At 42.2% G+C, this 55,905-nt stretch carries 50 protein-coding genes and 2 pseudogenes; 28 read left to right on the forward strand and 24 right to left on the reverse strand.

Annotated features, from left to right (window positions below; translation table 11 throughout):
* The first annotated feature begins 160 nt into the window (after positions 1–160).
* The 3 genes from BB427_RS08655 to BB427_RS08665 are packed head-to-tail and all read left to right on the forward strand — an operon-like array spanning position 161 to position 2,645.
* Positions 161–1,030 (forward strand): hypothetical protein, encoded by an 870-nt coding sequence (locus BB427_RS08655; RefSeq protein WP_254663610.1) that lies wholly within the window; start codon positions 161–163, stop codon positions 1,028–1,030.
* Positions 1,031–1,040: 10 nt separating this feature from the next.
* Positions 1,041–2,009 (forward strand): hypothetical protein, encoded by a 969-nt coding sequence (locus tag BB427_RS08660; RefSeq protein ID WP_069020324.1) that lies wholly within the window; start codon positions 1,041–1,043, stop codon positions 2,007–2,009.
* 33 nt (positions 2,010–2,042) lie between these two features.
* The gene (locus BB427_RS08665) at positions 2,043–2,645 is read left to right on the forward strand and encodes a hypothetical protein (RefSeq protein ID WP_069020326.1); all 603 of its coding nucleotides are present in this window, start codon (positions 2,043–2,045) and stop codon (positions 2,643–2,645) included.
* 76 nt (positions 2,646–2,721) lie between these two features.
* Here the strand turns inward: BB427_RS08665 and BB427_RS08670 are convergent, their stop codons facing one another.
* The 3 genes from BB427_RS08670 to BB427_RS08680 all read right to left on the reverse strand — a co-directional run bounded on the left by BB427_RS08670 (position 2,722) and on the right by BB427_RS08680 (position 8,476).
* Entirely contained in the window at positions 2,722–4,128 is a 1,407-nt protein-coding gene (locus BB427_RS08670) for a hypothetical protein (protein ID WP_069020328.1), read from the reverse strand.
* Between the two features lie 139 nt (positions 4,129–4,267).
* Positions 4,268–5,527, reverse strand: coding sequence for a metallophosphoesterase (locus BB427_RS08675; RefSeq protein ID WP_069020330.1), 1,260 nt, complete (start codon positions 5,525–5,527; stop codon positions 4,268–4,270).
* A 159-nt stretch (positions 5,528–5,686) separates the two neighbouring features.
* Positions 5,687–8,476 carry a TonB-dependent receptor gene (locus BB427_RS08680; protein ID WP_069020332.1) on the reverse strand — a complete coding sequence of 930 codons (2,790 nt, stop codon included), beginning with the start codon at positions 8,474–8,476 and terminating at the stop codon, positions 5,687–5,689.
* A 349-nt stretch (positions 8,477–8,825) separates the two neighbouring features.
* Here BB427_RS08680 and BB427_RS08685 point away from each other — a divergent pair, with 349 nt between their 5' ends.
* Together BB427_RS08685 and BB427_RS08690 are read left to right on the forward strand one after the other, a co-directional pair.
* Entirely contained in the window at positions 8,826–9,734 is a 909-nt protein-coding gene (locus BB427_RS08685; RefSeq protein ID WP_069020334.1) for a GGDEF domain-containing protein, read from the forward strand.
* Positions 9,734–10,726: a helix-turn-helix domain-containing protein gene (locus BB427_RS08690; RefSeq protein WP_069020335.1), complete on the forward strand. Its 993-nt coding sequence runs from the start codon at positions 9,734–9,736 to the stop codon at positions 10,724–10,726. Before BB427_RS08685 ends, BB427_RS08690 begins: the two co-directional genes overlap by 1 nt.
* Positions 10,727–10,747: 21 nt before the next feature.
* Here the strand turns inward: BB427_RS08690 and BB427_RS24705 are convergent.
* Positions 10,748–10,963, reverse strand: a pseudogene (locus BB427_RS24705) (hypothetical protein).
* 159 nt (positions 10,964–11,122) lie between these two features.
* Here BB427_RS24705 and bufA2 point away from each other — a divergent pair.
* The 13 genes from bufA2 (at position 11,123) to BB427_RS08755 (ending at position 23,717) form a co-directional block, all read left to right on the forward strand.
* Positions 11,123–11,572: a BufA2 family periplasmic bufferin-type metallophore gene (gene bufA2, locus BB427_RS08695; RefSeq protein WP_069020337.1), complete on the forward strand. Its 450-nt coding sequence runs from the start codon at positions 11,123–11,125 to the stop codon at positions 11,570–11,572.
* Positions 11,573–11,657: 85 nt separating this feature from the next.
* Positions 11,658–12,488, forward strand: a complete 831-nt coding sequence (gene bufB / locus BB427_RS08700) for an MNIO family bufferin maturase (protein ID WP_069020339.1) — start codon at positions 11,658–11,660, stop codon at positions 12,486–12,488.
* Positions 12,481–13,266, forward strand: a complete 786-nt coding sequence (locus BB427_RS08705) for an HvfC/BufC N-terminal domain-containing protein (RefSeq protein ID WP_069020341.1) — start codon at positions 12,481–12,483, stop codon at positions 13,264–13,266. Before bufB ends, BB427_RS08705 begins: the two co-directional genes overlap by 8 nt.
* Before the next feature lie 570 nt (positions 13,267–13,836).
* On the forward strand, positions 13,837–15,702 hold the full coding sequence (locus BB427_RS08715) for a S8 family serine peptidase (RefSeq protein WP_069020345.1): 1,866 nt from the start codon (positions 13,837–13,839) through the stop codon (positions 15,700–15,702).
* A 93-nt stretch (positions 15,703–15,795) separates the two neighbouring features.
* Complete coding sequence (locus BB427_RS08720) at positions 15,796–16,638, forward strand: helix-turn-helix transcriptional regulator (protein WP_069020347.1); 843 nt, start codon at positions 15,796–15,798, stop codon at positions 16,636–16,638.
* A gap of 64 nt (positions 16,639–16,702) precedes the next feature.
* Complete coding sequence (locus BB427_RS08725; RefSeq protein WP_069020349.1) at positions 16,703–18,808, forward strand: TonB-dependent siderophore receptor; 2,106 nt, start codon at positions 16,703–16,705, stop codon at positions 18,806–18,808.
* Positions 18,809–18,980: 172 nt separating this feature from the next.
* On the forward strand, positions 18,981–20,114 hold the full coding sequence (locus tag BB427_RS08730; protein ID WP_069020351.1) for a PepSY-associated TM helix domain-containing protein: 1,134 nt from the start codon (positions 18,981–18,983) through the stop codon (positions 20,112–20,114).
* Positions 20,115–20,177: 63 nt separating this feature from the next.
* Positions 20,178–20,894 carry an aspartate/glutamate racemase family protein gene (locus BB427_RS08735; RefSeq protein ID WP_069020353.1) on the forward strand — a complete coding sequence of 239 codons (717 nt, stop codon included), beginning with the start codon at positions 20,178–20,180 and terminating at the stop codon, positions 20,892–20,894.
* 110 nt (positions 20,895–21,004) lie between these two features.
* Positions 21,005–21,229, forward strand: a complete 225-nt coding sequence (locus tag BB427_RS08740) for a DUF4177 domain-containing protein (protein ID WP_010369821.1) — start codon at positions 21,005–21,007, stop codon at positions 21,227–21,229.
* Positions 21,222–21,446 (forward strand): membrane protein insertion efficiency factor YidD, encoded by a 225-nt coding sequence (yidD, locus tag BB427_RS23845; RefSeq protein ID WP_083229856.1) that lies wholly within the window; start codon positions 21,222–21,224, stop codon positions 21,444–21,446. Before BB427_RS08740 ends, yidD begins: the two co-directional genes overlap by 8 nt.
* A 19-nt stretch (positions 21,447–21,465) precedes the next feature.
* A complete protein-coding gene (locus BB427_RS08745; protein ID WP_045988345.1) occupies positions 21,466–21,852 on the forward strand; it encodes a membrane protein in 387 nt (128 codons plus the stop codon).
* A complete protein-coding gene (locus BB427_RS08750) occupies positions 21,815–22,588 on the forward strand; it encodes a M48 family metallopeptidase (RefSeq protein WP_069020355.1) in 774 nt (257 codons plus the stop codon). Before BB427_RS08745 ends, BB427_RS08750 begins: the two co-directional genes overlap by 38 nt.
* Before the next feature lie 157 nt (positions 22,589–22,745).
* Positions 22,746–23,717 carry a transposase gene (locus tag BB427_RS08755; protein ID WP_069020357.1) on the forward strand — a complete coding sequence of 324 codons (972 nt, stop codon included), beginning with the start codon at positions 22,746–22,748 and terminating at the stop codon, positions 23,715–23,717.
* A gap of 66 nt (positions 23,718–23,783) precedes the next feature.
* On the opposite strand, the gene BB427_RS08760 is transcribed toward BB427_RS08755, so the two are convergent.
* The 4 genes from BB427_RS08760 to BB427_RS08775 all read right to left on the reverse strand — a co-directional run bounded on the left by BB427_RS08760 (position 23,784) and on the right by BB427_RS08775 (position 28,738).
* Positions 23,784–24,977 (reverse strand): serine hydrolase domain-containing protein, encoded by a 1,194-nt coding sequence (locus BB427_RS08760; RefSeq protein ID WP_069020359.1) that lies wholly within the window; start codon positions 24,975–24,977, stop codon positions 23,784–23,786.
* Between the two features lie 297 nt (positions 24,978–25,274).
* Positions 25,275–26,318, reverse strand: a complete 1,044-nt coding sequence (gene rsgA, locus BB427_RS08765; protein ID WP_069020361.1) for a ribosome small subunit-dependent GTPase A — start codon at positions 26,316–26,318, stop codon at positions 25,275–25,277.
* A gap of 391 nt (positions 26,319–26,709) precedes the next feature.
* Complete coding sequence (locus BB427_RS08770) at positions 26,710–27,864, reverse strand: iron-containing alcohol dehydrogenase (protein WP_069020363.1); 1,155 nt, start codon at positions 27,862–27,864, stop codon at positions 26,710–26,712.
* 10 nt (positions 27,865–27,874) lie between these two features.
* Positions 27,875–28,738 carry a type 1 glutamine amidotransferase domain-containing protein gene (locus tag BB427_RS08775; RefSeq protein ID WP_069020366.1) on the reverse strand — a complete coding sequence of 288 codons (864 nt, stop codon included), beginning with the start codon at positions 28,736–28,738 and terminating at the stop codon, positions 27,875–27,877.
* Between the two features lie 110 nt (positions 28,739–28,848).
* Between BB427_RS08775 and BB427_RS08780 the strand changes: the two genes are divergently transcribed.
* Positions 28,849–29,748, forward strand: coding sequence for a LysR family transcriptional regulator (locus tag BB427_RS08780; protein WP_069020368.1), 900 nt, complete (start codon positions 28,849–28,851; stop codon positions 29,746–29,748).
* Between the two features lie 88 nt (positions 29,749–29,836).
* Positions 29,837–30,070: a hypothetical protein gene (locus tag BB427_RS08785; protein ID WP_010369844.1), complete on the forward strand. Its 234-nt coding sequence runs from the start codon at positions 29,837–29,839 to the stop codon at positions 30,068–30,070.
* A gap of 154 nt (positions 30,071–30,224) precedes the next feature.
* Here the strand turns inward: BB427_RS08785 and BB427_RS08790 are convergent, their stop codons facing one another.
* The 10 genes and pseudogenes from BB427_RS08790 to BB427_RS08835 all read right to left on the reverse strand — a co-directional run bounded on the left by BB427_RS08790 (position 30,225) and on the right by BB427_RS08835 (position 40,497).
* Complete coding sequence (locus tag BB427_RS08790; RefSeq protein ID WP_069020370.1) at positions 30,225–30,716, reverse strand: DUF7000 family protein; 492 nt, start codon at positions 30,714–30,716, stop codon at positions 30,225–30,227.
* A gap of 962 nt (positions 30,717–31,678) precedes the next feature.
* Positions 31,679–33,052 (reverse strand): AAA family ATPase, encoded by a 1,374-nt coding sequence (locus tag BB427_RS08795; protein WP_069020372.1) that lies wholly within the window; start codon positions 33,050–33,052, stop codon positions 31,679–31,681.
* 1 nt (position 33,053) lies between these two features.
* Complete coding sequence (locus tag BB427_RS08800) at positions 33,054–33,920, reverse strand: reverse transcriptase family protein (protein WP_175401265.1); 867 nt, start codon at positions 33,918–33,920, stop codon at positions 33,054–33,056.
* A 543-nt stretch (positions 33,921–34,463) separates the two neighbouring features.
* Complete coding sequence (locus BB427_RS08805) at positions 34,464–35,336, reverse strand: helix-turn-helix domain-containing protein (protein WP_069020376.1); 873 nt, start codon at positions 35,334–35,336, stop codon at positions 34,464–34,466.
* A 57-nt stretch (positions 35,337–35,393) separates the two neighbouring features.
* Positions 35,394–36,263, reverse strand: coding sequence for a helix-turn-helix domain-containing protein (locus BB427_RS08810; RefSeq protein WP_069020378.1), 870 nt, complete (start codon positions 36,261–36,263; stop codon positions 35,394–35,396).
* 45 nt (positions 36,264–36,308) lie between these two features.
* On the reverse strand, positions 36,309–37,172 hold the full coding sequence (locus BB427_RS08815; RefSeq protein ID WP_069020380.1) for a helix-turn-helix domain-containing protein: 864 nt from the start codon (positions 37,170–37,172) through the stop codon (positions 36,309–36,311).
* Between the two features lie 46 nt (positions 37,173–37,218).
* Entirely contained in the window at positions 37,219–38,082 is an 864-nt protein-coding gene (locus BB427_RS08820; protein ID WP_069020382.1) for a helix-turn-helix domain-containing protein, read from the reverse strand.
* 225 nt (positions 38,083–38,307) lie between these two features.
* On the reverse strand, positions 38,308–38,928 hold the full coding sequence (locus BB427_RS08825) for a hypothetical protein (protein WP_069020384.1): 621 nt from the start codon (positions 38,926–38,928) through the stop codon (positions 38,308–38,310).
* Between the two features lie 149 nt (positions 38,929–39,077).
* Positions 39,078–39,350 (reverse strand): annotated as a pseudogene (locus BB427_RS08830) (helix-turn-helix domain-containing protein); the annotation flags it as partial.
* 271 nt (positions 39,351–39,621) lie between these two features.
* Entirely contained in the window at positions 39,622–40,497 is an 876-nt protein-coding gene (locus BB427_RS08835; RefSeq protein ID WP_069020386.1) for a helix-turn-helix domain-containing protein, read from the reverse strand.
* Between the two features lie 865 nt (positions 40,498–41,362).
* Between BB427_RS08835 and BB427_RS08840 the strand changes: the two genes are divergently transcribed.
* The 4 genes from BB427_RS08840 to corA all read left to right on the forward strand — a co-directional run bounded on the left by BB427_RS08840 (position 41,363) and on the right by corA (position 44,380).
* Entirely contained in the window at positions 41,363–42,223 is an 861-nt protein-coding gene (locus BB427_RS08840; RefSeq protein ID WP_010603697.1) for an alpha/beta fold hydrolase, read from the forward strand.
* 3 nt (positions 42,224–42,226) lie between these two features.
* Positions 42,227–42,850, forward strand: coding sequence for a TetR/AcrR family transcriptional regulator (locus tag BB427_RS08845; protein ID WP_029215706.1), 624 nt, complete (start codon positions 42,227–42,229; stop codon positions 42,848–42,850).
* Entirely contained in the window at positions 42,847–43,338 is a 492-nt protein-coding gene (locus tag BB427_RS08850; RefSeq protein ID WP_069020388.1) for a GNAT family N-acetyltransferase, read from the forward strand. The genes BB427_RS08845 and BB427_RS08850 overlap by 4 nt, the downstream gene beginning before the upstream one ends.
* Before the next feature lie 85 nt (positions 43,339–43,423).
* Positions 43,424–44,380: a magnesium/cobalt transporter CorA gene (corA, locus tag BB427_RS08855; RefSeq protein WP_069020390.1), complete on the forward strand. Its 957-nt coding sequence runs from the start codon at positions 43,424–43,426 to the stop codon at positions 44,378–44,380.
* 12 nt (positions 44,381–44,392) lie between these two features.
* Here the strand turns inward: corA and BB427_RS08860 are convergent, their stop codons facing one another.
* Both BB427_RS08860 and BB427_RS08865 read right to left on the reverse strand, forming a co-directional pair.
* A complete protein-coding gene (locus BB427_RS08860; protein ID WP_069020395.1) occupies positions 44,393–44,845 on the reverse strand; it encodes a GNAT family N-acetyltransferase in 453 nt (150 codons plus the stop codon).
* 96 nt (positions 44,846–44,941) lie between these two features.
* The gene (locus BB427_RS08865; protein ID WP_069020397.1) at positions 44,942–46,294 is read right to left on the reverse strand and encodes a hypothetical protein; all 1,353 of its coding nucleotides are present in this window, start codon (positions 46,292–46,294) and stop codon (positions 44,942–44,944) included.
* 218 nt (positions 46,295–46,512) lie between these two features.
* On the opposite strand from BB427_RS08865, the gene BB427_RS08870 reads away from it, so the two are divergent.
* Positions 46,513–47,118 (forward strand): LysE family translocator, encoded by a 606-nt coding sequence (locus tag BB427_RS08870; RefSeq protein WP_069020399.1) that lies wholly within the window; start codon positions 46,513–46,515, stop codon positions 47,116–47,118.
* Positions 47,119–47,163: 45 nt separating this feature from the next.
* Here BB427_RS08870 and BB427_RS08875 read toward each other — a convergent pair whose 3' ends face one another.
* Entirely contained in the window at positions 47,164–47,322 is a 159-nt protein-coding gene (locus BB427_RS08875) for a YqaE/Pmp3 family membrane protein (RefSeq protein WP_010369885.1), read from the reverse strand.
* Between the two features lie 388 nt (positions 47,323–47,710).
* Between BB427_RS08875 and BB427_RS08880 the strand changes: the two genes are divergently transcribed.
* Positions 47,711–48,067, forward strand: a complete 357-nt coding sequence (locus tag BB427_RS08880; RefSeq protein WP_254663611.1) for an MgtC/SapB family protein — start codon at positions 47,711–47,713, stop codon at positions 48,065–48,067.
* A 391-nt stretch (positions 48,068–48,458) separates the two neighbouring features.
* Here the strand turns inward: BB427_RS08880 and BB427_RS08890 are convergent, their stop codons facing one another.
* On the reverse strand, positions 48,459–50,165 hold the full coding sequence (locus BB427_RS08890; protein ID WP_069020401.1) for an alkaline phosphatase D family protein: 1,707 nt from the start codon (positions 50,163–50,165) through the stop codon (positions 48,459–48,461).
* A 168-nt stretch (positions 50,166–50,333) separates the two neighbouring features.
* A complete protein-coding gene (locus BB427_RS08895; RefSeq protein WP_069020403.1) occupies positions 50,334–51,236 on the reverse strand; it encodes a LysR substrate-binding domain-containing protein in 903 nt (300 codons plus the stop codon).
* A 507-nt stretch (positions 51,237–51,743) separates the two neighbouring features.
* Between BB427_RS08895 and BB427_RS08900 the strand changes: the two genes are divergently transcribed.
* Positions 51,744–54,332: a M1 family metallopeptidase gene (locus BB427_RS08900; protein WP_069020405.1), complete on the forward strand. Its 2,589-nt coding sequence runs from the start codon at positions 51,744–51,746 to the stop codon at positions 54,330–54,332.
* A 63-nt stretch (positions 54,333–54,395) separates the two neighbouring features.
* Positions 54,396–55,142, forward strand: a complete 747-nt coding sequence (locus tag BB427_RS08905; protein ID WP_069020406.1) for an alpha/beta hydrolase — start codon at positions 54,396–54,398, stop codon at positions 55,140–55,142.
* Positions 55,143–55,215: 73 nt separating this feature from the next.
* Here the strand turns inward: BB427_RS08905 and BB427_RS08910 are convergent, their stop codons facing one another.
* The gene (locus BB427_RS08910) at positions 55,216–55,698 is read right to left on the reverse strand and encodes a DoxX family protein (protein ID WP_010369905.1); all 483 of its coding nucleotides are present in this window, start codon (positions 55,696–55,698) and stop codon (positions 55,216–55,218) included.
* Positions 55,699–55,905 lie beyond the last annotated feature (207 nt).

Genomic DNA, 55,905 nt, shown 5'->3' on the forward strand with positions numbered 1-55,905 from the left:
GCATCCTTTTACAAAGGCTGGCAAGAGGTAATCGAAAGCAGTGACTTTACGGAGCAAGATAAAATAATCATATTAGGCGAAGATTTAGTAAAACAAGCCCCTTTTTACGATTTAGAAAACGACCGTCCGTTAGACAAAGTGATTTGGTAGCAATAAAACGATGAAAGCACACCACAAGGAAGTCAGCCCTCCCCATAACCGCATCTGGAAAAAAGTGGTGGCCTTGCTCGCTTTAGGTTTTCAAAAAATTGTAAGTAAGGTCATGGAAACTGAAGTAGCTCCCAAAACACCACAAGAGATAAAAGAGCATACAGAGGACAATCTACCACCCATTGATTTTGGTCGACCGGTGGAAGAGACTCCTCTACTACCAATAGCAGACTCTGTACCAAGACGTAAAAAAGTAAAGGGGGGATTTGAGCGAGTACCAGCTCAGCTAAACAGTCGATTCATGCTTTCGCAAAATAACCTAATGACCTCCAGCAGAGATATTAAATTGATGAGTGTTGACCTTGATCGTATCGATAAGCTTTCGAATGCAGCTTTTGCTTATATGGCAATATTAGTTGTGGCGATCTGCTATTGGAGTTATTTTCATAATCCTGATCCAAGGTTTCTCTGGTTAGGTGGTACGCTCAGCGTACTGGCTACACTTATATTCATTCGTACTTCTCATATAAGACGCACTTCAGCTGAAGTACTCCGTGTTGATTTCTTTCGCCATAGTGGCCTTGTTACCTTTCCCGTTGGTAACAATGTTAGTACCTTTTCGTTAGCGTTAGATGAGGTTGATTTGTATATCGGTAAAGTTTCTGCAGGTCGAGGGGTGCAGTTTAACATGGCCTATTTGGTACCAAAGCGCTACCCCAAACATCTTCGCCATCAACCTATGTACCCTGTCGACTGGGAGCCAAGAGACTTAGAAGATAGCATGGAGCTGTGGAGTGAAATCCATCGTTTTATGGATAACACACAACCTATACCAGCATCCTTTTACAAAGGCTGGCAGTTAGACAAAGTGATTTGGTAGCAATAAAGCAATGAAAGCACACCACAAGGAAGTCAGCCCTACCCATAACCGCAGTTGGAAAAAAGTGGTGGCCTTGCTCGCTTTAGGTCTTCAAAAAATTGTTGAAAAGGTCATGGAAACTGAGGGTAAAAAGGAGACGCAAACGTTAACTCGTCAAGCGCCTGTAGATAAGGTAGTGCATGATCGGCCAATAGAAGAAACACCGCTGCTAAAAATAGAGGACTCGACACCACGAGACTTTAACATTAGTAAAGGGATGCTGAAAGTGAGTCCTGTGGTATCTACTCGTACTCAACCAGTCCAACAAAATAACCTCTTTTCTTCGAATAGGCGAGTAGCGCTTGGTGGTGCCGATTTTTCACGAACTGGTAAATTAGCAAACATTGTATTTGCCTATATGGCATCCATCATCGCGCTACTTTCAATTATTTTTTATTTCGGTAGTGGTGATAGTTTGTATTTATGGCTCACCACGGGACTACTAGCATTTGCTTTGCCCCTGTTTGTCTATGTTTACCGTGTTAAACACCATACATCTGAGATACTACGGGTAGACTTCTTCCGAAATACCGGCCTTGTCACTTTTCCCATTGGCAATAACGAAGGGAGCTTCTCGTTAACACTTGATGAAGTTGAACTGTATATTGTAAAGGTCTCCTCGGGTAAAGGTGTGAGGCATAACTTGGCGTTTTTAGCCCCACAGCGATACCCAAAAACACTTAAGCGCCAGACACTTTATTCAACCGATTGGGAGCCAAAGGATATGGACAGCAGCGTGCAGTTGTGGAGTGAAATCCACCGTTTTATGGATACCACTCAGCCCATACCAAGTTCGTTTTATAAAGGTTGGCAAGAAACGATAGAAAGCCCCTATCTTGACCACCAAGACCATATTCAAATATTAGGCGAAGATTTAGTAAAACAAGCCCCCTTTTATGACCTAAAAAATAACCGCCCACTAGATAAAGAGTTTTGGTAATACTCGAATTAATCTCTATGACAAGGAGTTTTTGTGACAATAAAAAAGTTAATTAAGAAATGCGTTGAGCATATTCTAGATGAAGGAACGCCCACTCGTGCAATCAGTGATGTGAGTGTGCAAAATCAACAACCCAAATATGGTCAAGCTTATCAACAACAGCCGCAACAAGTAATACGGAATGGTCAGCAAGTTACGATGACAAGATCTCAAGTTTCAACAAAGCGAGAGCCCAACCCAGTCGCTGAATTTTTGATTAAAGCCATTGTTATTTTGATAGGCATCTTTGCAGTTGGTGCTTTATGTTTCGATGCATATTATTTAAATAAACGAGGCGACAATGCAGCAGTCGGCTTAATGATGGCAGCCGTTGGTGTGATGTATGGATATCACTTTATTATGGCAAAGCTTAGCGATTACACTCAGCTTGTAAAGACATCCCGTTTTGTAGGGTGGGGCTTAAATGTAGCAGGTACGTTTTATAGCCTGTTTATCTTTGCTGATTTGCTGTCTGACTTTCGCGGGCACTCAGAGGATCAAGTAGCCCTTATCATGGCGTTCATCAATATCGTTTTTATAGGACTTTTGTTCTTTCTAATGCAAAAGATAAAGCAACCCACAAAGCAAATTGATTAAACTCCTTGAAGTAATAAGCCACCGCTAAAATCGGTGGCTTATTATTTTGAGCCTGTGCGCATTCAGGAACCCTGATTTACTGACTCTTTTGCATTAACTTTAAATAGTTGTTGTAAATATGGCTTACTTGCATCGTTGATTTACCTGCACTAATACCATGGCAGCTAAAGCAGTTAGCTGGTTTAATTTGTGGCTCGGTGCCAGTGACATCGCTGAAAGTTTGGGTATAAGTTTCCATAGTGATATTGGCAACCGCCAATGAGCCGCGTAACGCCTCGTTGGCTCCCTTACCCACGATATTGCCACTAATGCCATTTGCAAAATCGTAATCTTGCGTGCTCAGCCAGATTGATCCGGCGTAAAAGTAGTTACTCCAAACGGGATTCTTTTGTTCCAGTTTTACATTCACTAAGCTATTTAGTTCAGTAATATTATTGAAGTTAGTTTCATCTTGGGCTTGTTGTGTCTGACTCCCCACCAGCTCAGGGTTATTACCTGCTATATATGGATTGCCGTTTGGCACGCCGTACTGATATAAACGAAACGTGTTGGTCGTGGTTTCAGAAGCTGGATACATTAAATGTGCATTTTGCACTTCAGTTCCGCCCCGATAAAATAGCAGATCATGGCTATTACTCACTACTTTATCTTGCTGTAAGTAAGCCGTGCTTTTCTTAAACTTTCCCTCAGAGCTGTAGTAATCTGGTGCACTCAATTTATGCTCGAACGTCGCCCAAATAAACTCTGGGTGATTTTCAACCACACCGACAACATGCATGCCAACGAGCGCTACTTCTCCCGTACCGCTATATTTATTGTCTTTTTGGTAAACCGCTTTACGAATATAAAAATGCTCAGCTAAATCAAGCTTTGGATAGACTTGCTGCAGCGCTTTGACATCTATCCAAGCAACCTTTAACTCAACCGACCCCACAGCAAATTCAGCTTTGCTATCTGCTTTAGGGTGGGAGGTTGCTGACTTCATATAAGTATCGTTAACGTGGATCGAATAATGTACGGGCGTCCCACCAAACTTGCTGTAAATAACACCATCTGATCCTGCTTGATTTATATCTTCAAGGATCAACACATTTGCGGGGCGAAGTCCGGTTGGATTTAATAAATCATTCCAAGGGGCAAAATAAGGTTTTAGCGCATTATCAACCTGCCAAAACCCAGAACCAAACATCAACAAGCCACCAGGAGCACGCTTGTCAGGCTGCGTTAAATAAAGAAACTTATTCCACGACCACTGATGAAAATCGCAGTTTGTCGAGAGATCTTTACCATCTTTAAATGCAAACGGACTATTTGCACCTTCAGGAGGGTTTGGCACAGGGCTGCCAAACCAATCGTTATTCGGTTTACAAGAAGTATCGTTCGAGTAAGCAAGCGCACTTGGCGCAGCCAGTGTACTTGTAGCAAGCAATAATGACATTCCAAGTAGTTGGAGTTTAGTGCGTGTAATTGATGACGGTAGCATGATGCTTTCCTTAAGATGTAAAACTCCTGTTAAATCTAGTTCATCAAAACGGAAGTTATCAATTACACAGCATTACATTTAATCTGTATTTCACCCTTTTTAAATACTTAAAACCGCATGTTTATCGCCTGCTGATCCGTTACTTACTGCGGTGAGCGAAGCTAAAGCTTTGCTCTGGCACCAGCTGACCGCTTAAATCGTTTGGTGTTGAGTAAAACGACACATTGAGCATGTCTTTTTGGTTGTCTAATTCGATATGCGCAAAGCCCCAAGTAAAAGCTTTATTCCAGACTAGGTCGTACTCTGGATAACGCTTTTCTTGATAGTTAGCAAGCGGTGTATGCGTGCCACGCATTTTTGATGCGGCGCCGCTGATAATAAGTGGTAACTTAGGCTTTGTGTTTCCGGGGAGTACACGCGAACAGTCGTCCGTTAACAGTTCCAAATCATGCTCATGGCCTGCGATATATGCATCTGCATATTCACATAGTTCGGGTAAGATTAAGCGGCGTAGCACATGAGCTTCATCGTACTTGGTGCCACCAATCGACCAAAGTACATGGTGTCCATATACAATTTTCCATTTTGCGGTTGAGTTTTTAAGCCCATTTGCAAGCCAAGCCAATTGCCTGTGATCTTCCCCATTGACAGGTTGCTCATGTTTTTCAATGTCTTCAACTTCGGCTTGACCACTGGCCAGTGCACTTGCCAGTCCCTGTTCACTACCATCCGGTTTTAGTGGAATTTCGTAATAATGCTGACCAGAGAGCAACATATTGGTATCAAGCACAAAGAACTCGACGTTATTACCTTTCTCACCAAAGGTGTAGCTGTAATAACCTTTGCCATCCATATGAAAATTAGCTTGCTTAGCCATCCACTCGGTCTGTAATTTCACGCCGCGACGAGACGTCTTCCAATCGTGGTTGCCTAACGCTGAATACACAACCAACTCTGGGTTTTGAATAAGGAGTGGCTTTAGCGGCCCTAGAATCAAGTCATCCATACGCTTTTGGTCGTCTTTGCCATCGTTAGCCGCCGCACCGTCAGGATAGATGTTATCACCAAGCTGAATAGCAAAGTCGCATGGCTTTTTCTCACACAAAGAGGCCATTGCCTGTCCAACCACCAACGCACCGGTTTCCTCCGTTGCGGTTTCGGTTCCCGGATAAACATAGATAGGCGCATGGTTGAACTCTTCGAGCGGGCGATGCTCTTCTAACCAATCCGCCTTTTCAGCAGCAATAAACTCGGCCTTATTTTTAGGCGATTTAATGTGCTTTGTTTTTGGATAATCTGGGTGATAGCCTCCATCACCAAAGGCCAGAAAGTTAATATTTTCTGCGGCTTGTGCTGCACCACTAAGCGCGAATAGTAAAGCTACTGATGTTATTTTCATTGTTACCAACACAGTGTTACCACTGCATCCTCCTGCATATAAATAAGGTGGGTGTCCTGCTAATACCTAAGACCCTAGCTCGATACGGTGGCTGTCCTTTTAATGGTGCTTTTAAATACAAGTACTGCTTTTACAAGGACACCCACCTTTACTTCTCTGTTAGAAGGACGTTACAGTTACTCCAAGCTCAAATGAACGACCATAGGTTTCGTATTGGTAGTTGTAACGAGTGTCGCCTTGATAAATGCTCATCGGCTCGTCGGTTAAATTGATCGCGTTGAAATAAAGCTGAGTTTGCTCGGTATAAAAGTACTTCATGCTTAAATCGAGTTGCAGATGGTCGTCTTGGAAAACGCGCTGCTTGTTCTCTTCAAACAAAAAGCTTTTGCTCTTGTACGACGCACTCAACCTTGCGCTTATTTGGCTATTTTCATAACCAAACATTAGGTTGCCCACGGTGTCGGATTGGTTTGGTAGATTGTCATCAGCATCAATAAATGTACCATTAGCTGAGAGCATCAAACCGTTTTGAAAGTTCTTCGTGTACGCAAGCTCCACCCCTGTCAGTTCAGCGGCGCCGCCATTAACGCTTTGAATAACTTCTTTATAGCCTTGCCACTGACCGTTATCTTGCACCTCGGCTTTGGCAATAAAATTACCGATGTTTTTGTGAAAAACGCCTGCAGATAACACGCCAATCGCACCGGGGTAATATTCTACCGAAAAGTCATAGTTTGTTGACTTGTATGGGTCTAAGTCTGGGTTTCCGACTTCGGCTTTACGCTCAATTTCAACTTCGCCATCATCTTCTGTGGTCTCTGTTTCTATAATTTGAAATGCTGCTGCATCTTCAAAGCTTGGACGCGCTAGAGTTTGTGTATAGGCAAAACGGGTGATCAGCTTATCGCTGATTTCATAGCGTAATGTTAAATTTGGTAATAAATGGTCGTAGCTATCTTCAACTTGCCATTGGTTGATCTCGACGCGCTCAACGTCATTCACTTCATCATTAATGAGTTCAACGCGATTACCACTCGTTGCATAATCTGTGTCTTCGTATCTAAAGCCTGCAATAACATTGAGTTTATCAATGTCGACCGTCAGCATAGCGTAGAGCGCGGTGACGGTTTCTTCACTGGTGTATGAACGACCTTGTGTTTCAATGTCAGTTTCAAGCTGGTTTAGCTCAAGGGCACTGCGATTACTGTAGAAGTAGTCGCGGATCTGGCCGCGACTTAAACCCGGACCAAAGGCCCCAAGCTCATACTCAGGCTCATTGGCGACAAAGTCTTTCGCCGTTAGGTCATCAAAGCCGCCGTCATATAGCTTGGCGTCAACGCGGTTAAACTTTTCACGGTCAGCATATTTACCACCAAATTTAATTTGCGCATTGTGACCAAGTAAAGTGAAGTCTTTAGTTAAATCCAGTCTAAAGCTGGTATTTTCATCTTCACTTAGGTTGTTCTCCCAGACAATTTCATCGATTTCAAAATTGCTAAGTTGCTGAGAAGCTTCATCCGCTGCAAGCGTGGGTGTCTTACCATCCAGTACATACCCTAGCGCAAAGTCTTCTCCAGCAAATGAGGTATCCAAGCGATTTGGCTCGCTTTCATCTGATTTCGAGTAGCCAATACTGTATTCAATAAACCAATCCTGCACTAAGTTTTCGCCGCCCAAAACCACAGATAAAATGCTTTGCTCTTCATATCTGTCTTTGGTATCTCTATCCATTTCTGCACCTGAGAAATAGGCCGCATTTTGGCTTAGCTCATCGGCAAATACATCGCCTTTGTCAAACTTGTACTCATTGCGTTGACGAAATTCATCGTCAGAAAACTTGCTGTAGAGCGTGCGTAAGTAGTATTTGTTAAACCCTTTGTGATGTACATCAAGATTCAGTGCCGCCCCTAAACGCTCTCGCGTAATACGATAGTGGCGCTGCTCCATTTCCTCAGCACCAAAGAAGCTCACTTCTTCTCCTGAGTTCACATCGTCCATTTCTAGTTCCATCCAGCCGCCATCGGTTTCCATATTATGAGAACCAAACTCACGCTCAAACCAAGATACCGCTGTTGCAACCCCAACTTCCACCTCTTTGCCTGCGGCATAAATATCGGTGAAGCTAAACGACGCTTTTGGGCTGGTCTCGCTCACCTGTTCATTGTGTGACGCTTGTAACGTTACGCTGTAGCTCTGCCCTTCTCGGTCAAAAGCACTGAGGCTTTTTACTTCGATGCTACCGCCCACAGCCGATGCGTCCATATCCGGTGTGACCGTTTTGCTCACCTCTAGGCTTTGCACTAACTCACTTGGGATAACATCCATCGCCACCGAGCGCACGCCCGCTTCAGGAGAAGGCACGTTGGCACCATTGATAGTCACGTTGTTGAGATTTGGGTCGATCCCACGAATTGCCACAAAACGGCCTTCACCTTGATCTCGTTGAATAGAAAGTCCAGGCAGACGTTGCAGTGCTTCTGCTGCGTTTTGATCCGGCAACTGACCGATGGAATCCGCACTGACGATCGACTTAAGTGACAGAGCATTTTTTTGCCGGTTTAGTGCACCTGCTTGTCCGGCTCTTTGCCCAACAACAATAATATCGTCCATTTGACCCGATTGAGAACCAAGCTGTACTTGAACATCGGTGACTTGGTTATCAGTAATTGTGATGCTTTTAGTCACTGTTTCAGCGCCAAGATAACTTATCTCAAGCGTATAATTACCCGCTGGGAGATTGGTTGCGGTAAAGCGGCCATCGCGCTCAGAGATAAGGGTTCTGTCTAATTCTTTGATCACCACTTTTGCTCCTTGAAAGTGGCTCTTTTGCGATACGGAACTTACTTGCCCTGTTAGGGTGTTCGCATTTGCAACTGAGCTTAACGTCAGTCCAGCACAGATCATCGCAACGGCAGAAAGCGTAAAGCTTGTCGGTAGATTTTTTTTCATTATTTGCTCGCACAGGTTGAGTAGAATTTTAGCGCCCCGCTAAAACGTCGCGGCTACCCTAGTGCGAAAACGTGACGCTTTTATTTCACTTGAGTGCGCTGCAGCCTTTAACAGGACGTTTATGCCGGCCGAACTCGTGAATTTGAGCCGATATGACCCCCAGCGCTTGGGGTTTTGGCAACGATATTTAACCTGAACTCTGAATAACAATCAGTTTGCTAGCTGCTGTTATGCAAAAATGTTGCGGTTTTTGTCATAAAAACATCGCCTTTACTGAGCTAAATTGACCCTATCAGCACCAAGTGCAAATTTTTACTATATCGCTCTACATTTTGACTAGACAACAAACATGAAACTTCAGCCTTTTTTACTTCATCAATCGCGGTGGTTGCTACTAGTGCTACTCACACTGGTTGCCATTACCATCACGGCCTATACCTCAGTACTGCGACCACTGTCGGACGTCAATTGGCTCGATAGCCTTGGTGAAGGTGGCCTCACGCTGATGACACTGATTTGGATTGCGGTGACCTTGCTCACTCGACCAAAAGGGCTCGTCACTAACCTACTGTTTGCAGGGTTGAGTGCCATGTATGTTTCTATGCTGTGGGATTTTTTGGATGAGATGGTGGTGTTCACGCCCCATTATTTAACCAGTTTTGAAGCGATCCCTGCTTGCTTTGGCATGGTGCTGATGAGTATTTCAGCCTATTACTGGTATAAAGAGCAAAGCATATTCAATCAAACCTTAATGAAAAAAGAGCGTTTTTATCGTGACCACAGCATGACCGACTTTGTCACCGGCCTCTACAGCGTTGAGTATATGCAAAATCAAGTTCGCCACGAACAATCCCGCCTTGCCAATGGCAATAGCCCATTTTGCTTAACACTATTCGATATATGTGATTTTGCCGCTTATTCTCGCCAGCATGGTTTGCAAAAAAGTAATCAGTTACTGCGCGATATTGCCGATATGCTCTCTTTGAGCATGCGAGAGAGTGATCTGCTATGCCGTTTTGCAGCAGATAAATTTGTGGTCGTTCACCCGCAAACCAACCATATTCAAGCCCAAGCTTTTGCCAACCGTGCGGCTGAATTTATCGCTCGCCATGCCAACTATGATGACGGTGAAAACCAGCCGCAATATAGTGCAGTGAGATGGAGCTGTATCGAAGTTGATGACAAACACTGTGAATTCGAACCTCTGATAGCAGCGCTTGTGAACGAGCTGAATCAGACCAAGGTAGCTGCGGCTTAATGTCCTATTTTGAGTGCCAAACAAAACAACTTGCGAGTCGCTACTTTGCACTCCCCTTGGTAGAGTTGGCTTTCCAGCACGGTGTACATGCAGACGTCATTTTGAAAGGCAGTAAGTTGTTTTATACCGATCTGCACGCTAATCCAACCCGCATTAGTTATGAGCAGTTTGAAACAATAGTAAGCAACCTTGTCAGTCAGGCGAGCTGTCAGGAAGTCAGTTTTATTTACGGCCAATACCTACTTAATACGCTGATCAGTCACCATGCCGAGCTGCTATTTAATTGCCACAACATACAGCAATTACTCAAAGTTCTACTGCTTAAAGGTTTGGATATATTGCCTTTTTACCACACTAGAAAACTCCAGACAGAAACAAGCTGCCATTTACTGTTTTCACCCGCCATTGCAGAAGGTAAGCCTGCGGTCACGCGATTTTTATGCGAAACAATGGCAAGCCTTTGTTGTGGCTACCTTAAGTGGCGCAGCCCAGAAACCACATTAACATTGCAGTTTCCGTATACAAAGCCAAAACAAGTCGCGCAATACCTGAGCCATATACACCTAGCTTACAGCTTTGATCACAGTGATTTTGCCGTTGTAATGAGTAACCAAGCTTTAGCTCAGCAGCAAATTGGCACTTTTCCTTATTTAGTGGCTCGGCAGTTAAAAACCTTGCCCTCACCACAGCGTGGATTTCTCGCCCAATTGCATCGCTTACAATTAAAATATCCTAAATATCATAGTGAGCAAATCGCTGAAATGATGGGCATGAGCGCTGCAACTTTTAAACGTAAACTCAAGCTACATCAGACTACTTTTATTAACGAAAAAGACAGACTGCATCGTCAACAAGCCATGTTTTACGTGGCTGAGCAAGGCTATTCCAATGAACAAGTTGCAACCGCTTTACAGTTTAGCGACATTACTAATTTTCGCCGTGCCTTTAAGCGCTGGACGGGATTAACGCCTTCCTATTTTCGTAAGATTTAACTTTATCCCCCATTTTTTCTTCTACACTGAAATGGATCTTGCGGTTACTAGGTCTTTTATAACGTGACTGCGTTTCGATAATCCCAGGGGCTGCTTACCTTTGCTGTTTGATTTTCGTTCTCCTGAGTGAGTTTTGATCGCGGCGCTCGACTTGCCGCATAGTGGGCTAAGCTAAAGTTGAGCAACAAAGAACGAAGCACACTCAGGTGAACCCGAAGGGCAGCGCTTGATTGCCATTTCTACTGTGTTATCGCCAGACTTACATAGAACAACTATGCTACGCTGGCTCTGCCTTGTATAAATGGCAATCAAACTGCTGCAAAAACAAACTTGAAAGATAAGCAGCCCCTTGGCCGAAGCTAAGCACGTTAATAGATAACAAAGAGGATTAAAAACATGAAAGCATTAACGGGCGCTGCAATGGCGATGATGGTAGCGGGTTTAGTGGGTTGTAATAGCACAGAAAACAATTCTACAAGCGCGCAAGCTGCGACAGCTGAAACAGATTTAGTGCATTGTTATGACGTCAATGTTTGTGGTGGACATAACGATTGTAAAACAGCGAGTAATGCCTGCTCAGGACAAGCTTCTTGCAAAGGCACAGGCTTTGTTGCCATGCCGAGTAAAGCGTGTAGTGATGTCGGTGGCAATCAACAAGACGCTTGGGTTGGCAGTGTCGCAAAGGCCGACCTTGTGCACTGCCACGATGTCAACGTTTGCGGAGGCCATAACGATTGTAAAACCGCAAGTAATGCTTGTGCGGGACACGCTTCTTGCAAAGGGACTGGATTTGTCAGCATGCCAGCAAAGGCCTGTGCTGACATTGGTGGCAAAGCGGAAAGCTAATAAGCTTTAACCTCGGCGCGTGTTTATCTATCAAGATTATTATTGCAATAGATAAACACGCACAATGCATTAAAAGAGCGCAATTATGTCAGTACCCTTTCTGGGCTTTGGTCTTGGCCTACGCACGTGTTATTTTGACGCTATTATCGACACTCAGCCACAAGTAGATTGGTTTGAGATTATCTCTGAGAATTACTTTGTCGACGGCGGCAAGCCTTGGTATTACCTCTCGCAAATTAAAGAGCACTACCCCATTGTGATGCACGGAGTATCGATGTCGATAGGCAGTACTTCACCTCTAGATATGAATTACCTTGCGCAGCTTAAACGCACCATCGCACGGGTTGAACCCGAATGGGTGTCAGATCACCTCTGCTTTAGCAGCTTAGGCGAATTTAATAGCCATGATTTATTGCCACTTCCTTACACTGAAGAAGCGCTGATACATCTCACCGCAAGAATCAATCAAGTACAAGATTACCTTGAGCGTCCAATGATCTTCGAAAATGTCTCAAGTTATTTAAACTACAAACAATCTGAACTGACAGAGTGGGCGTTTTTGAGCGAATTGCACCAGCGTACCGGATCCCAGTTATTGCTCGACATCAACAACGTATATGTAAGCTCACGCAATCATCAATTCGACCCAATGACTTACCTTAACGCCATACCAACACAAGCGGTCGCACAAATTCACTTGGCTGGCCACAGCGATTTTGGTACACATATTGTTGATACGCACGACCAACCTATTTGCGAAGAGGTGTGGAGTTTGTATCGCCAATACACTCAAAACCGATCCCCTATTAACACCATGATTGAACGTGATGATAACTTTCCTGAACTCGCGGGATTATTACAAGAGCTGAACTTGGCCAAAGGAATAGCCCCTTGCAGTTGGAGAACATATGGCTGATCTCGTCGCGCTGCAACACGCCTTTATTGCGATGCTAAAAGGCGATGACAGCCAATTAATGGCTGAAATTGAATATCAAAGCGGCCTAAATGTCGCACAACGCGCACAAATATACACTAATGCTTACCACATCAGATTAAAAAAAGTGTTAGAACAAGATCATGAAATGCTTGGTTTTTATTTGGGTGATGCCCTGTTTGATGAGATGTTTTCGGGCTATCTACAGCACTTTCCTTCGCGTTCGACCTCATTGCGCCAGTTTGGCGATGCGCTTCCTGAATATTTAAGTCAATTTGAGCCATTTAAGCTCTACCCTATTCTCACTGAAATCGCACAATTTGAACGTACATTACTCAGTGCATTCGACGCGGAAGATGCGCCTCAATTGGGACTTGTGCACCTACAAAAAATTGCAGCAGCACAATTTCCAAACTTGCAGTTTACTTTTCACCCCAGCGTTCATTTATTGGGATTTACACATAATGCGGTCGATAGCTGGCAAGCGTTAAAGAACAGTACAGCGGTCCCAGAAGTGTCGACAAAACCGAACTACTGGATACTCGCCAGAGAGCGCGATATGCGCACTGGGTATCACTCGTTAACGGAAGCCGAATTTGCTTGTCTACAAAGCATGAAGAACGCGCTGCCGTTTAGTTTTGTCTGTGAATACGCGGCTGAGCAAAGTGATGATTTAGCACAAGGCACAGCAATGGTGATGCAGTTACTGCAAAAAGGGCTTAACTTGGGATGGTTTAGTGGCTTTAAAGTTGCCATATAACCGCGATATTCAACAAAGCGGCATAGAAAATGAGGGTCTAAGAGAAGTAAAAGCTGTATCAACCAGGTTTAATAATAAGCATGGTTTTCACCTTGATTGGCTTTGTCCTTGTTTACAATTCAAAAGTCAAAAACCAAGCTTAAATGTAAAGATAAATTAACAAAAAGTCACATACTCTATACTCATTTGGAATTTTTTCAGCCTATTTATTCCTCTTGCCCTGTCACGTTACCCCCCTCTAAAATCAAAATTAACCAACTGTATTTATTGATAATATATAAAGAAAAAGGATAAACCTCTCGCTTATTTGGTCAGCTAACCTATGCATTAAAAAACACATTGTAAATTTTTTTTGTACTTTTTGTTTATTTTTTAAGCTTTACTTCTATCCTAGTGTAACCAGTCGAAATTATGTGCAATTTTTATTTAGCTGGCGTTGTTCATTATCTCAAAACAAACGCAATCAAGCGTTGAACTTTGGTGAATAACGCATCTACAGCAGCTAGATAAGTTCATAACCTTGAGATTGGTAAACACAATTAAACAAAACAACATGCAAGGAACAACAAAATGCGTAAATTAAGTGCTATTAGTTTTGCAGTATTAGCGGGTTTGACTTCAGTCAACGCACAAGCCGCTAAAATACTTAGCGTAGAGTCAAACAAAGCAATCGATGATCAGTATATTGTGGTGTTCACAACACCTTCTGTTTTAAATGTCAAAGACAGTAAAGCGGTTGCAGCCTTCGCTAATAAGCAAGCTAAAGCGTTACAGAATAAACATAACGTAAGCATTACAAAAGAGTTTGGTGGCGTGCTAAACGGTGTGGTGATTAATGCATCGGCAAAGCAACTAAAAGGTTTGCTTAATAACCCAAATATTGACTATATCGAACAAGACCAAGTGGTTACAGTGACCCCAGCTATCACAGCAAGCGGCGACCAAGCTAGTCCAACTTGGGGTCTAGATCGCGTAGATCAACGTAATCTACCGCTAAACTCAAACTACCATTATGATTTTGATGGAACTGGTGTAACGGCCTATGTTATCGATACGGGTGTTCGCATTAGTCACAATGAATTTGGTAACCGTGCATCACATGGTTATGACTTTGTTGATAATGACAATGATGCAACAGACTGTAACGGTCATGGTACCCATGTTGCAGGCACAATTGGTGGCGGTGAATATGGGGTAGCGAAAAACGTCAATATCGTTGGCGTAAGAGTATTGGGTTGTAACGGCTCGGGTTCATATTCAGGCGTTATCTCTGGTATCGATTGGGTTAAAAACAATGCATCAGGCCCATCCGTTGCTAACATGAGTTTGGGTGGTGGCGTTTCTCAAGCGGTTGATGACGCAGTAAATAACGCAGTTGCCTCAGGCGTTAGCTTTGTTGTTGCGGCGGGTAATGACAATAGCAATGCCTGTAATTACTCACCAGCACGTGCAGCCAATGCAATCACTGTGGGTTCAACCACAAGCAGCGATGCCCGCTCTAGTTTCTCAAACTATGGTAACTGTCTAGACATTTATGCACCGGGTTCAAGTATTACTTCTGCTTGGTATAACTCAGATACATCAACCAATACCATCAGCGGTACTTCGATGGCCGCTCCGCACGTTGCAGGTGCTGTTGCGCTATATTTGGATGAAAACCCAAGTCTAAGCCCGTCACAAATTGATAGCTTGCTGAGCCAACGCTCATCAAAAGGTAAAGTCTCTAACCCACAAAGCGGTTCACCTAACGAGCTACTTTATACGCTAGCTGATGGCACTGATCCGGACCCAGATCCAGATCCAATCACAGAGCTAGTTAATGGCCAAGGCGTCAGTGCATCTGGTGCATCTGGTCAGCAAACCTTCTATAAGTTGGTTGTTCCAGCAGGCGCTAGCGCGCTGAACTTCTCACTTGCTGGTGGTACTGGCGATGCCGACCTGTATGTACAGCAAGGCACTCAACCAACGCTAAATAGTTACGCTTGTCGCCCGTATCTGGATGGTAACAATGAATCATGCGATTTCACCAATCCGACTGCAGGTGATTGGTATGTGATGCTAAATGGTTACGCTGCGTATGCAAATGCGACCCTCACAGGTACTTACTCATCTGATCCAGGTGGCTGTGGTAGCAATTGCTTAGAAAATGGCATCCCAGTAAGTGGTCTAGCTGGTGCATCTGGCCAAGAGTTGCAATACACCATTGATGTTCCAGCAAATGTAACATTAACAGTTGCAAGCTCTGGTGGCTCTGGCGATGCAGATTTGTATGTTCGTAAAGGTGCGGCACCTACGACATCAACCTATGACTGTCGTCCATTCTTAAATGGTAATAATGAATCTTGTAGTTTAAGTTCAGGCCAAGGTGCAACCTATTACATCAAGTTACGTGGCTACTCTAGCTTCTCAGGTGTAACACTTGTTGCAAGCTACTAATTAGCTTTATTACAAATAAATCTCATTTCGTTTGGGGTTTATTGAAAAAACAAGTACAGTGGTGGCTCGTTTGAGCCGCCATTTTTGTTTTTAATGAGTATTGTATTAGATCTCTACAGCCAATTATTACACCAAGGGTTTTATGACCATGTGTCTGACGGTGAACTACACACCGAAGTGCCGCTCATCTGTAGTAGTATCTCGCAAGTAAAGCTCGATGGTATTATTTACCATCGTACTGCGCAAACTGCGGCGATGATGCCTGAAAACTATGGCAGTTTGATCCTTATCTCTGAAGGAAATGGTTGGTGGCTGACTGAGCAATCCTTGCAGCGTGCTGATCTAACACAGTTAATTTATCTTGAAGCAAATCAAAAACATGTGTTTCACGTTCCTACACAATACCACGCCATTAGCTTCAACTTTCCAATCAATTGGCTCGTATCTCGAACCGGCAGGCGGCTTTTGCATGGACAAGCACTGACAATTCCCTCTGGTCTATCAACAGTATTCAAAAGCGCCTTAACCGCCACAACGCTAAATTTAACAGCGGCAAAATGGCTTGAAGATGAAATTGTACTGCAGCTAAGTGCTTGCCAGCCGACTCAATTACCAAGGTCGCCGCTGGCGGAGTTAAAACGGCTCATCTCTACACATGCAAGTGATGAAGCATTTTGTATCGACATGCTATGTGAGCATTCTGGCTGGTCAAAACGTTATATTCACAAACTCTTTGCCGCATCTGATCTGAGTGCCAGTGAATACCTGATCCGCACTAGGCTCACTCACGCTTATTTTGAGTTACTCAATAGTTCCGCATCATTAAATCAAATTGCTATTGATAGCGGATTTAAAAATCAGGCGCACTTCAGCCGCCGTTTTAAGCAATTATTTTCTCTTTCTCCCAAACAAATTTCACAGCGAGTGCACTCTTAGACAAAACTGAACCGTACAAGTATATATAATAAGAATCACTCTCATTATCCATAGTGGTAGAACAATGAAAATCAACACACTCTATGCTGCAGTATGCCTCTCACTGCTTTCCCAAACCACCAGTGCCAATGAAAACCAAAAAGATGAGTTAGAAAGAATAGAAGTTCAGGGCAGCCAATATAAAAGTACCGGAACAAAGTCGTCTTTGGCACCTATCAACGCGCCCTTTTCTATTTCTCATATAGATCAAGACACCTTGCAGCTACGCCAAGCTGACTCGGTCAATGCTGCGTTACGCTATGTTTCTGGTATCACACCAGAAAGCCGCAGCACGGTCACCATTTTTGACCAATACACTATTCGCGGTTTTGAATCTTATCGAAACTATTACGATGGCCTAGAACTGCAATCTAACAATCTCTGGAATTTATATCCTCAAGTTGATGCCTTTGCCACCGACACCATTGAGGTGCTAAAAGGCCCTGCGTCAGTACTTTACGGCTCAGCACCGCCAGGTGGCATGGTGAACCAAATCGCAAAGCTTGCTAATGGCACTAAGCAAACACAGGTTCGCCTGAGAGTCGGTAGTAGAGCGCTCAGAGAAATCGGCGTTGACCATGGAGGTGTGATCACCGATGAACTAAGCTATCGAGCCATTGCGCTATCAAGAACAAGTGATGGCCAGCAAAAAACAACGGAAGAAGAACGCACTGTATTTGCACCTTCGCTGCGCTGGCAACCGAACCATGATACGGCGTTAACTGCACAGCTTTATTACCAAGACGATCCCAAAGCCATACCATCTACCCCCTTACATAGCGTTGGTACGCTTACGCGCGCAAGTTATGGTTATCTAGATGCAGATGCATTTGCAGGCGATATCAATTGGTCTAATTTTGATAGAACAACGCTAATGGCAGGGCTAAAGCTGGAACACAGTTTGTCCGACGATTGGTCTTTGTTTGCCAACTGGCGTTACACCGATGCAGAAGGCCTGCAGCAAAATACCTATAACCAAAACTTAATTGCTGATAGCGACACCATACTTGCCCGTTCAGCATATAAAACAGATGAAACGCAACATGGCTATGTTTTAGACAACCAATTGTCTACTCACTTTACCGTTGGCAATTCATCACATCACTTGCTCTTGGGTTTTGAATACAAAAGCTTAAGCTCAACCGTAGGATATTGGGATACACTCGGGACAGGCACACCAAGTATTAATCTAGCAGCGCCCAATTATGCAGCGTTTGATGTTAGCGCTTTGCCACTTAACTTCTATACCGAAGCGCACGATATTGAACAAAGTAACCGTGCGTTTTACATCCAAGACGAAGTGACAATATCAGCATTGACCCTCTTGGCAGGTCTTAGATACGACAGTTTCACCAGTGATGTTACTGCTGATAAAAACTACGCTGGCACCGAGTGGCAAACGGAATCAAATATTGATGACACCCAACTCACCGGAAGAATTGCCGCACTTTATCAGCTGGATTCTGGTTGGCGACCTTACGTAAGCTATAGTCAGTCATTTGAACCCGTTGCAGGAGAAGATAGCGTAACTCAACAAGCCTTCAAGCCAACTGAAGCAGAACAATGGGAACTTGGCGTTAAATATCAATCTCGCAATACACAGCTAACATTTGCGCTATTCGATCTCACCAAGCAGAACGAAATCATTAACAGCAAAGACTTTGTCACGAAAACCCAAGCCGGTGAAATCCAATCCAAAGGTATTGAGCTCGAAGCTTCTCACATCTTTAATCAACAACTCGATGTGCAGTTCAATGCCACGCACCTGGACCAGAAAGTCACTAAAAATGAATTAGACCAAGATTTGGTGGGGAAACGCTTAGTGTGGGTTGCAGATAATACCGCATCGCTTTGGTTGAATTATTATCCAAGCCTGCTAGACGCACTAAAAGTGAGTGTTGGTGCTCGGTATGTTGGCGAGAGTTATGTTGGGAAATACAACTCAGATACCGTGCCATCCTATACCTTATTCGACATCGCCTTTGATTATGAACTCAGCGAGCAAGCCAGGATCACCTTTAGCATTAGTAACCTCAGTGACAAGCGATACGTTGGTGCATGCTATGACGAAAGTAACTGCTGGATGGGGGCCGAGCGCAAAGCCGATGTTGGTCTCCACTATCGCTTTTAGTCATTCATCTAGGAGAGCTTACGGAAGGACATAGACTGAAAGATTTAAACGGACACCCACCTTAGCGCGCCTGCAAGCATTAAGGTGGGTGTCCTTGTTAATTCCTTGTTAATTCAGCCTGTAAATTCATCCATTTATTCATTCTCATTTAGCTTTAACTCAAAGGAAAACAATGCGTAAAACACTATTTAAATGGCACAGTGCAATGGCATTAATCGCGATACTGCCGCTCGCCGTTATGTCAGTCACAGGTAGCATGTTGGTGTTTAAGTTCGAGATAGATAGCCTATTACTTCCAAAGCAAGCAACATTGACTTATCAGGACCAAGACGTCCAACGTCAGCCCATGAAGATGCTCGTTAATTATGTCGCAGACACCCACCCAAATTATGAAATTGGTAGCTGGGAAATATTCGATGACGGCTACGAAGCTGATAGAGTCTATTTATTAAAGCATGGTACAGACACATGGTTCAAAACGTATCTAGATCCTTACGCAGGCAAAATGCTAAGCGAGCCTGTGGGTATTCACAGCGACTTTACTGATTTTATTCTTCACCTACATTACACCTTACTACTTGATGATGTGAGTAAAACCTTTCCACACATGGGTGTCGTTATCGGTTTAGCTGTGGCTATACTTTTTACACTGCTCGGTGTTTCCGGCTTAGTGATATATCGGCGCTTTTGGCGGCGATTCTTTAGCTTTAGGCGACAGGCCCCTCGGCTCATCATGATGAGCGACCTGCATAAGGTAATTGGCATTTGGAGTGCGCCGGTATTGCTCGCGCTCGGCATTACTGGCGTTTACTTTAATGCAGTGGAGTATTATCACGAGGCTTTTGAACACCTAGAAGATGAGCACCATATTGTCAGCCACGCAATGTTTAATCACTCATTAGATTTTGATGCCATGATGGCCCAAAGCCATCGTGCGGTTGACGGACTTAAACCAACCTACTGGCTATTTCCATTTGAGCAAGAGCAAACCAGCATTACCATTTTTGGTAGCGTCGCCGATGCCAATCCATTCATTAGTAACTATGCAGCAACGGTTAGTTTTGACGCGCAATCAGGTAAACAAACCTTTGCCTACGATATTCGAACGGCGTCTACTGTAGACCGGGTAATCGACAGTTTTAGAAAACTCCACTTTGGCCATTTTGCAGGGCTTACCAGTAAAATAATTTGGTGCATTATGGGACTCGCCCCCGTATTGCTTGGCTTTACTGGGTTATATTTATGGTGGCAAAGAAAGCATAAGAAACTCAAGAGTAAGAAAAACCGTCAACTCGCCTTAGGCTGACGGTTCAAGTTTCAATCCAGATCCGTTATTGTCGTTATTATCAGCAAATAACGAGTAATCACTATGAAACAACTTGGGCTAATTGGCGGTATGAGTTGGGAGTCAACACAAAGCTACTATCAGCTTATCAATCAAACCGTTAAAGCAAAGCTTGGCGGGCTACACAGTGCTAAGCTTTGCTTGTATAGCATCGACTTTGCCGAAATTGCTGAGCTTCAAGCTGCTGGTGATTGGCAAAAAATGACGACCATTTTGGCAGGTGCTGCTACTTCGTTGAAGCTTGCAGGCTCTGATGCCATTGTGATCTGTACCAACACCATGCATAAAATTTCAGATGAAATTAGCGCAGCGTCAGGCTTACCGGTACTGCATATTGCCGACGCAACCGCGAAGCGACTTAAAGATGACGGCGTAAAACGCATCGCGCTATTGGGTACGAAATTTACGATGCAGCAAGACTTTTATAAAGCACGATTGCAAGACCTTCACGGCATTGAGGTCATAACACCTAATTGCGACCAACAAACTTTAGTTCACCACATAATTTATGACGAATTATGTCGCGGTGAAGTCAACGCAAGCTCAAGGCAAACTTATCTAGACATCATCGATGCACTCTATCAACAAGGGGCTGAAGGGGTAATTTTAGGTTGCACAGAAATAGGTTTGCTCGTTCAACAAGTGCATACTCAAGTCCCTCTTTATGACACGACCAAACTTCATGCTGAAGCCGTTGTAGAGTGGTCACTTGGGGTAACATCTTGCTTTATTCATGAGTAATATCAAACTTTGTTGTAATTAAAAAAATAACAACGAAATCGCTATTGTCGCGATTACTTGGCTACTATAGAATTAAATCTCACTTATTCTAATTAAATCAGGGATGTATTATGACCCAATACGACGAATATAAAGTTATCCATGTAGTTGAAGGTGGCTGCGGCACATTATTACTTGGCTCAAGTGGATTACCGTTAAAAAAGCTTGAAGCAACTTTAAATATGGAAGCGCAAGATGGTTGGCAGCTTGTTTTCCAAGTTATCGAAAACAAACGCTTTATGCTATTTTGGAGCCGCGAAGCCGTGATCTTAACACTTGGTCGTAAACGTGCTTAAACGCTTTGCTCTGTCTGCCATTCGCCGCTACCAAGCGAATGGTGGAGCAAAAGCCCACTTCAATATAAGTTGTAATTTTACGCCGTCATGTTCTGAATATACCTATCAAGCAATCGAAAAATACGGCTTCTTTAAAGGCGTGCGTATCGGTTTTTGTCGGATCAGGCGCTGCAATGATCCAGATTGTATTGAAGTAAAATCAGATCCCCTACCATAACCTAATCCTAGGAGTTTGCATGGACGAAATAGCATTAAGAGAACAAGAAGAAGCATTGAGAAATCAAGTTGCTCAGCTAAGTCCTGAAGCGCGCAAGCAGTACTACCAACTAGAAGAACAGCTAGTAAAAGATCCTGATACATACGCCGTACTCAATTACTTCTTTGCCGCTGGTTTACATCACTTTTATCTGGGTAAAACTGCACGTGGTGCTATTAATCTAACCTTGATGCTAATAGGGCTTGCGCTTATTCTCTTTTATGGCTGGATACTGCTAATTTTAGTGTGCTTAATTGAGCTACCTCAGTTATTTAATAGCCAAAAAATAGTGAGAAAATACAACATCGATGTGATGCGAGAAGTGCTAGATGAGCTCAAAGATACACAGCAGAATCAAACAATCTAAAGAAACGCAGTGGCTTTGGATTATAGCGGCCACGGTTGTGGTCGTTTTATTTAGTGGTTATCAGTTTTATACCAAAGGCGTGCCTTACTTCGCTGAAGAGATCTCAGCCGCACTGCCCAAACAAATCTACCAAATCATCGACGAGGGTAGCCTAAACGAGCTAGATAACTCGGAATTTTCTGAATCAAAAATAAGTGAAATCAAGCAGCAAGAGACTCGAGCCTTATTTGTCTCATTGCTTGGCGCCAATGCATCGAGTGAACGTGAATTTAAACTTGAATTTAGGCAATGGAAAGATAAAGCCAATGCCATGGCACTGGCCAATGGTAGCATTGTGATCACCGATAACATGGTCGAACTGGCATCGACTCAGCAAGAACTTAGCGCAGTGTTACTCCACGAGATTGGCCATGTGGAGCATAATCACGTCATGGAATCGCTTGTAAGCTCCTCTATCGTATTTGTCAGTTTGAGTGTCGTACTGGGTGACATCTCTGCGCTCTCAGATCTTATGATGCAGGGCGCAATGTTAGGTATCAACCAAAATTACTCTCAACAAGCTGAGCTCGAGGCTGATTTGTACGCGCACAACAAGCTAATGGCGCTGTATGGTAATAATGATGCTATGATCTCTATATTCGAAAAACTCGCCAAGGAAAGCGACGAACAGCACAGTTGGTTAAGTACGCACCCAAGCTTTGAGCAACGCATTGAGCAGCTGCGACAAAAGCCATGATCCTTACAGGTTAAAGTGGGTGTCTTGTTAAATTCTGCTCAGCACAAGCTTTTAAAACAGCTTTTAAAAAGACACCCACCCATTTAGTATTTCATTTGTTAAATTGACTAAGACAATCTACTCTTAACATACATTCAAAGGATTGAAGGTATCTATTATGGCCACTGCACGCTGCCGACAAATTTGTCTATCAGAGACCAAATTTTATCACTGTATTTCTCGCTGTGTTAGGCAAGCCTACCTTTGCGGTCAGGATATAGCCACTGGGCGCTCTTACGAACATCGCAGGGATTGGGTTGAAGAAAAGCTACTCGCCCTTAAAAAAACGTTTTGCATTGATGTCTGTGCATATGCGGTTATGAATAACCACACCCATATAGTTCTACACGTTGATATTCAAAAAGCCAAACGTCTAACTGACAAAGCTATTATCATTCGCTGGCACAAGCAGTTTAAAGGCAGTTGGCTCACACATAAGTTTATTCGTAATGAGCCATTATCAGATGCGGAAAGGTCAATACTTGATAATACTATCAATATATATCGATCGCGCATTACCTGTATCAGCTGGTTTATGAGAACACTTAATGAGTATATTGCACGACGAGCAAATCAAGAGGACCAATGTACAGGTCGGTTTTGGGAGGGGCGCTTCAAATCACAAGCACTACTTGATGAAGCTGCACTTGCTGCGTGCATGGCTTATGTTGACCTAAATCCCATTCGCGCTAACCTAGCTAAGCTACCTGAAGAATCTAAATACACGAGTGTAAAAAAGCGTATTGAATTAGCCAAACAAGGAAAGCAACCTCGCTCACTACTCCGATTTACTGGCAATCCGAGAAAGCATATGCCTAAAGGTATACCACTTGAGCTGTCATCATATCTCGAACTGGTCGAACTCACAGGGCGTTGCATACGAAGTGACAAAATAGGTTACATCAAAAACAAACAACCGATTTTAGACAGGTTAAATCTAACCTCTAAGAACTGGATAACCCTGACAACACAATTTAGTACTGTGATCCATGGAGCTGCAGGTAGCTCAGCAGCAAAGCAAAAATATTGTGATTCGCTCTCAATTCAACGGCGTTCAAATATATCCAATTGTGTAGCACTTTTTGGTTAATCATCAAATCAATTAATAATTGAGAACCTAGACCAATTGCACCTTAGCGAGAAGCAATATGCTTACTTATTCATGCATCCATAATGCAGGCCAATCATAAATTTCAGAAATGGCTCTAGAGATTTCATGGATTAATTGAAAGCCATTGTCTGAGTTTGTCATAACGACAAAACCTCGGCCAACACTAGCAAAAGACACGGCATAGCAAGTATACCCGGCATTCCCGCCACTATGTCTAAATCTAAAAGCGTTACCTTCTCCATCGAGTCCTATTCCAGTACCACCAGCACCGGGAACTCTAGTAAGCATGACTTTCGCAAAATGTGGCGATAATAAGCTTTCTTCATCACCACGATAGGACTTACCTAGAGCAATCATAAATAATGCTAAATCAGAAGGAGTACTCCATAACCCCGCAGCTGCCTTTTCAGGATATAGCCGATAACCTCCAGCGATCATATTTGCTTGTAAATCATGACCTTTAGCAACTCTATATTGAGGCAGATTCAGCGACGCTAACTTAAAAGAGCTGTTATTCATGCTTAGGGGCTTTAATACCTGCTTTTCCATTAACTCAGAGAATGACAGCTCACTACTATCTTCCATCAACAGTTGCAAAACTGTCATGCCACCACCTGAATAAAATTCAGACTTCCCTGGTGTTTGAAAGACTCTAACTGATGGGGAATTACTCAACTCACTCCCTTGTAAAACCTGTACGAGCGAAGGAGTTTTTTGGTTTCTGCCATAACCAGCGAACCCTTGTACATTGAGCCCTGAAGTGTGACTCATAATTCGACTGGGTGTCACTTTATTTTCTTTAGTAAATTTATTATTGGGGATCTGCCAGCGTGTAAGCTTACTGTTTACATCTTCATGTAGTCCAAAACGACCTAGCTCTATCATCTTAAAAGCACCAAAGCTCGTTACAGCTTTAGAAATAGAAGCAGCCTGAAACAGCGTATCCGGCGTTACATTCACTTTTGAGTACTCATCTGTAACTCCGTAACCTTTCGACCAAAGAATATGATTATTATCAAAAACAGTAATGCTAACCGCAGGGACTCGGTATGTGCTCATTCTGGATTGAAGTGTACTCGCTGTTTCACTACTCACTCCGCTATCATTAATTTCGCGAATACTCTGCTCGAATACTCGTTGTTTATTTACATAATCTGGTGCTACAGCTTCCAACTTTTGTTCTGCACAACTCGCCACTGTAACCAGAGCTGCCACCAGTGTGATTTTCATGACTCTCATATATCAGCCTTAATATTCAAACGCTAAAATATTATTGTCGTATTGAGGTCTTAAAAAGTTTGCTTTGACGACAATTAAGTTTCAAACATCAAACTAACTGTAGCGCCCGTATTGTTGGCATATGCAGACACCCACTTTATCGTCACAGTTTAAAAATGGGTGTCTTTTTAATGTTTTTAACTTATTACCTCAAAAGATAAAGTGGGTGTCTCTTTAGCCGTACTTTAGCGTAGAAAAACGAAACCAAAGTGGAGCGAGTCCACATTGGTTTAAGATAAACAGAACTAGCTAGACTGCTCAGTAGCCCTTTTTTAGTCTTCTAGTATCGCTTTGTACAAAACGATACTTCTTTGCAAGTGCTCTTTCCTTGTCTCTCTTATCTTTTAGGCTGACGTTGTTTCTTTGATGTTCACTTCTTAGTTTTATGAAGTTGTTGAAGCGCCTAACTTCAAGTTCTCCACTCTCTATCGCTTGCTGAACAGCACATCCGGGCTCATTTTGATGCGAGCAATCACTGAAACGGCAGGCGCTTTCTAACGCTTCAATTTCTGCAAACGTTTTACTGATCCCTTGTTGGCAGTCGGCTAGTTGGATCTCTCTCATTCCTGGCGTATCGAGCAACACTGAGCCATTGTCCATAAAATGTAACGAGCGAGCAGTTGTTGTGTGCCGCCCTTTTGCATCATCTTCACGGATTGAACCGGTGAGCTGTTCTTTACACCCTAACAGCGTGTTCACCAAGCTGGACTTACCCACACCAGAAGAACCTACAAATGACAACGTTTTTCCCGTGCTACACCAAGCTTTTAGGCACTCAACGGAGCTCGGTTCCAACGCATTAATCGCTTCGACTGTCAAAAATGGGTCCAACTCCTGAACAAGTTGTACTTGCTGTTGCCAACCGTCAACCAAATCCTTCTTAGTCAAAACAACAATTGGCTCCACTTGCGCTTCATTAGCCAGTGCTAAGTAACGTTCGATCCGGTTTAGATTAAAATCCTGATTTAGCGAGCAAACAATAAACAGGCTATCGATATTTGCGGCTATCAATTGCTCCGCGACTTTACTGCCAGCAGCTTTCCTTGAAATAACCGATTTGCGGGATAATAGCCTAATAAATTGATAATTTTCATCCAACAAAACCCAATCACCAACCGTCATACTAGGCAGTGATATATGAGTAGCTAAAGAAATTTGCCGTGATTGCAACTGGATTAAATAATTACTTCTGTGGTGCGCTATCACGCGGCCAAGATTTGATGATTCCAGTTCTGTTAGTGTCAGTTGCTGTTGAAAAAATGCTTGCCAACCAAGCTGTGTTGGCGAATAAGATGTATTCATTATAAAATCTCAAAAATGCAGAAAGACTGCAAAAATCAAGCAGGGTTAATGAATATCATTGACCCCGGAGAAGCCCGTTAGGCATCACACCGGGTAAAAGGAGTAAAAATTTAGAAGAGACGAAAATTAGCGTCTACTAATCACACCTAGCTACAACTTTTACCGGGTGGCTCAATAAAACAATCATCAAATTCTCCTTAAACTTTTTTGAATACTGCCGTAGATTAGCACTGAAGATAGGCGAGGTAAACCAAGTATTTCACGCAACCAATTTCAATAATAGATTAAAGTTTTGTGTTTAAAGCGATATCAATCACGCAATTTTTGTATGTTATCTGGGCTAAAATAAGAGCAGACGCTGATCCGCCTGCTCTTGTGATTTTAATAAGCTTTACAACGCAAGCATCAAAATCTCTTTCGCCTTCGCTAAATCAATATCGCCGTGCTCACCTAGCGCCGTCATGCCGTTCTTTTCTAGATTAGCGATAACTTCTTGTACTGCTTTTTCGTCTAATTGGTAATCAGCTAAACGCGTTTGCACCGCCATCGACTCAAAAAAGTCTTGAACTGCTTTTATCGTTTGGTCAATTTGCTGTGCTTCGTCTGCGACTGTAATACCAAATACACGCTCACCAAGTTGCTTGATTTTCTCGGCTTTTTTGTCTCGTTGCACATACATCACCGCAGGTAATACAATCGCAAGCGTTTGCGCGTGGTCAAGGTTATACAATGCCGTTAGCTCATGACCAATCATATGCGTCGACCAATCCTGTGGTACGCCTTGACCAATAAGGCCATTTAGCGCCATAGTTGCAGACCACATAACGTTTGCTCTTACATCATAATTGTTAGGCTCGCTTAACGCCTTTGGCCCTTCGCTGATAAGCGTTTGTAAAATACCTTCTGCGAATCTGTCTTGCAGTGGCGCATTTACTGGATATGTTAAATACTGCTCAATCACGTGAACAAACGCATCCACTACCCCATTACTCACTTGGCGAGGCGGCAGTGAATAGGTGTATTCTGGATCGAGTACCGCAAACTGCGGCTGTACCGTCGGTGACGAAAACGCACGCTTTTGCGAAGTTGCCTTTTTAGTAACTACTGAGTTGCCGTTACTCTCAGAGCCAGTCGCAGGTAAAGTAAGTACAGCACCAATCGGCAATGGGTTGCTAAAGCTTGCGCCTTTTACCAAAATATCCCAAGGCTCACCGTCAAAATTAAAAGCTGCCGCCACAAACTTTGCGCCGTCAATAACACTGCCGCCGCCAACCGCAAGAATAAAGTTCACATCGTTTTGCTTTGCTGTCGCGACCGCTTGCATTAGTGTTTCATATGTTGGGTTTGGCTCCACACCACCAAATTCCACAACCTCAACACCTGTCAGCGCACTCATTGCTTGGTCGTATACCCCATTGTTTTTAATCGAGCCGCCACCGTACAGTAGCAGCACCTTTGCAGCCTCCGGTAATCGTGAGGTGATTTCACGCATTTGGCCTTTACCAAAAAGAATTTCGGTTTGATTTTTAAATACAAAATTAAGCATGCTCAATTCCTTACTGTTTAATATTCGGTTCTTTCGCTAACATTTCTAGCAGCTTTTCTGCTAGTAATGAGTCTGAAAACGGGTTTTGTCCTGTAATTAGCTCTCTATCAACAACCACTTTTGGCTGCCATGCATTTGCAAACTGCATTTTTCCTCCAGCCTGAGACATAGCTGCTGCTGGGTAAAAGTTGAGCTTTTCGCCATTTAACGTGCTTTCAAATACCTGTTCTTCTGGGTTCGAAAATATCGTCATTTGATATCCGTCATAAATCCAGTTTTTCGCTTGAACAGGTGACTGTGTTGTTAAACTCTTATAATACGCTTTTGGTTCACTTTGTGCCGACAGCAACGTAATTGGGCCGTGGCAAATCGCGGCTGTTGGTTTATTCTCACGGTTAAAATGGCGCAAAATTTCACCCACCTGCGGATTATTCGCCAAGTCAATTAACGGTGCGTGTCCGCCTGGAATAAATACCGCATCAAATTCGTCTAACCCCGCAGCAAGGATCTCGCTAAAACTTGCGGTATCATTAATATCAGGCAGGTTAGCAATAAATTTTTTGATGCTTTGTAATTTAGTCTCATCACCGCCAAAGTAATCAACCCTCACTGATTTTTGATCAACAGCAGGGGCATTGCCTTTTGGTGTTGCTAATACCAGTTTATATCCAGCATCCACCAATGCCTTTGCAGGTATACCGAACTCATTGAGGTAGTAACCTGTTTCTATTGTCTCACCACCGGCAAGTTCCATCGAGGTTTCGCTCGAAAGTAACACTAACACCTCACCTTCACTTGCATGAGCGCTAAGCGTAAGTGCTGCACCCAATAACGATGACACCCAGCCCAACGTATTCACTATACCCTTTTTCATCCCGGCTCCTCATACCAGTTCAATATCGACGAGTTTAGGCGATTTGCGGACAAAGGAGAATTCGGATAAATTGGTAGGAGCAATCAGAATATTTATGGCTCAAGTATTTTATGTCTCATCTCACCCAACTAAAAACCTTTGTGGAAGTATACCGCTGCAAAAATATCACCAAAGCAGCGGCCAACTTGGGGATGTCGCAGCCGGCTGTCACGGCACATATTCAAACCATGGAAGCGGTAGTAGGAAAAGCCCTGTTTGAACGCCAAGCACGAGGGGTAAAGCCAACGCCAACAGCACATGACTTAGCGCTGCAGGTATCTGGTCATATCGATATTTTAGAGCAGAAGATCACCTCAATTCGAGCACGCTCCAACGCGGTATTTGGCACACTAAATATTGCCGGCCCCGCGGAGTATTTAAGCTTTGTCTCCGGTCCACAAATCGCCAACTTATTGCAAGCGGGCAACATTAACGTGGTCCTTCATATTGGCAATAAAATTAACATTTTCGACGCACTAATAAACGACACCGCAGACATCGCCATTGCCGCCTCTGCGCCAGATCCCACAACCTTTGACTATCTCGTTCTAGACAAAGAGCAATTGTGGCTAGTGATGAACCGTTTAGAGGGCCGAGAAATTCAAGACAACGATATTACCGCCGACTTACTCTCAAGCTATAACGTCGTCACGTACGATCAAGACTTACCTTTGGTTAGACAATACTTTGACCGTGTATTTAATGCGAGCTGCAACTCTAATGTCATCGCTATTTGTCCAGACATTAGAGCAATTGCTAACATCATTCGCTCTGGAATAGGTTACTCCGTCCTCCCCGATTATCTCTGCCGAGATCTCATAAAAGCAGGTGAACTGATCCAACTTGGCCCCGTAGGCCCTGAAAACAATATCTATTTGGTGTGGAAAAAGGGCGCGTTAAAACACCCTCGTATTGCCTTTGCGAAAGATGTGATCTCCGCCTTTGCTAATATTAATTATCTTTCGAATTAAAAAGTTGTAAAAAAATTATTTTCCGCAGATTTCTGCTGAGAATTTCTGTTACCTTGCTGTAAATTAAAAGAGACGGGTTGGAACAACAATGGACTATCAAAGCCAATATCGTGACTTAACTATTTATTACGACGCACTAAAAAAAGCAACAAAGCAAAGTGAAGCGGTACCAGACACCACAGAAAAATGGCTGGCACTCGTAGAAACGACCTTATTTGAACTACAAGAGCTTGCCCATATGGAAAAGGCTTATATGCAAAAATCAAGAACGATGAATAACCTAATTGAGTTGGTGTATTCCAGTGCCCCAAGCATGGACTAGCAACTAAAGGTTATTGCTGTTGAGTTTTGCATTGACAAGAGTGCTACTACTAGCACTCTTTTTTTGCTAGAAATAGAGTTAAAGTTTGAAAAGAAATTAGCAACTTAAGCTTTACGGCGCAGATAACCTGCGAAAACTCAGAATGTTATGTGTGCTACTGATAAGCCTTCAATGTAGCAAAGATCTCCTCAGACAGTTCAGCAAACACACCATGGATCCGCTCTGATAGCACTTTTACATTGTCGAAATCAGGGTCAGCAAGCATTAGAATTTCAAAGATTGACCACTCAGGCATAACCTCTTGATTCACCCATTTGATACCCTGTAACTTTGTCCAATATTCAATTTGAACATCCTTTGTTTGCCCAAGGAGCCAAAGTTCGAATTGCACCTCTTGATGGTTCAACACTACTGCCAATTTGAGTTTGTGTTTTTTAAGGTAATCGTTTTGCAGATAAAAGTATGTAAAGTCAATATATCCGTGTAACACGTTTGCGACTGTAAACTGGCCTTTATACTGCTTACTGAATTCAGCTCTGAGACTTTGAACAATAGAGACGAGATCCTTATAGGTTCTCTGCATTTCGCCACTTGCAAATGCCATTTTATAGGCAGGAATTCGAGCACTAAGACTTTTATTAGACATGTTGTCCTCTGAGTTTTTCAGGCACATAGACAAAATGACCCACGCACGAAGCTAGCTTTGCAAGGAGCCTGAGTCATCATCAAATTGTCAGATATCATATCAAACTATCAAAGTCGAATGGTGCTTCATATACGCCAAGCTAGGGTGTAAGTAAAAGAAGCGGGCTGTTTTGAACTATTGGCATAACTATAGTGCTAAGTTATACTTAATAAGTCAGACAAGAGGTGTATTTATGGCTGTTACTTCGGTGAAAAAAGCAAAAATGTTCAAACATTTATACCTAAAATGAGCAACTTTGAAATAAGCGCTAAATACGAAGGTCTAAGCTTTAAAAAAGAGAGCGTGAGCAAATCAATTGCTGATTTAAAAGCAAAATATGCGAGATAAATCTTTAACAAAAATACCCTTCACATTGACACGAAAATCACAGACCCCCACCACAAATTTCAAATTTTCATTTTCCTAAAACATCAATGCAATTAGTGATGGGTGTCATCCATCGCATCCGCCGCTTGATGGGAAACGAGTTTGGGCTGATAAGAATTTTGTGACAAGAATTTTGTTCAAATCTAAACCGACAGCCACCGATAGGAAAGTGGGTAACAGTCAGAGCAAACCTGAGCTAGTATAATAAGCTGTGATAGCAGCTATTATTCCTGCACAACCACCAAAAAACCTCCTAAGGAGGACAGCAAGTTTACTAACCCCAAGTAATTAGCCAGATCAAAGTCGCCACTGGCTACTAGAATCGATGCACCAAATATACCTATGCACAAGCAAACTAAACATAGTATTAAAACGGCAAAATTGTTGATATCGGGTATCTCCAAGCTTAAGGGTAACAAAACTATTTGGTTGAAATAAAACCCAAATAGTCTCTGGCTACAAACAATCCAATACAATTCAAAAGTGGAACATTAATTGCGCAGCCTCACTTAAAGAGGTGACGTACAATTTTGTGGTTATCTCGGGTCAAGAAAATCGATCAATGATTGCTTAAATAGCCGAACACCATCGGGGTTTAATTCTTGCAGGTAAGAATAAATAGCCTCTTTTGACATAAGTTGCTTACCCGCATGCACCCTGATTAGTTTCTTAAATACGTTCTTTGCCCTACTTGATTCACCTTTTCCTTCAATTGACTTAACCCTCGGGAGCCTTGCGTCTTCACTCAAATAGTGTTCATAAATGACTTTCTCAATGCTAGCAAATGGCAAAAAGAAAACTTTTTTATTATCTTTATCATAGCCTTTGCCTTTCAGATCACCGTCTAATACAGCTATTACGTTATCTGGCTCAGAAAGAAACTTGCCAACTTCATTTCGATCCATAAGGTCAACAACTTGAGTGCCTCCCCCAATACGGATAATTTGGTACCTAAAGAACGGATGTGTACCATCAGTTGACAGTAAATACTTCATGTACTCTTCTAGACACTCATCTTCGGTTAATATGTATCTGTCAAACCCGATAAACCCGTACATAACACTTTTTATGAAGTTGTAAGAACGCGGTGATAATGAAACTGAATTGCCTTGGTCGGTGCTCTCCATGTAGTAAAGTTCGCCTTTTTCCAGCGTTTTCATTAGTGCTAAGGAGTGGGTTGTGAACACTATATTTATTCCATACTGTGTACAGTACTCTCTCAGAAGTCCAACAAGGTTAACTTGAGCGCTAGCATCTAGAGATATATCAATCTCATCAATTACAATGAGTTTTTTTCGGCGAAGCATTTGTTTGTATAAATTTATAACAAAGTACTCACCCGAACTGAAATAATCTTCGCGGATATAGAATCGCTCTTTTTCATCTTTAAGAATGAAATAATAAATATTCTTTTTTATTTCAACCTGCTTTAAATTTTCAAATCTTTGGTCACCATAAACCTTTTCTAAGAAAGCGATCAGTTCTTCTGGTCTAGTGTATGTGCCAACAGAAATGTTTGCTCTGAGATCTTCGTCAATATCTGCCAAACGCCTAAAGTGATTAAACCTTTCACCATGAGGGATAGGAAGTTCTACGTTTATCATAGAACGCACATGGTCAGGAATATGCTGCTTGCTATCAATGCTCTTTAAAAAGCGATTGTATGTAAACTCTATCGCGCCAACTCCTTCAATTTCATAGTTTATAGAGCTTTCTGAGGTAAAAATGTATGGAGCGGCGGTTTCTTGGAATGTATTGTTAACAGATAAGTTTTTAATAGCCCTTATTAGAGTCGTTTTTCCCATACCGTTTTTACCTGCAATGCAAGTCAGTTTATTTTCGGACAAATCAAACGTAACTTGCTGCCTAGCAAGGTGCTGAACATTATTGATAGTTATTGTTACTTTCAAGTTAGGTCACCGACTTCCGAATAAACATATCGATCACAGTATTCCCGTATTTTCTTCTAAGTTTTGCAACATACTGTTTATCCATCGCATTAAACGCTATAAGCTTGCCAGACAACATACCGATTGCTTTTTCTCTGATCGTCTTATCATCCGTTTCTGGCGTTTTACTATCAGCGCATTTTTTAAAGAAATCCTCAAACTTCTGATCATCCGTCAAGAAGAAGTACAGTAGCGACTCTACTTCTTTTTTATCCGCACTAGGGATTGTCACAACACCATTAGGTAAAATGTTGAACCCTAGTATTTTAAAGCTATGCCCAACTTTATGGGTCTTTGTCTTGGTTTTGTTGATACAAAGAGTATTATTTACGTGCTCGGTGAGTAAATTATCAATGACCGTTTCTATTGATTCCGTAAAGTCGTTTACACTCCCAGAAACAATTAGATCATCTGAGTACCTTGTATACTTGAGTTCATTAGCTTCACAGTATGCTTCTAATGCATTATCAAATCTAAACAAGCAGATATTGCTTAATAGTGGAGAGGTAGAGAAACCAGCAGGAATATGATCATCAATGACAACTAAATCAACAATCTTCTCGATGAACAAATCAATGTCGGATACTGGTGCATTCGACAGCTGACTTTTCAAAGCTGTCATCACATCGTCACGGTGAATATTATTGAAAAACTTAGATAAATCAGTTTGAAATATATAGTTGCTGTGTGAATGTATTTCTACTGCATCACGGGTGCTAACCCCTTTCCTGTAGGAGAAAACAACATTAGTATTGCAGTCAGCAAACTCAAGGATGGTTTTGTTAATAAAGCGGTGCACCTGCTTCAATTTTGCTGAAGGAGCATACACTAGCCTCTTTCTGAGATTTATAGTTTTAAACTCATGGTTTACGTCTAAACGCAAAAAGTCATCGAATGACATTTTGTCATGGAACGTCGAACTAAATATATCCTTTAGACTTCGTTTAGTGCTTTTATCGTTCAACGCGCTAATTCCCCAATTACTGGCCTTTTTACTTTTCTACACTTTACAACTTAGGAACCTTTTGAGCTAGTCATACTACAAGATAATAAAGACAAATATATAAAGATTGGCACAATGAAGATTAGCGAATAAATACTTGGTTGGATTAATTGAAAAAGTAGTAGGTCTGGTGAATCTGATAAATGATAGTAATAGAAAGAGTTACTATTCCGCGTAGAACTCACAATCACAAAGAGTATCTACACGGACGTAACATGAATCATAGCCTGTAGTGACCTTGCAAAATGACCGGAGATGCTCCTAGTCGCATGGTATGTGTTTAGGATATGAGGTTTGAGAGGTAATTGCAAGTGATCCGCTTAGTTGTATCTGCAACTGCCCCAGCTTTAGTTCGGCTTGTTAGTAGAATCATACAGCCCCAAGATACCCAACTTGTAGCGGAGCATTTCTTCGAGCTATAAACCCGATATAAAGTACTGCGACACACAGCAACATAGGCACTGATTTCAAGTAAGCAAAATAGTCATAAAAAAAGGTTACTTCCCAGAACACCTTTGCGGTTTCTTCGTTTATACCCATTCTATCTAGGTTACGGAGAAAGTTTTCCATCAAGGCAAAAAAATCTATTAACGCTAAGGTCAAAACTAAGAAATGTAATGGCCCCTCTGCATAGTTTCTTTCAAACACTGAGGCACTTTTTCCTCGGGTAAGTAACACCGCAAAAGCCATCCGATGTTTTAGTAAAAAGAGTAATAAAAGGCTGAGTGAGAGCTGAATTGAAAACGCAAATATATTTTCTATAAAGTAGCTTTCCACAACAGGGAAGATCGCGATGCGAAGCATGTATATCGCTACAATTGCAAGAAAGTAAGGCACTGCAAAGCATAACGTCAGTAGCTGACTATTTTTGTCTTTGTAAGAGTAAAAGAACAAAACCAACAATAAGATAAATAAAGTGGACTCAAAAATAATTACGCCAAAAGCCGAGCCCAAGATAAGTGTAAGAATACTGCCTTTGTCCTTCATATTGTCTGGATACAGTCGTGAGAGCGCTTCGGTATCATCTAAAATATCGGCAAGCTTGACTCTACAGAGGTCAGCAAACTTCATTAACGTACCAAGCTTAAAAGAACTAACACCATTGAGGTAGTTGTCTAGCGTTCGCATGCCAATCCCGAGGTGCCGACATATATCTTCTCGCGACATCCCGCGTTTATGCTTAAGACCCTTTATTAATAGTCCTATACGCTGGCTTACTTCGTACTCTTCTGGCGTTTGCATCGCCTCGCGATCCTTCTATATAAACTGTTATTAATACTGAATTCGTTATTGCTAAAGTTACAGTGTAGCTCTAACTTGTAGCGGCGCATTTCTTCGCGCGATAAACCCTACATAAAGTAAAGCGATGCAGAGAAAAATTGGGATTGCCTTGAGGTACTCGAAATAATCATAAAAGAATCTCACCTCCCAAAATACCTTTGCTGTTTCCTCACTAACCCCCAAGCGCTCTAAATTTCGAATAAAATTTTCCATTAGAGCCAAAAAATCGATAAGTGCTAACGTCATTGCCAAAAGATAAATTGGGGCCTCTATACCATTCTTTTCGAATACAGATGCAGATCTTCCCTGAGTTAAAAATACACTAATCGTCATTCTATGTTTAAGTAAAAACAGTAACATGAGACTAAGAGTTAACTGCAGTCCAAAAGCATAAATATTCTCGATATAATAGCTTTCAACCGCTGGGAAAATAATGAACTTCAAGAGATATGCGACAGCGACCTCAAGTGCATAAATAAAAAGGAAAATGCCTGTGATAGTTTGACTATTCTTATCTTTGTAACAGCAAAAAAACAAAAATAATAGAAGGAGGAATACGATAGATTCGAAAATAAGAAAATACCCAGCAATAGATCCCAAGATAAGCGTAAGAATACTGCCTTTGTCCTTCATATTGTCTGGATACAGTCGTGAGAGCGCTTCGGTATCATCTAAAATATCAGCGAGTTTAACTCTGCAGAGATCGGCAAACTTCATTAACGTACCAAGCTTAAAAGAGCTAACGCCATTAAGGTAGTTGTCTAGCGTTCGCATGCCAATCCCGAGGTGGCGACATATATCTTCTCGTGACATCCCGCGTTTATGCTTGAGGCCCTTTATCAATAGCCCTATGCGCTGGCTTACTTCGTATTCTTCTGGCGTTTGCATCGACCTACCATTTCCTTATTCCGTGATTTACTTATCGACTTATTATTACGCGCTTTGGGGCTGCTGCGTATTTCTTTTCCGTGCGAGTATTCCTGCATAGAGGAGTACTAAACTAAGTAATAATGGTACGGCCTTAAGATACCTAAAGTAATCGTAAAAAAAGGTTAACTCCCAGAATATTTTAGCTTTCTCCTCGTCGATTCCTAATCGTTCCAGATTACGAATAAAGTTCTCCATTAACGCCAAAAAGTCTATAGCAACTAGCAGCGTAGCCAAAAAGTAGAGAGGAGTTTCAATAAGGCTTTTTTCGAAAACAGCTGCCGATTTTCCGCGGGTAACCAATACCGAGAACATCAACCTGTACTTGAGCAGAAGGAATAGTAACAGACTTAATGATAGGTGTAGCGAATATGCGTATACGTTCTGCATATAATAGTTTTCAGCTGCTGGAAAAGCGACATAGTTTAGCCAGTAGCCACCAATATTAGTTAGCACGTAGACCACAACAAAAATAGCAACTATGCATTGATTGTTTTTATCTTTGTATGAGTAGCAAAGCAGTAAAATTAGTAAAACTAAGAAAACGGATTCAAAGAGCATAACGGAAGCAAGAGAACCCAAAAGCAAGGCTAGAATACTGCCTTTGTCCTTCATATTGTCTGGATATAGTCTTGAGAGCGCTTCGGTATCATCTAAAATATCAGCGAGTTTAACTCTGCAGAGATCGGCAAACTTCATTAACGTACCAAGCTTGAAGGAACTAACGCCATTAAGATAGTTGTCTAGCGTTCGCATGCCAATCCCGAGGTGGCGGCATATATCTTCTCGAGACATCCCGCGTTTATGCTTAAGGCCCTTTATTAGTAGCCCTATACGCTGGCTTACTTCGTACTCTTCTGGCGTTTGCATCGCCTCGCTATCCTTCTATTTCCGTGATTTACTTATCGACTTATTACTACGCACTTTGGGGCTGCTGCGTATTTCTTTTCCGTGCGAGTATTCCTGCATAGAGGAGTACTAAACTGAGTAAGATCGGCGGGGCTTTAATATATTCGTAATAATCATAAAAGAAAGTTAATTCCCAGAATGTTTTAGCGAAATCTTCATCCATACCGATATGCTCTAAGTTGCGAATAAAATTTTCCATCAATGCGCAAAAATCAATGAGCGCTATCATCATTGCTAGGAAGCACAGAGGTGCCTCTATAGGGTTTTTCTCGAAGACATCTTCAGACTTGCCTCGCGTGATAAATACAGCAAATTTCATTCTATATTTAAGTAAAATGAATAAAAGTAAGCTTAAAGACAAGTTAGTTGAGAAAGCATAAATATTTTGATAGAAGACATTAGTAACCACGGGAAAAAGAACAAAATGCAGCCAGTAGTTAGCTACATTCGTTAATATATAAACAGTGACAAAAATTGCGACCATGCATTGACTGTTTTTGTCCTTATATGAATAGCAAAGCAGCCCAATTAATAAAAGCAAGAAAACCGACTCGAACAGCATAGCGGTTGTACCTAAGCCAAAAAGCAATGTAAGAATACTACCTTTGTCCTTCATATTGTCTGGATATAGTCGCGAGAGCGCTTCAGTATCATCTAAAATATCGGCAAGCTTGACTCTGCAGAGGTCGGCAAACTTCATTAACGTACCAAGCTTAAAAGAGCTAACACCATTGAGATAGTTGTCTAGCGTTCGCATGCCAATCCCGAGGTGGCGACATATATCTTCTCGCGACATCCCACGTTTATGCTTTAGACCTTTTATTAGTAGCCCTATGCGCTGGCTTACTTCGTACTCTTCTGGCGTTTGCATCGCCCCACATTTCCCTTTAACCAAACCACAAAATTAACCCAAACATTACATTTTGTTTAATATAAAGACAAGTGGAATAACACTAACTTATGAAAAAGCGTACACTTTCAAGTAGATGATAATAACGTATCTATAATGGTTATCAGAGAAGGATACTTTGGAACATATTGGAACATAAAAGCGAGCGCAATACCGGAAACATACTGCGCGCCCCTGAACCTCTGACTAACTCTGGATTGGTTGTCTCTTGGTTCGTACCACCAAGCCTACATAAAGCATTGTTACACACAACAACATAGGCACTGCTTTCAGGTACGGAAAATAGTCGAAAAAGAAAGTAACGTCCCAAAAAGTCTTCGCTAACTCTTCATTCACTCCTAAATGCTCTAAATTGCGAAGAAAGTTTTCCATCAAAGCCATGAAATCGATAAATACCAGTAACATTACTAAGAGATATAGAGGACCTTCGACATGATTTTTTTCAAATACTGATGCACTTTTGCCTCTAGTAATCAAAACAGCGATTGTCATTCGATGCCTGAGTAAGAACAACAATAATAGGCTTAAAGTTAACTGGATTCCAAAAGCGTAAATGTTCTCTACATAGTAGCTTTCTACCGCTGGAATAATAACATACGTTATAAAGTAAACCATCACGGTATCGAGGGCAAAAGTTATAGCAAAAATTAGGGTTAACAGTAGACTATTTTCATCTTCCCTTGATAAGAAAACAAGCGCAAAAAGTAGCCCACAAGTAATTGGCTCAAATATTGTTGACCCTGCAAAAAAAGCTAGCAATAGCGCAGCGACACTAGTTAACAACGATAAATTAAACAGACTTCTCATGCGTTCAACCTTGGCTTTTTTCTTCCGGCGGCGTAGATTCCGCTTGCTGATTTTTAGGCCCGCTTCCAGTTACAAGACCTGCTCCAGATATTAATTTGCACAATGAGCGACTAAGGGCTATTTTTATCGGCTTTTTCTGTGCAGCCTTCATTGTTCTTTTCCTCATGTTTTTCTCCATACAGGCCTGAGAGCTTATCTGTATCTTCTAAAATATCTGATAACTTTACTTTACAGATTTCAGCAAACCGAAGCAATGTCCCAAGCTTAAAGGAGCTAGAGCCATTTAAATAGTTATCAAGGGTCCTGTCACCCACACCTAAACGCCGGCTAACCTCTTCTCGGGTCATCCCTTTTTTGCGCTTTAGCCCTCGTATCAGTCGGCCGATACGTTGGCTTACCTCGTATTCTTCTGGCGTCTGCATCGCCCCACCATATCTCTCAATCACCCCAACCAAGTTAACCAAAAGTTTACATCCAGTTAAATATAAAGACAAGTAGATGACAGTACTATTTTTAGGTGCACACTAGCAAAAAAACCTAAAACAGAAACAAACTTATCATTATATTTGAATTTTTGGTATCAATTGATTCAAGCAACCCTCGCTAAACCTGCTTATTTGTTGTTTTGCAGACCATTAAAATCAATAATTAAAAACACACAGACTTCTCTATTTTTATGTGAAAATCTTCACATTATTGTGTAGGCGCAGCATTTGCTTTATTTAAAACCTGCTTACGGCGCGCTGTTATTCCTGCGTATAAAACAAACATACAGAGCAGATAAGGCACGGCCTTTATATAAGCAAAGTAATCATAAATAAAGGTCAGCTCCCAAAATGGTTTGGCAACTTCTTCATTTATACCTAAACGCTCTAGGTTACGGATAAAGTTTTCCATCAATGCAGCAAAATCAATCAAAGCTAAAGTGCATGCGAGTGCATAAAGCGGCGCATCTACTTGGTTCTTCTCAAAAATGCTGGCTGAATTCCCTTTGGTAAACCACGCACCTAAAAACATTCTGTATTTGATCATTAGCGCAAGAAGCAAACTCAGTAAAAGTTGAGTTGCAAAAGCATAGATATTTTCAATGTAATAGCTTTCAATAGCTGGGAAGACGACATAATTCAACCAGTATGCAACAACGATTTCTAACGAAAAAGCAAATATAAAAATTGCAACAATGCTTTGGCTATTCTTGTCATTTCGCGCATAAAACAATAACAAAATAAGAAAAGCAAATAAGGTAAATTCAAGGACCAAAACGCCGACAAAATAGCCCGTAAATAACAAAAAGATATTGCCTTTGTCTTTAATATTCTCAGGATACAAGCGCTTCAGTGCCTCGGTATCATCCAAAATATCAGCCAGCTTTACCTTGCAAAGATCCGCAAACTTTAACAATGTCCCAAGTTTAAATGAGCTCACTCCGTTTAAGTAATTGTCTAACGTGCGCGAGCCTATACCTAAACGTTTACAGACATCTTCTCGGGTCATACCTCTGGTTCGCTTTAACCCAAGTATTAACCTACCTATCCGCTGGCTTACCTCATATTCCTCTGGCGTTTGCATCTGTCCACCATTGTTTTACGTTAGCTCCCTTGAAATTAACCCAAACATTACATTTAGTTAAATATAAAGACAAGCTTCTCTCGATAAATTGCAATGAAAAAACAATAAAACACTCAATACTCCGCCAACTTTACGTAATTTGAAACATTTTCATCGTTTTTCACACTTAACCGTTCTTTAAAGACAAACCTTATTGAGGGTACACCCTTCATAGCCCTGAGCAATCCGCAGCCGGCGTTTTATAAAGATCGCTGGGTGAACCAGCTCCTACGAGGAAGTGTGGAGTCAGTATAAAGTGCTTTGTGCAGCGGTTGGTGCCTTATAAAGATCGCTGGGTGAACCAGCTCCTACGCGGTGGTGTGGAGTAAGTATAAAGTGCTTTGTGCAGCGGTTGGTGCCTTATAAAGATCGCTGGGTAAACCAGCACCTACGCGGTGGTGTGGAGTCCGTATAAGGTGCTTTGGCAGCGGTTGGTGCCTTATAAAAATCGCTGGGTGAACCAGCTCCTACGCGGAGGTGTGGAGTCAGTATAAGGTGCTTTGTGTAGCGGTTGGTACGTGGTAAAGATCGCTGGGTGAACCAGCTCCTACGAGGTGGTGTGGAGTCCGTATAAGGTGCTTTGGCGCGTTGGTGCCTTATAAAGATCGCAGGGTGAACCAGCTCCTACGCGGGGTGTGGAGTCCGTATAAGGTGCTTTGTGCAGCGGTTGGTGCTTGGTAAAGATCGCTGGGTAAACCAGCTCTTACATGGGGGTGTATCGCTCGGTAAACCAGCTGCAATATTAAAAGGTGATTGTTATGCTTTACAAAAAAGTACAACTGTTCTATTTTAATAAAAGTACAAGTGTTCTTTTTTAGAGGTCAGGATGAAATTCAGCTACTTTAACGACAAAGACGGGTCGCTTATTACCAAGATAAGCCGGGGTGTCACAGGGCTTATGTGCACGCTTGCGCCACCTATTACTTCGAGGTTAGGTCAGGTACTACTGATGAGCCCGCATGGTAAGCGTCAATATCAGTTTAAAAATAAAAAACCCAATGGTGAGTTCAATATTCTGACCTCGCTTGGTCGCGTTCATGTAAACGTGTTTGGCCTTGGTCCGAAGACCGTTGTATTAAGTCATGGTTGGGCCGATAACAGCAGTTGCTTTGATACCTTGATCCCAGAACTCGTTGCGGCGGGATTTTGCGTTGTGGCGATTGATCATGTTGGTCATGGACAATCTCATGGTAAGCAAGCCCATTTGCTGGCTTTTGTTGAAGCGCTGGATACTCTGATTGAGAAGCTAGAAGCCGATCGCCATGATATCGTGGCTTTGGTGGGGCATTCTATGGGCGCTGTGGCGCTGATGAACTTACCGGATTATCGCCTAGAAAATCGTGTGGTTATTAATGTTGCAACTCCCGTGCAGTTTTTTGAGCTGATGTTTGAGCGCGTCGCGCGAGCGGGCATTTCTGAAAAAATGCTGCACCAAGTGTTAGGCGCTATCACCACAAGGTATGGCACGCATTGGCATTTGATCCGAGATAAATTCCACGACGGTGTACTTAAATTCAAGCCGACATTTATTCACGACACCGAGGACCGATTTGCGCCATTTGAACACGTAGAGTCGCTTATCGCTGCCACTCCTGAGCGTTTAATCCAAACCTCAGGCCTTGGACATCGCCGCATTTTAGGCGATACTGGCGTTATTCAACGTATTACTCAAAGAATAACTGCATAAGTGATGAATAAAGGCGAGAGAACGAGACAAACCATTTTAGAGCAAGGTATGCGCTTTAGTAGCCAATATGGCTTGATAGAAGTCACGATTGGTTCCATGGCAAAGCTTTGTGGCTTGTCTCGCAGCGGGCTTATCTCGCATTTTGACAGTAAAGAAGATATGCAGTTGGCGATCCTCGATTACTGTGAAGATCAATTTATGCTGCATGTCGTCGCACCGGCACGGCACCAAGATCCCCTTGTACAACTCAAAATGCTCTTTTCTATTTGGGCAGACTGGACTCGTGAACTATTTAATGAGCCACATTCAACTTGTCCGTTTATCAAAGCGTTGGTTGAGTTTAATTGCCATACAGACAGCCCGATTCATACCAAAGTTACCGAGCAACATAACCGATTATTTAGCTATATTAAGCATAAAATCGTGCAAGGGATAGAAAGCGGTATTTTTCATCCTGAGCTTGATGCACAGTGCGCGGCGTACGAGCTATACAATTTGTATCTAGGCCATGCGATAGCGAAAAATACGGTACTAACAGAACATGCCAGCGAGTTGTTTAAACGTAATATTGAGCACTTACTTGAAAGTTATCAAGCTGATCCAAAAACACGGAGCGTATCTGCATGATTGAAATAATCTCTACCCCAAACCCTGATATTGTTGAGCAGCTTACTGAGCTATACATCGCGACTTTTTCAGCGCCACCACGCAATGAAGAAATAGATCAAGCAGCCATTCGCTTGCTTATGGAAAAGGAAATCGAAGAAGGCGAAGTACGCGTTATTTTTGATGACTCAACACAGCAACTTATAGGCAGTTTGTCGCTAGTGCCAATCGCCCATTTTAAAGATAAGGCGCGCTTTGATCTTACATCAGGCCTATATATTTCGAACTTTATGGTTGATGTGAATATTCGCGGTAAAGGAATTGGCAAGCAATTACTACAAGACACCTTAGCCACTACTCGCCAACCTATCCACACTCGTTGTCGAGTAGATGCCTTAGCAGTGAATCATTTATTTCAGCGCCATGGCTTTAAATTGATTGCTAATTACACAACAATCATGAATAACTCGGTTGCGGCGCGTAATATCTACACCTATCAAGCTGAATAATCTGCGGATAATCCTTGGATTGTCATTGTTGATTAATACATTCACTCTTATACTTTGCCAAAGAGTCGTCGTGTAGAGTAATGAGATGCTGAGGTTTTTTTCGATTGAACACGGTGTAATTTCTGAAATGGAACCAAGCACCGACACCCCGATTGAAATAGCAATCAAAAACGCCCATTGGATAGATACTATTAATCCCACTGAGGAGGAGCGAGTTGCACTAGCAAACACGCTAAATATTACCCTTCCTGGTGCGGATGACGTAGAGGAAATTGAAGCCTCTTCGCGCTGTTTTATCGACAGCGAAGGTCTGCATGTACACGCTTTGTTTATGTCTCCCAATGACGGGCGTTTTAATACGGTGACCGTGGCCTGCTTATTACAAAAAAACTGCTTATTAACCATTCGTGATGACGAACTTGCGGATTTTAGGTTGCTGCGACTGCGTGCGCGTAAAGGGCAAGTGGCGTGCGATAACCCAAAACAGCTGTTAGTGACTTTGTTCGACCAAAAAGTCGAAAACCACGCGGATATGCTTGAGGATATGCACCACCAGCTTGAAAAGCTCAGTGCCTATGTGCTTGAGGAAGAAGACTCAGATCTTGAAGAAGCCGTTAGTCGTATTTCAAGGCTAGAAGATGCCAACGGTAAAGTGCGCTTATGTTTGATGGATACGCAGCGCAATATCTCGTTTTTAATGCGTCATGTGGGGGTGCAATCTGAGGAGCGAGAAACGCTACGGGAAGTCACACGAGATATCGAAACGCTAATGTCGCACTGCGCCTTTCTCTTCGATAAAGTGAATTTTTTGATGGACTCTACGCAGGGTTTTATCAATATCGAACAAAACCAAATTATTAAAACCTTCTCCATTGCCTCTGTCGTATTTTTGCCACCCACAGTGGTTGCCAGTGTGTATGGAATGAATTTTAATAATATACCAGAGCTAAACTGGGCATGGGGCTATCCTTTTGCCATTGCTATTATGCTGCTCTCTGGTTTTGCGCCTTATTTATTCTTTAAACACAAAGGTTGGCTGTGATCTTTGGTTAATCTAGAGGTGTAGCTTCATTTCCAGCAGGCAAGGTGTAAATCCCGCTTTTTCATAAGCGCGAATTGCTGCGGCGTTACTACAGTATACATCAAGGTAAAAGTCGTTGACGTTTTGGGTTTTACACCAAGCGATTAAGTGCTCCATGATCTCTTGATTTAAACCTTTACCACGATGCTCTGGTGTTACATACATAAAACCAAGATAACCATGCTGCGTGTGCTGTAAATGCTGTTTAGACGCCCTTATCTGCACATATCCTGTTGCCACTATTTGCTCTAACACTTCACCAACAACCACTAACGTATTCGAACAAGTGAGTAATTTTTCAAGATCATAGTATTTGGCGTCTTGCGATTTGATTGCTGCGTTATACGGACGCTCTGCTTCAACCACTTGCTGTTCTAAGTCTAGAAGAGTGGTTAAGTCGTTGATGGTGGCTGGTCTAATTCTCATATTTTTTCCTTAAAAAAAGCCACCTTAGCTTAACTAAGGTGGCAAAGCCACTATCTACAGTGTTAAAAATTGTCAGGGACTACATGAGGTTAAGTATTAATGGTCGTGAGATTCCTCTGCAGTAATACCAAGCCATACTAGTTTTTCTGGTACGTAATCTAGCTCAAATGTGTCTACCAGTTTGGCTTCTTCTAAATCAAACTTTTTAATTTGTTTTGCGATTGGGTCGCTCACATATACCGCTTGCTCTGAATGAGAAAATGTAATTTGGAAGCCGTGACCTTCTGGCATCGTAGTTAAATCAGCATCACTTACTTGTACTTCACCTGCAGCTTCAAAATGGTGTTCACCATCATGCTCATGACCGGCAAAAATGCTGAGTTTACCTGCGGTATCCATCACCACAACATGCTCACCCGCAAAGCTAAATCCAAAACTAGCAATGCGATAGTTATCACTTACTTGCCATTCAAGCTTCTCGATATGGCCGTGCTCTGGGTCAACTATCAGCACATCATTACCTGCTGATGCGATAAATTGCTCTGCATCATGGTGGCCTTTGAGGGTGCCAATTCGCTGTCCTTCAGCAAAGTAATCTGGATTAGCTAGTTTTACTGCGCTAAAGCTTTCACCTTGTTGAGTAATTAGCGCAACACCGTCACCACAACCAAATGCCACTGCTTCTTCATTTTGTGCGCTGCCGTGAAGTGCTGGACAACTTACGTTAAATACTTGCTCTTGATGAAAATGGTCACCATGCGCATGATATAAACCAATTTGCGAAGGGAGAGAGGTTTCGGTTTGAGGGTCTCTGATCGTGCTAATTAGAAATTCGCCTCGAGCTTGCGCCGCACCGTGCATGTAAGTGTCGTAATGTAATGCAGCGACTTCGCTTTGCTCGCCGCTAATATGCGCTTCACTAAACATTGCAGCACTGGCATTTTGTTGGCTGTCTTTGTCACCATCAGAGAACACAGCAATACCAGACTCACCGACAGTCACGTGTGTTGGCTTCACGGATTCTAAATGGAACGAAGCAAGTGCAGGCGCTTCTTCATGAGTATGGTGATGGTCGCCATGCTCCTCTTCATATAAACCGCCATCAATAAATTCCACTAAACCTTGGTCACGTTGTACCAAGACAGCAAAGCGGTGATTTTCAGAACTATATACATATTTTGGATAGTGGGTAACGCCAATCGAGTCGATAAGTGATTTATCCGCCGTTGAGTACACATTCACAACGTTACTTTCAGCGCTAGTAACTAACAGACGACCATTTGCGTCTGCGATCGTATCTCCATGATCGTGATCATCATGACCATCGTCATCGTTGCCATTATCTTGGGCTGGCGGGTCTACTTTTACGATTGTGTGTTCAGTACCACCACATGCAGAAAGAAGAATTGCAGAAATGGCAACAGCCAAAAGTTTACCTTTTAATACCATGAGAGAGATCCTATTTTTATTTATGTTATACCATAACTTTAAATATGTTATCTTATAACAAAACCAAAAACAACACCTCGACTAATCACCTATTGACTATTTTACACACAAACCCAATAGTGAAGTATGAAATCCAATTGGCATTACCAGACAAAAGACACTCTCAAGATAACAAATGCCTTGATGTAACACCCAGACTATTTAAAAAGGACTACTTAATGGACTATTTGGTTGCTATCACTTTATTTGCTATTGCGTCTTCCGTAACGCCAGGGCCAAACAATATTATGGTGATGACATCTGGTGTTAATTTTGGCTTAAAGAGGAGCATTCCGCTATTAAGCGGTATGTGTGTGGGCTTTTCGATTATGCTTTTGCTGGTCGGCTTAGGTTTTGCGCAGCTTTTTGAGCTATTTCCTAGTTTGCACTTTATTTTAAAGTGCATTGGCGTCATTTATCTTCTATATCTTGCTTACCTTGTCGCGATGTCTTCACCCACAACTGATGCAGACTCAAGCCCTCAACCTTTTTCGTTTTTAAAAGGCGCACTATTTCAGTGGGTAAACGCAAAAGCATGGATTGTAGCAATAGGTGCTATTTCAACTTATACCTCCACTGGCGCAGATTTTATGAGTCAAAACTTGATGATCACCATTGTCTTTCTGCTGGTGTCATTTCCTTGTGTTGGGATCTGGTTGGTGTTTGGTTCATCGCTGAAACATGTATTAAAAAATGAGCAAAGTCGTAGATGGTTTAATTTTGTGATGGCTGCATTACTGGTGCTTTCAGTAATGCCAATTGTGCTGGAGATCTTTGCAGGATAATCCCCTGCAAAGATTACCGTGTTATTGTTACTTGTTGTCCGCTTTTTACCGACGGGCAATCACCCACACTGCATGCACAATTCCTGGTATATAACCCAACAATGTAAGCAAAATATTTAACCAAAAAGCCCCACCAAGACCGACTTGTAAGAATACACCAAGTGGTGGAAGCAGAATTGCAATGATGATCCTCAATAAATCCATTGTTCTCTCCTAAAAGTTATAGACGCTTTCATTCTGCATGGGTTATGCCAATTCAAAGGAATGCCTTTTGCATTAACCCAATAACAGTATAGGAGATAAAAAATGCCAGATTGGATTAATCTTGATTTAGCACTCATTTGGTATCACTTTTACCAAATTATTTTTGCGTTTTTAGTTAACCTGAGCTTGGGATAAGAAGTTGATTAACTTATTAAAAGCAATAAGTTCAAAAAATATCTTCCCACTCTAGCTTGGTGTTTTTTCTTAATCCAAGGCAAATTTGTGCGTCAATAGTCAGCCTATTGCAAACAAATTTAACGCAGTAGTAAGGAAAAACAACTGCTAGAGAACAAGTTGTTATTCCGAGACCAGGTTACCCACTCTACCTTTGGCTATTAATAGAGAAAGTAGTTCCGATAGCGCGGGGCTTAGAACATTCCCATTAGTCGCTATTTCCTGTTGTGCTTTTATTTTAACAAGTATGGACGTCTTTGAATCACATGAAGCGCAAGCGAGAGTAATGTACGGTGTCATTACTGGAATTGGCTTTATTGGTGGTGGCTCTATTGTGAAAAATGATAATTCCACACATGGCACAGCAACCGCTGCAGGTATTTGGTTAACCGAGGCAATAGGGATCTCAAGCGCATACCAACGATATGAAATCGCAATTGTATTAAGCGCGGTTGGGTTTTTGGTGTTTCGCTTACTAGAGCCTTATAAAAAGCCTTCTAGTTCTCAATAAACTTACGTTGAACCTTTCGGTCTTTTGTTCGAGACTTGGCGCTTGAGCTCTAACTTTTCACCAAAGAAGTACTCGTAAACTAAAATAGCGATAAAATAAAAGAACCCAAAAACGCTGATGTCAATAAGCAATTTACCGAAGTCAAAGGGATCTTCGAATAAAAAATATTCAAAATCAGTAAGATAAAAAACTAATTTAGTCAAAAAAAGTGCGGGTAAAAGTGAAATAACAAATTTCAAATTAATGTCCTTTTAATTTGCCTGAGGTACTATCCGAAGTGCAGTTTACCTGCTTTCTTCCTAGATTGCACGCAATATACATTTTATTTCGATAGTTTACAAAGAGTTACTATCTTATTAGCTGAGCACTAAGCTCAGCTAATAACGAAACATCAAAACTTGATAATAGTTGAAACCGCTTCCTCGTTTGCCGTTTCAATAGACATTTTCAGTTCACGATTTTGCCAATCTATATCTATCAAGCCGTAGTTACTTCCCGATTTATTAATCAAATGGCGGTTAGATGTTGTTAACTTTGCGATGTCTTTGCTTATTGCGCCAACTCGTCCGGTTGGAATACTGGCACCTGCTGGCGCACAGTTGCCCCACTCACCTTCGATGCCTTTTTGGTTATCATCGACTTGGGTATAACACCAAGGCTTATCGTTGTCTCGCGTGATACAACCTTGGTAGGTTACACCTGCATATTTGAACGGTAACTGACATGCTTTGGCAAAATTGCCATCCCCTTTGTCATCTGCGTAAATCGGTAACCTTAATGGGTTTTCGATATGATAAGGCCAGTTTTGACCAAACCCTGATGCGGTCACTTCGTAGACGTTAACTGCTTGACCATATGTGCTGCTTGCGGGAATAGTCTTTTGCAAAAGCTCTCCCCAATGCTGATCGCCAGACAAAAACACAACGGCCTTAGTCTTACCTTCGTTCACTGATTTCTGTACCAACCTAAGCAAACGCTCTCTTTGCGCTGGCATTTCAGCCCAAGACTCATAGCTAGTACCAGACATATTTGTTTCTTCTAATGACGCGATGGCAGCATTAAATGTTTTGCCGTCTCCATAAGCACAGTAGTTAGTTTTACTTCTGCCTTGATGCAGCGGAGGCAGTACTTGAATGCCGCTTGCAATGAGCTTGATTTCTGATGGTTTTTGTAACTCTTGCTCAAGCCATTGCCACTGCGCCTCTCCCAATATGGTGCTACTTTCCCCTTCACACGTTCCGTAACTTGAAAAGGTTGGAGAGCGGAAGTAACGGGCATCCAATGTGATCACATGTGTGGTTTCGCCCGAGCCACCCAGCATTTTGGCTTCGTAAATACCAGCTTGACCGTTTAGTCTTGGGTCAGCCTTATCAACATCAAAGTGGCGTAAGTATTCTTTCTGTGCGTTTACTCTCTGTGGATAATGTTTGCCTTCATTGTTCCAACCAAAATCGTGGTCATCCCAAGTCGCCATCACTGGGATCTTAGCCTCTAAAAACTTGCGATATTCACTATTGTTCTTTTTATCATCGTACTTCTGGCGCATCACTGCCATATCGGTGGTATCTGCGTAGATATTGTCCCCTAACCAAAGAAATAGGTCCGGTTGTTGACCAATTAGTTTAGCGAGCGCTTCGGGCATATCTCCTTTGGTTTTGAAACATGAGCCAAGTGCAACTCTATCTAATCGCTTGCTTTGTAGGGGTTGAGTGTGAGCTAAAAGCGCTGGCGGCGCTTCTGGTTGGCATTCTTCCCAGCCGCCTTCTTCAACATAGCACCAAGGTGCGGTGTGATTTCGGGTTGTACAGCCATAAAATTTTTCACCCTGATACTCCGATGGCGTTTTACACGCTTTTCCGGTTACTGTTTTGAATTCTGGGATGGTTTCAGTTCTGACATGACCCCATGTTGCGCCTTCAATGGTTTGTTTTAAATAGCACCACTGCGAACCTGAATTATTTTTATCCGTCGTCCCTTGATACTGTGCGGCTAGATAGTTAAAAGTGGATTTACAAGACTCGTAGTGAACTTCAGGTTCTGCATTGGCGACGCTGCTCATGAGCATCAACACGACTGGCGTGAGAGTATAAGTTTTCATCGTTTCCTCGGTATTTGAATGTTGGCATCCTTGCTTGTTTTCCTTGCGGGAACGGAGTCTAATTCGGCAATGTTAAATTTTAGTTTAATATTTATTTCAAGTTCACATTTACTTCCGCATTCATGAAATAATACGAAAGAAGCTCAATTAATTAGCCATAACTAGACCTTATGGCAAGTGGTTAATAAGCCAATCAATAAATACTTGGATCCGAGCTCTTTTTGGTGAATAGGGATCGAATAACACATAGCGTTGCCATACCACAGGGTGAGGGATATCAAAAAGCTGCACAATAAGTCCAGCTTGTTGAAAGTCTAAAAATAGCTCTTTGGAGACGATTGCAACACCTTGGCCTTTAAGCGCCGCACTCAATGCCATGTCATTAGAAGAGACTCGAGTGTGTGGGCCTTTGGCACAAATACTTAAACCGCATATCCCCTGAGACTCAAACCACTGCTCCCAGCTTACTTTGTCATCGTCGTGGTGAATAAGGTTGCATCTTGCTAAATCACTCGGAGACTTAATTTGCAGCGCTTCTTTGTAGTTTGGTGAACAAACAGGATAGTTGCTATCTTCCCCCAGATATAACTGCTCAAGTCCGGCGGGACACGCTAACTCTTTCTTAGTAGAAAACCGGATCGCGATATCAATATGATTTAAACGAATATCTTCAAAGCGATTAGAGCCAAGCACACGAATTTGGATGTCGTCATGAGCTTCGTAAAACGAGCTTAGGTTAGGCATTAGCCATAAAGAGCAAAAAGACTGGGTTGACGTTATGGTCAAGCTACCAGCCAATTCTTGCGTTTGAATTTGATTTAATCCCCCAATAATGCGCTTAAACGCACTTTGAGTAGACATTAACAACACTTCGCCGGCTTCAGTTAAGTGCATATTTCTGCCCTTTCTTACAAAAAGCTTAACTGCAAGTGCATTTTCCAGTTGCCGCATTTGTTGACTCACTGCCGCTTGCGTAATGTTCAATTCGAGCGCAGCTTGAGTGTAACTTTGGAGCCGAGCTGCACTCTCAAAACAGCGTAGTGCACTTAAGTGCCTTAATCTCTTATCCATAAGTTCAACTTATATTAATTGTAATTAACTATCGTTGGTATCCTGCCATATTTTGACCCAAGATACAGTCATAAATTACTTAACCTGAACTCAGGTTACTCACTACGACGACAGGAGCAACAATGAATTATTGCAAACCAAAGCCAAAGTCACGGTTATTACACTGGTTAAATATAATCGGAGCCTATCTGAAGTTAGAACACACAGTGAAACATAAGTAGTTTCAATATGTGGGAACATTCCTTATCCAAACCTCAGGTTAATTAAGTACGGTGGAGCCTGTTACAATTTTTGTTACACAAAAAGTCGACTAGCCCGCCGCTACAATTTATTGATATTACTTAACATTTTAAATGTTGAACGGATAGTAAGCCTTTATCCACACTCTTTTTGCAACAAGTTTTGTTAAAGTAAATGGAACATCGCGCTCATTATGTGTTGTTCACACCTAGTGACAACATACAGCACATTGATTACAACAACAACAAATATGGATAAAGGATTTTTATGCTATCTAAATCTCTGATATGCAGTGCTATTTTACTAGCTACTAGCGCTTCTGTTGATGCCCAATCTAATGCTGAACTTCATCGTTTAGCCACCGTAGCTAAACCGATAGAACAAGCAGTCACATTTAACTTAGATCCGTCTAAGGAGCGTTTTTCAGGACACACGACTATAAAACTTGAGGTGCTCAAAGCCACTCAGTTTATTGAGCTCAACGGATTAGACTATGCAATCAACACTGCTGAGTTAGTCGGAAAAGCGTCGTGTGAGCTCAGAGATAAAATGCTCGAAACCGGTAAAGTGAGATTGAGTTGCGAAAAAACACTGCAACCGGGTCGCTACACGCTTACTATTGACTATACCGCCCCTTACAATCGCAATAGCGTCGGTCTCTATAAAACCATAGACAATGGCGTGCCTTACTTATTTACTCAGTTTCAGATGAGTGATGCAAGAAGAGCAATACCAACGTTTGATGAACCTGAGTATAAAATTCCATTTCAACTCACTATTACCGCCCCTGACGATCAAAAAGTATTCGCCAACACACCTGTTTTAGAGACCAAAAAGTCAAATGGCATGACCACCCACTACTTCGACAAGACACCGCCCCTTCCTTCTTATTTAGTTGCCTTGTCTGTTGGTCCATTCGAAGTACTTGATGTTAAAGGGATGTCGGTTCCAGGTAACATTATTACCCCACAGAAGAAATCAAATCTTGCCGCTTATTCCATCGAAAACACGCCAAAGATACTCAAAGCACTTGAAGACTATTTTGACTTACCCTATGTCTATAAAAAACTAGACCAAGTCGCAGTCCCTGAATTTCCGTTTGGAGCAATGGAGAATGCAGGCCTTGTGACTTACCGAGAAGATATATTACTTATCGATCCAGCAACGTCGACAAGACAAGCGCAAACTTCGCATGTGAACGTTATTGCTCATGAGCTCGCACACCAATGGTATGGTAATCTAGTTACGATGAAATGGTGGAATGATCTGTGGTTAAACGAAGCATTTGCCACTTGGATGGCTGCAAAGATCACATTACAGTTGTTTCCTGAGCTAGAGACAAATTTATCCTTATCTCAACACAGTGCCATGCCCTATGATGCTCAAGCAACTACCTCACCGATCCGCAAACCGGTTATTACAGAGTCTGATGTAACAGACGGCTTGGGACTTGCGTACAGCAAAGGTAGCGCGGTACTTTACATGGTTGAGCAGTGGCTTGGGGAAGCCGTATTCAAGCAAGGCATGCGCAATTATATCCGTAAATTTGCTTATAAAAATGCAGAAGCCAAAGATCTTTGGAATGAGCTGGGTAAAGTGTCTAATAAAGATGTTGCGACAGTGCTAAACTCATTTGTATCACAAGCTTCATTTCCACTTTTGACAATTAAGTTAGATGGTCAGAATGCCACCTTATCCCAACAACGTTTTGTAATAAAAGGGCAAGAAGCGGCAGCACAAACTTGGCATATCCCCATAACATTGCGCTATGGTAAAGGTGACAAAACGGCCACTAAGACAATACTTCTAGACTCCAAGACACAACAGATTAAATTAGACTTTGAGCCTGAGTGGATCTTACCAAACGACAATGCGACAGGTTATTACCGCTGGGATCTTTCTGAATCTCAACTCGCAAGCCTAATATCACATGCCCCAAACAAGCTAAACGAGCGGGAGAGGTTAGACTTACTAAGCAATGTTGACGCGCTGATGGAGTCTGGAAAAATAAATGCCAATGCGTTGATGTTAACACTCAGTGAGTTTATTAATGACACTCATCCCAAAGTAGCAAAGGCTGCTCTTACTCAATTACTATCACAACATAAACAGTATGAAGACGATTCAAATAAGTTACTTTGGAAGAAACTTTATACCACTTATGTTGAGCCTGCGTTTTCTCGATATGGACTTGAGGCAAAGGCAAATGAACCAGCTGCCACATCGGAAATACGTGCAGCATTGGTTAGAGCACTGGCTTTCGAAACCAAGCATCAAACCATTATTACACATGCCAAAAAACAAGCGAGTTTATATTTAACGTCACCTGATAAGGTTGACCCCTACTTGGCGAGAAGTTTCCTGCAAATAGCCGCTTACTACGGTGATGCTGAGCTGTTGAAGTCGTACAAAAAGGTATTTGAAACTACTAATAACCCAACTCAACGTACTAATCTATTGCTTGCCATGGGGTATTTTGGTCCTCAAGAATTGCAACAACAAGTACTAGATTATGCCCTAAGCGAGCATGTAACAGCCTCAGACTTTAATTACATATTAAGCGGGAATGGTAAAGGCGATGAGCGAAAAGCGCTTTATCAAAAGTGGTTTTATCAGCACTTTGAGCGCTTAAAGGAACGTTTCCCTCCTTTTGCCAAGCCACAGCTACCTTTTTACCTATTTTCGTACTGTGACGCAGATGCGCTAAAACAGGCGCAGCAGTTTTTTGGACCAATGCAAAACGAGATAGAAGGCTTAAGTAAATCACTCAAACAACTGGAATTGGCAACAAATACCTGCATTATGCAAAAGCAAAGAGAGCTAGCATCAGTTAACCAATTTTTGAATAACTTGTAAAAGACTCCAACCAGGTGTGGCGCTTTTGGCTTTTGCTGAGCGCCACTATTTTTTAGGATAAATATGTTACGTTCATTTTTATTATTGCTATGTCTGCCATTCACCTTGGCCGCTGAAACCGTGATTGATCCAGCTCGTGATAGAGCAATTCCTGTAGAAATTCATCAACCATCCAATACCGATAACTGCTCAACTACAGCGCTTTGTCCCGTTGCACTGCTAAGCGCCGGCTATGGTGTCTCACATACCGAATATCAATTCTTGGTCAAGATGCTAAACCAAGCAGGATATTTGGTTATTACTGTAGGCCATGAGCTTGCAACTGACCCTCCTCTTTCCGTCGAAGGGAACTTATACGAAACACGCGCAGAAAACTGGCAGCGTGGCGCTGATACGCTAGTGTTTATTCATGATTACTTTAAGCCAAAGTTCACCACCTTTGATTTTGAGCATATCCTTTTAATTGGCCATTCTAATGGCGGTGACATTTCAGCATGGTTAATCAATCACGGCGCTAAGTTTGCAAACCATATCATTACGCTAGACCATCGCAGAGTGCCATTACCGAGAAGCCTTGATGTAAAGGTATTGTCGATACGAGCAAGTGACTTTCCAGCAGACAAAGGAGTGTTGCCAAATATTGCTGAAAAGCAAAAATATCAGGATTGTGTTGTCACGATAGCGAATGCAAAACACAACGACATGACTGACTTAGGTCCGAGCTGGCTAACAGACAAAATAGCACAAATTTTGGCGGCTCATATAGCTGGTAAACCTTGCCTAGAGAATGAGAAAGTAAAAGGCCAATAGTCGCAAAACGCAGAGAGAGAAGTGAGGAAATCTCACTCCTCTTTCTGTTTATATGTTCTATTTGAACTGAGCTTTATTTAATTTCAGCCACAGGCATTGATAGCGGTTTTACACACATAAAATATGCCCAAGCAATCAATATGATTTGCAGTGGTGCTCTAATTAGCAAATAAACTGGTCCCCACTGATGTCCTCCCAAGCCAACGCTGTTGAGCGCGGCATACACATTTGCGGGAAAAAACAGGATAAAAATGGCAATAGCCGCTTTTGCTGTAGGCAATTGATATTTAGGTATAAATAATAAAATCGCTACGACGAGTTCGATGACACCAGTGAAGTACACCAGAGGAAGTCTATACGGCACCCAACTAGGCAGCATTTCTACCATTCCCTGTGCTTTTACGATATGGCCAATAAAAAAGAACATAAATGCGATACCGAGGCCCCAACAGGCAAGCGTTGTTGTCTCTACCTGTACGCCTCTTACCTTTGAATAGATAATACCGAGTAATAACGGGCTGCAAAGTAACAGTATAATAATGATTGGTGTCACCATGGTTTATGCCTCATCCCTAAACATTGTTAGCGGCTAAAAAGCCACCGAATTAGTTCAATCATGTCACGTGACGTTCCTAAAAACAATAAAGTTAGCAACCGTATGTGCTAGGGCCTGTTGACCTTTGCTGTTTGATTTTTGTTCTTCTGAGTGTGTTTTGGTCGCGACGCTCGACTTGCCGCCTAGTAATCTAGGCAAAAGTTGAGC

Source organism: Pseudoalteromonas sp. BMB (assembly GCF_001709235.1).
Classification (GTDB): Bacteria; Pseudomonadota; Gammaproteobacteria; order Enterobacterales; family Alteromonadaceae; genus Pseudoalteromonas; species Pseudoalteromonas maricaloris.

Coding starts and splice junctions, on each gene's coding strand:
- BB427_RS08655 (WP_254663610.1), top strand. CDS start 161: ATGAAAGCACACCACAAGGAAGTCAGCCCTCCCCATAACCGCATCTGG.
- BB427_RS08660 (WP_069020324.1), top strand. CDS start 1,041: ATGAAAGCACACCACAAGGAAGTCAGCCCTACCCATAACCGCAGTTGG.
- BB427_RS08670 (WP_069020328.1), bottom strand. CDS start 4,128: ATGCTACCGTCATCAATTACACGCACTAAACTCCAACTACTTGGAATG.
- BB427_RS08675 (WP_069020330.1), bottom strand. CDS start 5,527: ATGAAAATAACATCAGTAGCTTTACTATTCGCGCTTAGTGGTGCAGCA.
- BB427_RS08680 (WP_069020332.1), bottom strand. CDS start 8,476: ATGAAAAAAAATCTACCGACAAGCTTTACGCTTTCTGCCGTTGCGATG.
- BB427_RS08685 (WP_069020334.1), top strand. CDS start 8,826: ATGAAACTTCAGCCTTTTTTACTTCATCAATCGCGGTGGTTGCTACTA.
- BB427_RS08690 (WP_069020335.1), top strand. CDS start 9,734: ATGTCCTATTTTGAGTGCCAAACAAAACAACTTGCGAGTCGCTACTTT.
- bufA2 (WP_069020337.1), top strand. CDS start 11,123: ATGAAAGCATTAACGGGCGCTGCAATGGCGATGATGGTAGCGGGTTTA.
- bufB (WP_069020339.1), top strand. CDS start 11,658: ATGTCAGTACCCTTTCTGGGCTTTGGTCTTGGCCTACGCACGTGTTAT.
- BB427_RS08705 (WP_069020341.1), top strand. CDS start 12,481: ATGGCTGATCTCGTCGCGCTGCAACACGCCTTTATTGCGATGCTAAAA.
- BB427_RS08715 (WP_069020345.1), top strand. CDS start 13,837: ATGCGTAAATTAAGTGCTATTAGTTTTGCAGTATTAGCGGGTTTGACT.
- BB427_RS08720 (WP_069020347.1), top strand. CDS start 15,796: ATGAGTATTGTATTAGATCTCTACAGCCAATTATTACACCAAGGGTTT.
- BB427_RS08725 (WP_069020349.1), top strand. CDS start 16,703: ATGAAAATCAACACACTCTATGCTGCAGTATGCCTCTCACTGCTTTCC.
- BB427_RS08730 (WP_069020351.1), top strand. CDS start 18,981: ATGCGTAAAACACTATTTAAATGGCACAGTGCAATGGCATTAATCGCG.
- BB427_RS08735 (WP_069020353.1), top strand. CDS start 20,178: ATGAAACAACTTGGGCTAATTGGCGGTATGAGTTGGGAGTCAACACAA.
- BB427_RS08740 (WP_010369821.1), top strand. CDS start 21,005: ATGACCCAATACGACGAATATAAAGTTATCCATGTAGTTGAAGGTGGC.
- BB427_RS08745 (WP_045988345.1), top strand. CDS start 21,466: ATGGACGAAATAGCATTAAGAGAACAAGAAGAAGCATTGAGAAATCAA.
- BB427_RS08750 (WP_069020355.1), top strand. CDS start 21,815: ATGAGCTCAAAGATACACAGCAGAATCAAACAATCTAAAGAAACGCAG.
- BB427_RS08755 (WP_069020357.1), top strand. CDS start 22,746: ATGGCCACTGCACGCTGCCGACAAATTTGTCTATCAGAGACCAAATTT.
- BB427_RS08760 (WP_069020359.1), bottom strand. CDS start 24,977: ATGAGAGTCATGAAAATCACACTGGTGGCAGCTCTGGTTACAGTGGCG.
- rsgA (WP_069020361.1), bottom strand. CDS start 26,318: ATGAATACATCTTATTCGCCAACACAGCTTGGTTGGCAAGCATTTTTT.
- BB427_RS08770 (WP_069020363.1), bottom strand. CDS start 27,864: ATGCTTAATTTTGTATTTAAAAATCAAACCGAAATTCTTTTTGGTAAA.
- BB427_RS08775 (WP_069020366.1), bottom strand. CDS start 28,738: ATGAAAAAGGGTATAGTGAATACGTTGGGCTGGGTGTCATCGTTATTG.
- BB427_RS08780 (WP_069020368.1), top strand. CDS start 28,849: ATGTCTCATCTCACCCAACTAAAAACCTTTGTGGAAGTATACCGCTGC.
- BB427_RS08785 (WP_010369844.1), top strand. CDS start 29,837: ATGGACTATCAAAGCCAATATCGTGACTTAACTATTTATTACGACGCA.
- BB427_RS08790 (WP_069020370.1), bottom strand. CDS start 30,716: ATGTCTAATAAAAGTCTTAGTGCTCGAATTCCTGCCTATAAAATGGCA.
- BB427_RS08805 (WP_069020376.1), bottom strand. CDS start 35,336: ATGCAAACGCCAGAAGAGTACGAAGTAAGCCAGCGTATAGGACTATTA.
- BB427_RS08810 (WP_069020378.1), bottom strand. CDS start 36,263: ATGCAAACGCCAGAAGAATACGAAGTAAGCCAGCGCATAGGGCTATTG.
- BB427_RS08815 (WP_069020380.1), bottom strand. CDS start 37,172: ATGCAAACGCCAGAAGAGTACGAAGTAAGCCAGCGTATAGGGCTACTA.
- BB427_RS08820 (WP_069020382.1), bottom strand. CDS start 38,082: ATGCAAACGCCAGAAGAGTACGAAGTAAGCCAGCGCATAGGGCTACTA.
- BB427_RS08825 (WP_069020384.1), bottom strand. CDS start 38,928: ATGAGAAGTCTGTTTAATTTATCGTTGTTAACTAGTGTCGCTGCGCTA.
- BB427_RS08835 (WP_069020386.1), bottom strand. CDS start 40,497: ATGCAAACGCCAGAGGAATATGAGGTAAGCCAGCGGATAGGTAGGTTA.
- BB427_RS08840 (WP_010603697.1), top strand. CDS start 41,363: ATGAAATTCAGCTACTTTAACGACAAAGACGGGTCGCTTATTACCAAG.
- BB427_RS08845 (WP_029215706.1), top strand. CDS start 42,227: ATGAATAAAGGCGAGAGAACGAGACAAACCATTTTAGAGCAAGGTATG.
- BB427_RS08850 (WP_069020388.1), top strand. CDS start 42,847: ATGATTGAAATAATCTCTACCCCAAACCCTGATATTGTTGAGCAGCTT.
- corA (WP_069020390.1), top strand. CDS start 43,424: ATGCTGAGGTTTTTTTCGATTGAACACGGTGTAATTTCTGAAATGGAA.
- BB427_RS08860 (WP_069020395.1), bottom strand. CDS start 44,845: ATGAGAATTAGACCAGCCACCATCAACGACTTAACCACTCTTCTAGAC.
- BB427_RS08865 (WP_069020397.1), bottom strand. CDS start 46,294: ATGGTATTAAAAGGTAAACTTTTGGCTGTTGCCATTTCTGCAATTCTT.
- BB427_RS08870 (WP_069020399.1), top strand. CDS start 46,513: ATGGACTATTTGGTTGCTATCACTTTATTTGCTATTGCGTCTTCCGTA.
- BB427_RS08875 (WP_010369885.1), bottom strand. CDS start 47,322: ATGGATTTATTGAGGATCATCATTGCAATTCTGCTTCCACCACTTGGT.
- BB427_RS08890 (WP_069020401.1), bottom strand. CDS start 50,165: ATGAAAACTTATACTCTCACGCCAGTCGTGTTGATGCTCATGAGCAGC.
- BB427_RS08895 (WP_069020403.1), bottom strand. CDS start 51,236: ATGGATAAGAGATTAAGGCACTTAAGTGCACTACGCTGTTTTGAGAGT.
- BB427_RS08900 (WP_069020405.1), top strand. CDS start 51,744: ATGCTATCTAAATCTCTGATATGCAGTGCTATTTTACTAGCTACTAGC.
- BB427_RS08905 (WP_069020406.1), top strand. CDS start 54,396: ATGTTACGTTCATTTTTATTATTGCTATGTCTGCCATTCACCTTGGCC.
- BB427_RS08910 (WP_010369905.1), bottom strand. CDS start 55,698: ATGGTGACACCAATCATTATTATACTGTTACTTTGCAGCCCGTTATTA.